This is a genomic window from Streptomyces sp. NBC_00083, assembly GCF_026343295.1.
In the GTDB taxonomy this organism is placed as follows: domain Bacteria; phylum Actinomycetota; class Actinomycetes; order Streptomycetales; family Streptomycetaceae; genus Streptomyces.
Genome location: NZ_JAPELY010000002.1, coordinates 1,189,020 through 1,245,573, shown reverse-complemented (window position 1 = coordinate 1,245,573; position 56,554 = coordinate 1,189,020). Strand labels below are relative to the sequence as shown.

General features: G+C 71.2%; 50 protein-coding genes and 5 tRNA genes. 14 read left to right on the top strand and 41 right to left on the bottom strand.

Features of this window, described 5'->3' with window-relative positions:
• Positions 1 to 207: 207 nt before the first annotated feature.
• Positions 208 to 1,071 (top strand): SAM-dependent methyltransferase, encoded by an 864-nt coding sequence (locus OOJ98_RS22015; protein ID WP_267056651.1) that lies wholly within the window; start codon positions 208 to 210, stop codon positions 1,069 to 1,071.
• Positions 1,072 to 1,146: 75 nt separating this feature from the next.
• Here the strand turns inward: OOJ98_RS22015 and ftsH are convergent, their stop codons facing one another.
• The 6 genes from ftsH to OOJ98_RS21985 all read right to left on the bottom strand — a co-directional run bounded on the left by ftsH (position 1,147) and on the right by OOJ98_RS21985 (position 10,892).
• Positions 1,147 to 3,078 (bottom strand): ATP-dependent zinc metalloprotease FtsH, encoded by a 1,932-nt coding sequence (gene ftsH / locus OOJ98_RS22010; protein ID WP_267056650.1) that lies wholly within the window; start codon positions 3,076 to 3,078, stop codon positions 1,147 to 1,149.
• Positions 3,079 to 3,255: 177 nt separating this feature from the next.
• Positions 3,256 to 4,800 (bottom strand): signal recognition particle protein, encoded by a 1,545-nt coding sequence (gene ffh / locus OOJ98_RS22005; RefSeq protein WP_267056649.1) that lies wholly within the window; start codon positions 4,798 to 4,800, stop codon positions 3,256 to 3,258.
• 114 nt (positions 4,801 to 4,914) lie between these two features.
• On the bottom strand, positions 4,915 to 7,380 hold the full coding sequence (locus OOJ98_RS22000; protein ID WP_267056648.1) for a [protein-PII] uridylyltransferase: 2,466 nt from the start codon (positions 7,378 to 7,380) through the stop codon (positions 4,915 to 4,917).
• Between the two features lie 21 nt (positions 7,381 to 7,401).
• Positions 7,402 to 7,740, bottom strand: a complete 339-nt coding sequence (locus OOJ98_RS21995) for a P-II family nitrogen regulator (protein WP_267056647.1) — start codon at positions 7,738 to 7,740, stop codon at positions 7,402 to 7,404.
• Positions 7,737 to 9,077, bottom strand: coding sequence for an ammonium transporter (locus OOJ98_RS21990; RefSeq protein ID WP_267056646.1), 1,341 nt, complete (start codon positions 9,075 to 9,077; stop codon positions 7,737 to 7,739). The genes OOJ98_RS21995 and OOJ98_RS21990 overlap by 4 nt, the downstream gene beginning before the upstream one ends.
• Before the next feature lie 339 nt (positions 9,078 to 9,416).
• A complete protein-coding gene (locus OOJ98_RS21985) occupies positions 9,417 to 10,892 on the bottom strand; it encodes a hypothetical protein (protein ID WP_267056645.1) in 1,476 nt (491 codons plus the stop codon).
• Between the two features lie 461 nt (positions 10,893 to 11,353).
• Between OOJ98_RS21985 and OOJ98_RS21980 the strand changes: the two genes are divergently transcribed.
• Complete coding sequence (locus tag OOJ98_RS21980) at positions 11,354 to 12,019, top strand: bifunctional DNA primase/polymerase (protein WP_267056644.1); 666 nt, start codon at positions 11,354 to 11,356, stop codon at positions 12,017 to 12,019.
• Between the two features lie 82 nt (positions 12,020 to 12,101).
• On the opposite strand, the gene ftsY is transcribed toward OOJ98_RS21980, so the two are convergent.
• Positions 12,102 to 13,307 (bottom strand): signal recognition particle-docking protein FtsY, encoded by a 1,206-nt coding sequence (ftsY, locus tag OOJ98_RS21975; protein WP_267056643.1) that lies wholly within the window; start codon positions 13,305 to 13,307, stop codon positions 12,102 to 12,104.
• 193 nt (positions 13,308 to 13,500) lie between these two features.
• On the opposite strand from ftsY, the gene OOJ98_RS21970 reads away from it, so the two are divergent.
• Positions 13,501 to 14,955 carry a cytosine permease gene (locus OOJ98_RS21970; RefSeq protein WP_267056642.1) on the top strand — a complete coding sequence of 485 codons (1,455 nt, stop codon included), beginning with the start codon at positions 13,501 to 13,503 and terminating at the stop codon, positions 14,953 to 14,955.
• Positions 14,956 to 15,027: 72 nt separating this feature from the next.
• Positions 15,028 to 15,999: an LLM class flavin-dependent oxidoreductase gene (locus OOJ98_RS21965; protein WP_267056641.1), complete on the top strand. Its 972-nt coding sequence runs from the start codon at positions 15,028 to 15,030 to the stop codon at positions 15,997 to 15,999.
• Positions 16,000 to 16,402: 403 nt separating this feature from the next.
• Here OOJ98_RS21965 and OOJ98_RS21960 read toward each other — a convergent pair whose 3' ends face one another.
• The 5 genes from OOJ98_RS21960 to OOJ98_RS21940 all read right to left on the bottom strand — a co-directional run bounded on the left by OOJ98_RS21960 (position 16,403) and on the right by OOJ98_RS21940 (position 23,203).
• On the bottom strand, positions 16,403 to 16,780 hold the full coding sequence (locus OOJ98_RS21960; RefSeq protein WP_267056640.1) for a phage holin family protein: 378 nt from the start codon (positions 16,778 to 16,780) through the stop codon (positions 16,403 to 16,405).
• A gap of 113 nt (positions 16,781 to 16,893) precedes the next feature.
• Complete coding sequence (locus OOJ98_RS21955) at positions 16,894 to 18,312, bottom strand: sugar porter family MFS transporter (protein WP_267056639.1); 1,419 nt, start codon at positions 18,310 to 18,312, stop codon at positions 16,894 to 16,896.
• 244 nt (positions 18,313 to 18,556) lie between these two features.
• Positions 18,557 to 22,114, bottom strand: coding sequence for a chromosome segregation protein SMC (smc, locus tag OOJ98_RS21950; protein WP_267056638.1), 3,558 nt, complete (start codon positions 22,112 to 22,114; stop codon positions 18,557 to 18,559).
• 198 nt (positions 22,115 to 22,312) lie between these two features.
• Entirely contained in the window at positions 22,313 to 22,531 is a 219-nt protein-coding gene (locus OOJ98_RS21945; protein WP_267056637.1) for a hypothetical protein, read from the bottom strand.
• A gap of 378 nt (positions 22,532 to 22,909) precedes the next feature.
• On the bottom strand, positions 22,910 to 23,203 hold the full coding sequence (locus tag OOJ98_RS21940) for an acylphosphatase (RefSeq protein WP_267056636.1): 294 nt from the start codon (positions 23,201 to 23,203) through the stop codon (positions 22,910 to 22,912).
• Between the two features lie 183 nt (positions 23,204 to 23,386).
• On the opposite strand from OOJ98_RS21940, the gene OOJ98_RS21935 reads away from it, so the two are divergent.
• A complete protein-coding gene (locus tag OOJ98_RS21935; RefSeq protein WP_267056635.1) occupies positions 23,387 to 24,313 on the top strand; it encodes a CAP domain-containing protein in 927 nt (308 codons plus the stop codon).
• Positions 24,314 to 24,516: 203 nt separating this feature from the next.
• Here OOJ98_RS21935 and OOJ98_RS21930 read toward each other — a convergent pair whose 3' ends face one another.
• The gene (locus OOJ98_RS21930) at positions 24,517 to 25,107 is read right to left on the bottom strand and encodes a flavodoxin family protein (RefSeq protein WP_267056634.1); all 591 of its coding nucleotides are present in this window, start codon (positions 25,105 to 25,107) and stop codon (positions 24,517 to 24,519) included.
• A gap of 234 nt (positions 25,108 to 25,341) precedes the next feature.
• On the opposite strand from OOJ98_RS21930, the gene OOJ98_RS21925 reads away from it, so the two are divergent.
• Positions 25,342 to 25,722 carry a helix-turn-helix domain-containing protein gene (locus OOJ98_RS21925; protein ID WP_267057054.1) on the top strand — a complete coding sequence of 127 codons (381 nt, stop codon included), beginning with the start codon at positions 25,342 to 25,344 and terminating at the stop codon, positions 25,720 to 25,722.
• Here OOJ98_RS21925 and mutM read toward each other — a convergent pair.
• The 9 genes from mutM to OOJ98_RS21880 form a co-directional block, all read right to left on the bottom strand.
• Positions 25,695 to 26,564, bottom strand: a complete 870-nt coding sequence (mutM, locus tag OOJ98_RS21920) for a bifunctional DNA-formamidopyrimidine glycosylase/DNA-(apurinic or apyrimidinic site) lyase (RefSeq protein ID WP_267056633.1) — start codon at positions 26,562 to 26,564, stop codon at positions 25,695 to 25,697. The genes OOJ98_RS21925 and mutM overlap by 28 nt on opposite strands.
• A 129-nt stretch (positions 26,565 to 26,693) precedes the next feature.
• Positions 26,694 to 27,506: a ribonuclease III gene (rnc, locus tag OOJ98_RS21915; RefSeq protein ID WP_267056632.1), complete on the bottom strand. Its 813-nt coding sequence runs from the start codon at positions 27,504 to 27,506 to the stop codon at positions 26,694 to 26,696.
• Between the two features lie 19 nt (positions 27,507 to 27,525).
• Positions 27,526 to 27,699, bottom strand: coding sequence for a 50S ribosomal protein L32 (gene rpmF, locus OOJ98_RS21910; RefSeq protein WP_007493396.1), 174 nt, complete (start codon positions 27,697 to 27,699; stop codon positions 27,526 to 27,528).
• Between the two features lie 2 nt (positions 27,700 to 27,701).
• Entirely contained in the window at positions 27,702 to 28,349 is a 648-nt protein-coding gene (locus OOJ98_RS21905; protein ID WP_267057053.1) for a DUF177 domain-containing protein, read from the bottom strand.
• Positions 28,350 to 28,515: 166 nt separating this feature from the next.
• The gene (locus tag OOJ98_RS21900; protein WP_267056631.1) at positions 28,516 to 29,607 is read right to left on the bottom strand and encodes an ATP synthase F0 subunit B; all 1,092 of its coding nucleotides are present in this window, start codon (positions 29,605 to 29,607) and stop codon (positions 28,516 to 28,518) included.
• A 108-nt stretch (positions 29,608 to 29,715) separates the two neighbouring features.
• The gene (gene coaD / locus OOJ98_RS21895) at positions 29,716 to 30,195 is read right to left on the bottom strand and encodes a pantetheine-phosphate adenylyltransferase (protein ID WP_267057052.1); all 480 of its coding nucleotides are present in this window, start codon (positions 30,193 to 30,195) and stop codon (positions 29,716 to 29,718) included.
• A 26-nt stretch (positions 30,196 to 30,221) separates the two neighbouring features.
• A complete protein-coding gene (gene rsmD, locus OOJ98_RS21890) occupies positions 30,222 to 30,818 on the bottom strand; it encodes a 16S rRNA (guanine(966)-N(2))-methyltransferase RsmD (protein ID WP_267056630.1) in 597 nt (198 codons plus the stop codon).
• A 49-nt stretch (positions 30,819 to 30,867) separates the two neighbouring features.
• Positions 30,868 to 33,096 carry an ATP-dependent DNA helicase RecG gene (gene recG, locus OOJ98_RS21885; protein WP_267056629.1) on the bottom strand — a complete coding sequence of 743 codons (2,229 nt, stop codon included), beginning with the start codon at positions 33,094 to 33,096 and terminating at the stop codon, positions 30,868 to 30,870.
• Positions 33,097 to 33,190: 94 nt separating this feature from the next.
• Positions 33,191 to 34,795, bottom strand: a complete 1,605-nt coding sequence (locus OOJ98_RS21880; protein WP_267056628.1) for a DAK2 domain-containing protein — start codon at positions 34,793 to 34,795, stop codon at positions 33,191 to 33,193.
• A gap of 267 nt (positions 34,796 to 35,062) precedes the next feature.
• Between OOJ98_RS21880 and rpmB the strand changes: the two genes are divergently transcribed.
• Positions 35,063 to 35,248, top strand: a complete 186-nt coding sequence (gene rpmB / locus OOJ98_RS21875) for a 50S ribosomal protein L28 (protein WP_267056627.1) — start codon at positions 35,063 to 35,065, stop codon at positions 35,246 to 35,248.
• Between the two features lie 172 nt (positions 35,249 to 35,420).
• Here the strand turns inward: rpmB and thiD are convergent, their stop codons facing one another.
• Positions 35,421 to 36,203 (bottom strand): bifunctional hydroxymethylpyrimidine kinase/phosphomethylpyrimidine kinase, encoded by a 783-nt coding sequence (thiD, locus tag OOJ98_RS21870; protein WP_267057051.1) that lies wholly within the window; start codon positions 36,201 to 36,203, stop codon positions 35,421 to 35,423.
• On the bottom strand, positions 36,203 to 37,168 hold the full coding sequence (locus OOJ98_RS21865) for a thiamine-phosphate kinase (RefSeq protein WP_267056626.1): 966 nt from the start codon (positions 37,166 to 37,168) through the stop codon (positions 36,203 to 36,205). The genes thiD and OOJ98_RS21865 overlap by 1 nt, the downstream gene beginning before the upstream one ends.
• A 224-nt stretch (positions 37,169 to 37,392) precedes the next feature.
• Here OOJ98_RS21865 and OOJ98_RS21860 point away from each other — a divergent pair, with 224 nt between their 5' ends.
• The gene (locus OOJ98_RS21860) at positions 37,393 to 37,626 is read left to right on the top strand and encodes an Lrp/AsnC family transcriptional regulator (RefSeq protein WP_267056625.1); all 234 of its coding nucleotides are present in this window, start codon (positions 37,393 to 37,395) and stop codon (positions 37,624 to 37,626) included.
• A gap of 20 nt (positions 37,627 to 37,646) precedes the next feature.
• The gene (locus OOJ98_RS21855) at positions 37,647 to 38,129 is read left to right on the top strand and encodes a DUF3515 family protein (protein WP_267056624.1); all 483 of its coding nucleotides are present in this window, start codon (positions 37,647 to 37,649) and stop codon (positions 38,127 to 38,129) included.
• Positions 38,130 to 38,167: 38 nt separating this feature from the next.
• Here OOJ98_RS21855 and OOJ98_RS21850 read toward each other — a convergent pair whose 3' ends face one another.
• Genes OOJ98_RS21850 through OOJ98_RS21840 form a run of 3 tightly spaced genes read right to left on the bottom strand, consistent with a single transcriptional unit; the run spans position 38,168 to position 41,145 of the window.
• Positions 38,168 to 39,325: a D-alanine--D-alanine ligase family protein gene (locus OOJ98_RS21850; protein WP_267056623.1), complete on the bottom strand. Its 1,158-nt coding sequence runs from the start codon at positions 39,323 to 39,325 to the stop codon at positions 38,168 to 38,170.
• Positions 39,326 to 39,382: 57 nt separating this feature from the next.
• Positions 39,383 to 40,396 (bottom strand): NAD(P)H-dependent glycerol-3-phosphate dehydrogenase, encoded by a 1,014-nt coding sequence (locus OOJ98_RS21845; protein WP_267056622.1) that lies wholly within the window; start codon positions 40,394 to 40,396, stop codon positions 39,383 to 39,385.
• On the bottom strand, positions 40,393 to 41,145 hold the full coding sequence (locus OOJ98_RS21840) for a 1-acyl-sn-glycerol-3-phosphate acyltransferase (RefSeq protein WP_267056621.1): 753 nt from the start codon (positions 41,143 to 41,145) through the stop codon (positions 40,393 to 40,395). The genes OOJ98_RS21845 and OOJ98_RS21840 overlap by 4 nt, the downstream gene beginning before the upstream one ends.
• 142 nt (positions 41,146 to 41,287) lie before the next feature.
• Here OOJ98_RS21840 and cofC point away from each other — a divergent pair, with 142 nt between their 5' ends.
• Positions 41,288 to 42,016: a 2-phospho-L-lactate guanylyltransferase gene (cofC, locus tag OOJ98_RS21835; protein WP_267056620.1), complete on the top strand. Its 729-nt coding sequence runs from the start codon at positions 41,288 to 41,290 to the stop codon at positions 42,014 to 42,016.
• Between the two features lie 9 nt (positions 42,017 to 42,025).
• A complete protein-coding gene (locus tag OOJ98_RS21830; protein WP_267056619.1) occupies positions 42,026 to 42,229 on the top strand; it encodes a hypothetical protein in 204 nt (67 codons plus the stop codon).
• A 99-nt stretch (positions 42,230 to 42,328) separates the two neighbouring features.
• On the opposite strand, the gene OOJ98_RS21825 is transcribed toward OOJ98_RS21830, so the two are convergent.
• The 4 genes from OOJ98_RS21825 to leuC form a co-directional block, all read right to left on the bottom strand.
• Positions 42,329 to 42,988, bottom strand: a complete 660-nt coding sequence (locus tag OOJ98_RS21825) for an HU family DNA-binding protein (RefSeq protein ID WP_267056618.1) — start codon at positions 42,986 to 42,988, stop codon at positions 42,329 to 42,331.
• Between the two features lie 144 nt (positions 42,989 to 43,132).
• A complete protein-coding gene (locus OOJ98_RS21820) occupies positions 43,133 to 43,360 on the bottom strand; it encodes a hypothetical protein (protein WP_267056617.1) in 228 nt (75 codons plus the stop codon).
• A gap of 239 nt (positions 43,361 to 43,599) precedes the next feature.
• Positions 43,600 to 44,193, bottom strand: a complete 594-nt coding sequence (gene leuD / locus OOJ98_RS21815; protein ID WP_267056616.1) for a 3-isopropylmalate dehydratase small subunit — start codon at positions 44,191 to 44,193, stop codon at positions 43,600 to 43,602.
• Between the two features lie 5 nt (positions 44,194 to 44,198).
• Positions 44,199 to 45,623, bottom strand: coding sequence for a 3-isopropylmalate dehydratase large subunit (leuC, locus tag OOJ98_RS21810; protein WP_267056615.1), 1,425 nt, complete (start codon positions 45,621 to 45,623; stop codon positions 44,199 to 44,201).
• A gap of 175 nt (positions 45,624 to 45,798) precedes the next feature.
• Here leuC and ndgR point away from each other — a divergent pair, with 175 nt between their 5' ends.
• Positions 45,799 to 46,515: an IclR family transcriptional regulator NdgR gene (gene ndgR, locus OOJ98_RS21805; RefSeq protein ID WP_267056614.1), complete on the top strand. Its 717-nt coding sequence runs from the start codon at positions 45,799 to 45,801 to the stop codon at positions 46,513 to 46,515.
• 193 nt (positions 46,516 to 46,708) lie between these two features.
• Here the strand turns inward: ndgR and OOJ98_RS21800 are convergent.
• From OOJ98_RS21800 to OOJ98_RS21755, 10 genes are all read right to left on the bottom strand, one after another.
• A tRNA-Glu gene (locus tag OOJ98_RS21800) sits at positions 46,709 to 46,781 on the bottom strand.
• Between the two features lie 52 nt (positions 46,782 to 46,833).
• Positions 46,834 to 46,905, bottom strand: a tRNA-Gln gene (locus tag OOJ98_RS21795).
• A 16-nt stretch (positions 46,906 to 46,921) separates the two neighbouring features.
• Positions 46,922 to 46,994 (bottom strand) — tRNA-Glu (locus tag OOJ98_RS21790).
• A gap of 61 nt (positions 46,995 to 47,055) precedes the next feature.
• Positions 47,056 to 47,128, bottom strand: a tRNA-Glu gene (locus OOJ98_RS21785).
• A 22-nt stretch (positions 47,129 to 47,150) separates the two neighbouring features.
• Positions 47,151 to 47,222, bottom strand: a tRNA-Gln gene (locus OOJ98_RS21780).
• An 88-nt stretch (positions 47,223 to 47,310) separates the two neighbouring features.
• Complete coding sequence (locus OOJ98_RS21775; RefSeq protein WP_267056613.1) at positions 47,311 to 48,030, bottom strand: HAD family hydrolase; 720 nt, start codon at positions 48,028 to 48,030, stop codon at positions 47,311 to 47,313.
• A gap of 66 nt (positions 48,031 to 48,096) precedes the next feature.
• Positions 48,097 to 48,774: a DUF4241 domain-containing protein gene (locus OOJ98_RS21770; RefSeq protein ID WP_267056612.1), complete on the bottom strand. Its 678-nt coding sequence runs from the start codon at positions 48,772 to 48,774 to the stop codon at positions 48,097 to 48,099.
• Positions 48,775 to 49,049: 275 nt separating this feature from the next.
• Entirely contained in the window at positions 49,050 to 50,534 is a 1,485-nt protein-coding gene (gltX, locus tag OOJ98_RS21765) for a glutamate--tRNA ligase (protein WP_267056611.1), read from the bottom strand.
• Positions 50,527 to 51,321, bottom strand: coding sequence for a fumarylacetoacetate hydrolase family protein (locus OOJ98_RS21760; RefSeq protein ID WP_267056610.1), 795 nt, complete (start codon positions 51,319 to 51,321; stop codon positions 50,527 to 50,529). Before OOJ98_RS21760 ends, gltX begins: the two co-directional genes overlap by 8 nt.
• 128 nt (positions 51,322 to 51,449) lie before the next feature.
• The gene (locus tag OOJ98_RS21755; RefSeq protein ID WP_267056609.1) at positions 51,450 to 51,653 is read right to left on the bottom strand and encodes a hypothetical protein; all 204 of its coding nucleotides are present in this window, start codon (positions 51,651 to 51,653) and stop codon (positions 51,450 to 51,452) included.
• A 580-nt stretch (positions 51,654 to 52,233) separates the two neighbouring features.
• Here OOJ98_RS21755 and OOJ98_RS21750 point away from each other — a divergent pair.
• Together OOJ98_RS21750 and OOJ98_RS21745 are read left to right on the top strand one after the other, a co-directional pair.
• Positions 52,234 to 56,121 (top strand): nitrate- and nitrite sensing domain-containing protein, encoded by a 3,888-nt coding sequence (locus tag OOJ98_RS21750; RefSeq protein WP_267056608.1) that lies wholly within the window; start codon positions 52,234 to 52,236, stop codon positions 56,119 to 56,121.
• Between the two features lie 9 nt (positions 56,122 to 56,130).
• Complete coding sequence (locus OOJ98_RS21745) at positions 56,131 to 56,544, top strand: roadblock/LC7 domain-containing protein (RefSeq protein WP_100577622.1); 414 nt, start codon at positions 56,131 to 56,133, stop codon at positions 56,542 to 56,544.
• Positions 56,545 to 56,554: the final 10 nt, after the last annotated feature.

Sequence of the window (56,554 nt, the reverse complement as noted above, 5' to 3'; positions counted from 1 at the left end):
GGCGCGAATGGTACGGCGCAAGGGTGGCGGAGCGTGAATCGCCTTCCAGGCCTCCCCTGCCCGTGCTTTGCGTGCCGGATGCCTCCGCCCTCTGGACGCGGGGCGTGATGCGGAGTTCCCTGGCATACGGGGGAAGTGCGTACGGACATTCACGGGGGGCTGTTCTTCAGGGCACAACTGACCTCTCGGCGGATTGGGGCGCTTTCCATGACACCAACGCTCGTCCGGCATCAGTCCCGCACGGCCGCCGCCCCCGTGGCGGGCTCGTCCGAGCGCGCGCGGGACTGGGCGGAGATCCAGGAACGGATGCTGGTCCCTCTGGTCGAGGCGGCCTACCAGCGGCTCGACGTCGGCCCGTCCAGCAGGCTGCTGGGGCTGGGCTGCGGCTCGGGGCTCGCGCTGCTCATCGCCGCCTCGCGGGGTGCCGCGGTGACCGGGGTGGACCGTCCCGAGCGCGCCGCGCGGCTCGCGCTGGCCCGCGAGCGGCTGACACCGGGTCCCGGCCGGGCCGGCGCGCCGGGCAAGGGCGCGGCCCGTCTCGTCTCGGGTGGGCCGGCCGACGCCGCGGGGCCGGGTCACGCCCCGTACGACGTGATCACCGCGTTCGAACCGGTCGGCTGTGCGGCCGGTGACACCGAGGGTCTGGTGCCCACGCTGACGTCGGCCGTCGGGCTCGCGGAGCGCGGCAGCCCGGTGGTGCTGGTCGGCTGGGGTCCCCCGGAGCGGTGTGCCACCTCGGGGGTGCTGCGGGTGGCGACGCGGCTGACCACGCGCGTGAACGACGCGCCGCGCTGGCGGCCGAGCCTGCGGGACGACCTGGAGGACGTGGCGGCACGGGCCGGGCTCAAGCCGGACGGCTCGGGCCGGGTGGCCTGCCCCTTCGGGTACGCGGACCTGGACAGCGCGATACGGGGGCTGCTCTCGACGGGCGCCTTCGACGCGGCGGCCCGCGCGACCGACCAGGCGCAGGTGGAGAAGGAGCTGGTCGAGGCGCTGCACGGGCACGTCCGGCGGGACGGCACGGTGTGGATGCCCAATGTCTTCCGCTATCTGATCGCCCGCACGCCCTGACCGTGCGGCACGGCGGCCCGGGGCGGGGCGGCGGGTGCGGACCTCCCCCGGTCCTCCCCCGGTCCGCCGCCCGTCTCAGGCCTCCGTCTTCGCGAGGCGGGGGATGCCGGCCGCCCGGTAGGCGGCGGCCTCCTCCAGGGTCTCGTTGGCGAGCAGCGCCGCCGCGAGCGAGTCCAGCTTGTCCCGGTTGTCGCGCAGGAGCCGGTCGGCCCGCTCGTAGCACTCGTCGACGATGCGGCGCATCTCGGCGGCGATCGCGTCCAGGGTGCCGGGAGCCGCGGAGAGGCCGTAGGCCTGCTGGGCATCGCCCGGCAGCGCGGCGAGGGGGCCGATGCGCTCGCTCATGCCCCAGCGGGCGACCATGCCGCGGACCAGGTTGGTGACCTGTTCGAGGTCGTTCTCGGCGCCGGTGGTGATGACGTCGAAGACGATGCGCTCGGCCGCCATGCCGCCGAGGGCCCCGATGATCCGGCCGCGCAGATACTCCTCGGTGTACGCGTACTTGTCGGCGTCCGGTGTGGAGAGGGTGACGCCGAGGGCCCGGCCGCGCGGCACGATGGTGACCTTGCGGACGGGGTCGGCGCCGGGCTGGAGCATGCCGAGCAGGGCGTGCCCGCTCTCGTGGTAGGCGGTGCGGCGGCGCTCCTCGTACGGCATCACCAGGGGCCGCTCGGCGCCGAGTTGGATCTTTTCCAGGGCGTCGGAGAGGTCGGACGGGCCTACCTGGCGCTGTCGGCGCTTGACGGCGAGCAGGGCCGCCTCGTTGGCGAGGTTGGCGAGGTCCGCGCCGGTCATGCCCGGGGTGGTGCGGGCGACCTGCTCCAGGTCGACGTCGTCGGCCATCGGGATCTCACGGGTGTGGATCCGCAGGATGGCGGCGCGGCCGTCGCGGTCGGGCGGGCTGACGTGGACGACGCGGTCGAAGCGGCCGGGCCGGGTGAGCGCCGGGTCGAGGACGTCGGACCGGTTGGTGGCGGCGAGCACGATGACGCCCTCGGAGCCGGAGAAGCCGTCCATCTCGGTGAGGATCTGGTTCAGGGTCTGTTCGCGTTCGTCGTGGCCGCCCATGCCGGAACCGCCGCCGCGGGCGCGGCCGATGGTGTCGATCTCGTCGATGAAGACGATGGCGGGCGCGACCTTGCGGGCCTCGGCGAAGAGCTCGCGTACCCGCGAGGCGCCGACGCCCACGATCATCTCGATGAACTCGGAGGCCGACGCCGAGAAGAACGGCACTCCCGCCTCGCCCGCGACGGCCCGCGCGAGCAGGGTCTTGCCGGTGCCGGGTGGCCCGGCGAGCAGGACGCCGCCGGGCATCTTGGCGCCCATCTCCCGGTAGTCGCCGGGGTTCTTGAGGAAGTCGACGACGTCGTTGAGCTCGCCCTCGACCTCGTCGATGCCGGCCACGTCCTCGAAGGTGGTGCGCTTGCCGCCCTCCATCTCGACGGGTTTGGGCGGGGCCTTGCGGCCGAGCATCCCGCCGGCGCCGCCGCCGAGGCCCGCGCTCATGCGCCGGGCGATGAACAGCCACAGCACGACGAGCAGCAGCATCGGGGCGAGCGAGATGAGGAGGTTGGCGAGGAAGCTGCGGTGCTCGACGACCGGCTCGGCGGTGACGGTGACGTTCTGCTTGGTGAGCTGGGCCCACAGGTCGTCGTCGGCGAAGGTGGGGCGCTGGGTGGTGAACTCCGTGTAGTCGCCGCTGCCCTCGCCGGAGGGGACGGGCTCCTTCTTCTTGAGCTTGCCCTGGATGGCGTCGCCCTTGGCGTAGATCTTCGAGACGTTGCCGGCCGCGACCTGTTTGCTGAATTCGGTGTACGAGACGGTCGTCTCGTCGCCGTCGTTGAAGAACGACAGGATCAGGTTGGCGATGAGGTAGACGATCAGGGCGGTGAGGATGAGCCGGCCCCAGCCGCCGGGCATCTTCTTCTTCGGCGCGGGCGGGGGCGGTGCTCCTTCCGATCGCCACGGCTGGTCGGGGCGGTCGCGCGGGGGGACGGAAGTGGGCACGTGCTCTCCTCATGGCCGGTACGCGCCATTATTGGAGACCCGTATAAATAAGGCATTCCGGGCGGTCCTGATGAGGTGTCCGCAGACGAGCGGGGGCGCCGACGCGTGGGACCGCAGACGCGTGGGGCGCCTGCCCGGTCCCCCGGGAGGCGCCCCACGCGTACGGCCGTCGCCTCGTCAGCCCATGAACTTCTTGAACTCGTCGGGCAGCTCGAAGTTCTTCTGCTCCTCGGCGGAGGGCAGGCCGAGCGCGCCGCCCTGCGCCTTGCGCTCGGCGGCCGCGGCCTCCTCGGCCTTGCGCTTCATCGGGTTGCCGCTCTTGCGCTTGCCCTTGCTCTGCTTGATCTGCTTCTTCTGCCGGCCGGGGCCGCCGCCCATGCCCGGCATCCCCGGCATGCCCGGCATGCCGCCGCCCTGGGCCATGCGGGACATCATCTTGCGGGCGTCGAAGAACCGCTCGACCAGGTTCTTGACCGCGCTGACCTCGACGCCGGAACCCTTGGCGATACGGGCGCGGCGCGAGCCGTTGATGACGGTGGGGTCGTGGCGCTCGCCCGGGGTCATCGACTTGATGATGGCCGCGGTGCGGTCCACGTCACGCTCGTCGATGTTGTTGATCTGGTCCTTGATCTGCCCCATGCCGGGCAGCATGCCGAGCAGCTTGGAGATGGAGCCCATCTTGCGGACCTGCTCCATCTGGGCCAGGAAGTCGTCGAGCGTGAAGTCCTTGCCGCCCTTGCTGGACGCCAGCTTGGAGGCCATCTTCTCGGCCTCGGCCTGGCTGAACGTCTTCTCCGCCTGCTCGATCAGGGTGAGCAGGTCACCCATGTCGAGGATGCGGGACGCCATGCGGTCCGGGTGGAAGGCGTCGAAGTCCTCCAGCTTTTCGCCGTTGGAGGCGAACATGATCTGCTTGCCGGTGACGTGGGCGATCGAGAGGGCCGCGCCGCCGCGGGCGTCGCCGTCGAGCTTGGAGAGCACCACGCCGTCGAAGCCGACGCCGTCGCGGAAGGCCTCCGCGGTGTTCACCGCGTCCTGGCCGATCATCGCGTCGACGACGAAGAGGACCTCGTCGGGGCTGACGGCGTCGCGGATGTCCGCGGCCTGCTGCATCAGCTCCTGGTCGATGCCGAGGCGGCCCGCCGTGTCGACCACGACCACGTCGTACTGCTTGGAGCGGGCGTACTCGATCGAGTCCTGCGCCACCTTGACCGGGTCGCCCACACCGTTGCCGGGCTCCGGCGCGTAGACCGCGACGCCGGCGCGCTCGGCGACGACGCTCAGCTGGTTGACGGCGTTGGGGCGCTGGAGGTCGCAGGCGACCAGGAGCGGGGAGTGGCCCTGCCCCTTGAGCCACTTGCCGAGCTTTCCGGCGAGCGTGGTCTTACCGGCACCCTGGAGACCCGCGAGCATGATCACGGTCGGGGCGGTCTTGGCGAACCTGAGGCGCCGCGTCTCGCCGCCGAGGATGCCGACGAGCTCCTCGTTGACGATCTTGATGACCTGCTGGGCCGGGTTGAGGGCCTGGGAGGCCACGAGGACGGACGCGCGCTCCTTGACCTGCTTGATGAAGGCGCGAACGACGGGCAGCGCGACATCGGCCTCAAGGAGAGCGATGCGGATCTCGCGCGCCGTGGCGTCGATGTCCGCCTCGCTCAAGCGTCCTTTGCCCCGGAGGTTCTTGAACGTCGCACTCAGGCGGTCGGAAAGGGTATCGAACACGGTGGTCGCGGGTCCTCGGCTCGTGGGGCGGTCGGGTGAACAGCCCCCAGGGTATCCCGGAGGGCAGGGGTGCGCGGGGGTGCCTGCGGCGCGCATCCCCCGTGGGGTGCCCCGTTACACCGGCCCGGCCGCGTCGCTCAGCTCCGACTCCAGCTCGCCCGCCACCTTCGCCGCCTCTTGCGGCGCGAGCGGCACTCCTTCCCCGTCCGTCACATAGAAGGCGTCCACCGCGTTGGAGCCCAGCGTCGAGACGTGCGCCGAGCGCACCCGGACGCCCGAGCCCTCCAGGGCGTGCCCGATGCGGTGCAGAAGGCCGGGGACGTCCTGGGCGCGCACCTCGATGACGGTGGCGTGCCGGGAGGCGGAGGGGGCGACCGTCACCCGGGGCGGCGGCGCCTGGCCGCCGCTGCGCCGCGGGTAGGCGGCCGCGCGTTCGGCGAGACGGGCCTCGATGTCGAGGGAGCCGTCGAGCGCCCGCACGAGGTCGGCGCGGAGCCGGGCCGCCTGCGGCAGCGAGCCGTACTCCGCGGCCACCCGCCACTGGAGGAGCAGCACCGGGCCGCCGACCGGATCGGGGAGTTCGACGGCGCGCAGTTCCGCGGTGCGGACGGTGAGGCGGTGCAGGGCGAGGACCCCGGCCGTCACGGGCAGGACACCCGGCTGGTCGGGGACGGCGACGAGGAGTTCCGCACCGAGGGGCTCCTCCTCGTCCGGCTCCTCCGCCCCGTCGGCGCGGGCGCGCAGCGCGAGGACGGGTCCGCCGGTGCGGTGGGCCTCCACGGCGAGGCGTTCCTGTTCGGCGGTGATCGCGCCGGGCTCGGGGTCGGCGGGCTCGCCCGCGAGGACCGCCGCGGCCCGCCCGACCAGGTCGGCGACGAGCGCGCCGCGCCACGAGGACCAGGCGGCGGGCCCGGTGGCCAGCGCGTCGGCCTCGGTGAGGGCGTGCAGCAGTTCCAGGGTGCCGGTCGAGCCGACGGCGTCGGCGACCGCGCGCACCGTCGCCGGGTCGTCGAGGTCGCGCCGGGTCGCGGTCTCGATGAGCAGGAGGTGGCGGCGTACGAGGGTGGCGACGACGGCCACGTCGGCGGCGGGGAAGCCGATCCGGGCGGCCATGTCGCGGGCGATCGTCTCGCCGGCCACGGAGTGGTCGCCGGGCCAGCCCTTGCCGATGTCGTGCAGGAGGGCGGCGACGAGCAGCAGGTCGGGGCGGTGCACCCGGCGGGTGAGGCGGGAGGCGCGCACCGCGGTCTCGACGAGGTGGCGGTCGACGGTCCAGGTGTGCACGGCGTTGCGCTGGGGCCTGCTGCGTACGCGTTCCCAGTCGGGCAGCAGCCCGGTGATGAGGCCCTCGGCTTCGAGGGCCTCCCAGACCGGCACGGTGGCGGCGCCCGCGCCGAGCAGGGTGACGAGCTGGTCCCTGGCCTCGGCGGGCCAGGGCGTGGGGAGCGGCCGGGCCGCGGCGGCGAGGCGGCGTACCGCGTGCAGCGAGATGGGCAGGCCGGAGCGGGCCGCCGCGGCGGCGGCCCGGAGCGGCAGGACGGGGTCCTTCTCGGGGCGGGCGGTCAGCGCGAGCACGACCTCGCCGTCCTGCTCGACGACGCCTTCGGCGAGCGGGGTGCGCTCGGGGGCTCCGGTGTGTCCGCCGCCGAAGAGGCGGCGCAGGCGCGGCCGGGCGGAGCGGGCGCGCAGCACCCGGCCGACCTCGCGCCAGGTGACGTCGCCGGCGTAGGAGATGACGCGGGCCGCCTCCGATACCTGACGGAGCATCACATCGGCGTCGAGAAGCTCCAGTTCGGCCGCTACGGCGTCCTGTTCCTGGAGGGCGAGCCGGTCGGTGGCGCGGCCGGTGCACTGGTGCAGCGCGTCGCGTACGTCCAGGAGCCGGCGGCGCGCCTCGGCGAGGCCCTCCCTCGGGGCGTCGGCGAGCCAGGACGCGGCGACGGCGCGCAGTGCGGTGGCGTCCCGCAGTCCGCCCCTCGCCTCCTTGAGGTCGCCTTCGAGGAGGTACTGCAACTCGCCCTGGCGCTGGGCCCGTTCACGGCACAGCTCGTCGAGTTCGGGCAGTCGCCGGGGGGCGGTGTTGCGCCAGTCGGCGAGGACGGTGGTGCGCAGCGCGGAGGTGAGGGCGAGCTCCCCGGCGACATGGCGGGCGTCGAGGAGGCCCAGCTGAACCTTGAGGTCCTCGCCCGCCGTCCTGCGGGCCTGGGCGGCGGTGCGCACCGAGTGGTCGAGGTCGAGGCCGAGGTCCCACACCGGGTACCAGACGCGGTCGGCGAGCAGGGCGACGGCCCCGGCGTCGGCCCGGCCGTCGTGCAGGAGCAGCAGGTCGAGGTCGCTGCGCGGGGAGAGCTCGCCCCGGCCGTAGCCGCCGACCGCGACCAGGGACGCGCCGCTCACGCCGGCCTCCTGGGCGGCCGCGGTGAACAGGCCGGCCAGCCAGGAGTCGGTCAGCCCGGCGAGGGCCGTGCGGCGCGGCGGCCCGGAGTGCCCCTTCTCGGCGAGGAGGCGCACCCGGGCCGCCGCGTAACCGGCGGGCGCGGAGTCGTCGTCGGGTCCGGTACTCACTTCAGCGCTCGTCACCCAGCAGCTCCTTGGCCGTGCCTACAGTGCGTCGGGACCGCGTTCGCCGGTGCGGACCCGTACCGCCGTCTCGACGGGCACGCTCCACACCTTGCCGTCGCCGATCTTGCCGGTGCGGGCGGCCTTGACGACGACCTCGATGAGTTCCTCGGCGTCGTCGTCCTCGACGAGGACCTCGATGCGGATCTTGGGTACGAGGTCGACGGTGTACTCGGCGCCGCGGTAGACCTCGGTGTGGCCGCGCTGGCGCCCGTATCCGCTGGCCTCGGTCACGGTCAGGCCGTGCACCCCGAAGGCCTGGAGGGCCTGCTTGATCTCGTCGAGCCGGTGCGGCTTGACGACCGCGGTGATGAGCTTCATGCGTCCACCTTCTTGTTCGCTGCGAGGTCGCCCGGGGCCGCCACGGTCCTGCGGGGCGAGGTGCCGCCGCCCGCGCCGCTGAAGTCGTACGCCGTCTCGGCGTGTTCGACCTGGTCGATGCCGGAGATCTCGTCGTCTTCGGGGACCCGCATCCCGATGGTCCTGTCGAGCGCGAAGGCGAGGACCGCGGAGACCACCAGGGAGTAGCCGAGGACGGCGCCGACGCCGAGCGCCTGCTTGCCGAGCTGGTCCAGGCCGCCCCCGTAGAAGAGGCCCTTGGCGGTGGACTGTACGCCGCCGGTGGCGAAGAGGCCGACGAGGAGGGAGCCGGTGATGCCGCCGACCATGTGGACGCCCACGACGTCGAGCGAGTCGTCGAATCCGAAGCGGTACTTGAGGTTGATCGCCATGGCGCACAGGACACCGGCGATCACGCCGATCGCGATGGCGCCGAGCGGGCTGACGCAGCCGCCGGAGGGGGTGATGGCGACGAGGCCGGCGACGGCGCCGGAGGCGGCGCCCAGCGTGGTGAAGGAGCCGTGGCGGAGCTTCTCGTACAGCAGCCAGGCGAGCATGGCGGCGGCGGTGGCGACCTGGGTGTTGACGAACATCACGGCGCCCACGCCGTCGTCGTTGCCGAGCCAGGAGCCCGCGTTGAAGCCGAACCAGCCGAACCACAGCAGGCCCGCGCCGAGCATGACGAGCGGCAGGCTGTGCGGCCGCATCGGGTCCTTCTTGAAGCCGACGCGCTTGCCGATGACGAGGATCACGCCGAGGGCGGCCGCACCCGCGTTGATGTGCACGGCGGTGCCGCCGGCGAAGTCGATGACGCCCTTCTTGAAGAGCCAGCCGTCCGAGGCCCACACCCAGTGCGCGACGGGGAAGTAGACGACGGTGACCCACAGGGCGGTGAAGAGCGCCCAGGCGCTGAACTTGACACGGTCGGCGAGCGCCCCGCTGATGAGAGCGGGTGTGATGACCGCGAACATCAGCTGGAAGACGGCGAAGACGTAGATCGGGATGCTGTATCCCGGCCACAGCTGGACCAGGCCGATGCCGCTCAGCCCGAAGTAGTCCTTGGACCAGCCGATGAAGCCGTTGCTCTCGCCGAAGGCCAGGCTGAATCCGTAGAGCACCCACAGGATCGTGACGATGCCGAGGCTGATGAAGCTCATCATGAGCATGTTGAGGGTGCTCTTGACGCGGACCATGCCTCCGTAGAAGAAGGCGAGCCCGGGTGTCATGATCATCACCAGCGCTGAGCAGATCAGCATGAATCCGGTGTTGGCGCTGGACAGCTGCGGGACGTCAGCTGCGAGCGTGATGCCTGGGGGCATCGGCGTCTCCTCGTCGTCGGTACGGCCCGTGCGGGGGCCTTACTCGGGCGGGAACTGGCTGGTGGCCGGTTATGCGCCATGAGGTTGTCCCAGCGCGGTTTCCGTCGATGCCGCACGATGTTTCGCCGCAGTGACGAAGGAGGCGGGCGTGTTACGCGCCCGTGAACTGCCGGATCGGGAGGGGTGTGGGCCGGCCGTCCCGGTGGGGCCGCCGGCACCGGACCGGCCGCGGCCTCACCCGCTTGACCTGGCGTGGGGGAGCCGAGTCGGGCAGAACGGGGTGAAGGTCGCGGCCGGCGTCTTGTATGCCGTCGCCCGCGGGGGCGACGTCGGGTGCCCTCAGACGGCTTCGGCCGTCTCGGGCAGCTCCCGGGTGAGCAGATCGGTCATGCGGACCACCTCCGCGACGTCCGAGAAGTCGCGGGCGGCGGTGTCGACGGTCTTGCGCAGCCGGGTGTTGACCCGCTCCGAGCGGACCCGCTTGGCGACCCTGAGGGCCTGCTCGGCGAGGACCGTCGACTGCTCGGGCTCCCGCTTGAGCAGGTGCACGGTGGCCATGCCGATGAGGTTGAGGGCGTAGGAGCGCTGGTGCTCCTCGTCCTTGCCGAACAGGTCGACGGCCCGGCCCATCACGGGCTCGGCGAGCGAGGCGTAGGTGGGGCTGCGGCCGGCCACATAGGCGAGGTCGCGGTAGGAGTGGGCGTTCTCGCCGTTGAGCTCGGCCTCGGAGAAGAAGCGGATCCAGTCGGGCTCCGGCTCGCCGTCGAGCCCGGCGTCGCCGAACGTGTCCTCGGCCATCCGCGCGGCCCGCTTGGTCTTGCTCGGCTGGCCCATGTTGGCGTAGGCGCGGGCCTCCATCGCGTACAGCATCGCCTGGGTGCGGGCGGTCGCGCAGTCGCGGCTGCCGTACTGGGCGAGGTGGATCAGTTCGAGCGCGTCGTCGGGTCGGCCGAGGTGGATCATCTGGCGGCTCATGGACGACAGGATGTACGAGCCGAGGGGCTTGTCGCCCGCTTCCTTGGAGGCGTGCAGGGCGAGCACGAAGTACTTCTGGGCGGTGGGCTGGAGGCCCACGTCGTAGCTCATCCAGCCGGCGAGTTCGGCGAGTTCGGCCGCGCATTTGAAGAGGCGCTTGGAGGTGGCGGCCGGCTGGGGTTCCTGAAGCAGGTCGGTGACCTCGTGGAGCTGGCCGACCACGGCCTTGCGGCGCAGTCCCCCGCCGCTCTGCGCGTCCCACTGACGGAACATGGCGGTGGTGGATTCGAGGAGCTCCAGCTCGGGCCGGGAGAGCCGGGAGGGGCGGCGGGCGCTCGCGGCGGTCTCGGGCGGTCCCGGCTCGCTCGCCAGGGACGGCACGAGCCAGCGCTGCATGGGTTCGATCAGGGAGGGCCCCGCGGCGAGCATCAGGGAGGTGCCGAGGAAGCCGCGCCGGGCGAGCATCAGGTCGCTGCGGGAGAACTCGCTGAGCAGCGACACCGTCTGGGGTCCGGCCCAGGGCAGGTCGACACCGGACACGGAGGGCGACTGGTGGGCCTGGCGCAGGCCCAGGTCCTCGATGGCGACCACGCTGCCGAAGCGCTCGGAGAACAGCTCCGAGAGGATCCGGGGAATCGGCTCGCGCGGCATCTCGCCGTCGAGCCAGCGCCGGACGCGGGAGGTGTCGGTGCTGATGTGGTGCGCGCCCATCTGGCGTGCCCGGCGGTTGACCTGGCGCGCCAACTCGCCCTTGGACCAGCCGCTCCGTACGAACCACGAACTCAGCTGCTCGTTGGGGCGCTTGCCGGCGCTCGTACCACTAGCCCCACTGCCGCCCACTGGGACGCCCCCAATCTGCTGAAGCCTCATGTGCGTCGGTCGTGCGTCGATTGCGCGAACCCCTATCAGAATGCCGCTAGTTGGGCCTCCTGTCCCGCGGTTGCACCCGCTCGGACCGGAAACCGGCTTGCCCCCGGCATACCCGCGGGTGCGTATACCCCCCAGGTCCGTGCACCGACAGTAATCCTACGATCACCCGTCCGGCCATGGCGATTGAGGAAACGCCACCATTCGCCACCCCTTCGAATGAACTCCCCTGCGGCCAGGCGCGATTCACTTGACACATGACGATCAGCGTCGGGTGGAGCGGAGTGAGCCGGGGCGCACGGCGCACATCGCACCACCCCTTTCACGACCGTGTCCGACCTGGCGGAGACGGAATGTGACGGGAAAACTCCGGATCGTCACGACTATGTCACTGGCGTCGTAACCACGGACGCGGCAGACCCGTTGGAGGGGGCATGGGCTTCACGATCGGCGGCAGCCGGGGAATCAGGGAGACCGGGCCCGGCTCCTGGCGCCGCGGCCGCTCCGCACGGATGTCGCGCACGAGCGAGGTCACCGCGGTGGCCGAGTACACCGGCCTGTGGGGCTGGGACGTCGCTCCGGGCGCCCGCGCCCTGAACGGCGAGTGCTCCTGCGGCAGTTCCTCCTGTACGGCGCCGGGCGCGCATCCGCTCTCCTTCGCACCGGAGGTCGCGGCGGGCGCCACGCTCGACGAGGTGACGGAGGCGTGGTCGCGATGTCCGGGCGCGGCGGTGCTGCTGCCGGTCGGGCGGAGCTTCGACGTCCTGGACGTGGCGGCCCCCGCCGGGCGGCGGGCCCTGGTGCGGCTGGAGCGCATGGGGCTTCCGCTGGGCCCGGTGTCCTCGACGCCCACCGGGCGCACCCACTTCTATGTGGCCCCGGGCGCCTCCGGCGAACTTCCCGGGCTGCTCTACCGGATGGGCTGGGACGACGCGGTCCTCGACCTGCGCTGCCCGCCGCGCGGCAGTTACGTACCGGCGCCGCCCTCGGGCGAGGTGAACTGGCTGCGCCCGCCCTCCCTCGACACCGCGACCCGCCCCCCGCAGGCCCGCCTGCTGCTCGGCACACTCGCCTACATCTGCCACCGCTCCGCCGCTTAGCCGCCCCCGGCCCGGCCCGGCCACGCGAACGCCCCGCCGCACCTGAGCGGTGCGGCGGGGCGTGGGTGCGGATCGGGTGGCGCTAGTCGCCGATCAGCGCGTCGACGAACGCCTCGGGCTCGAACGGGGCCAAGTCGTCCGCGCCCTCGCCGAGTCCGACGAGCTTGACGGGAACGCCCAGTTCGCGCTGGACGGCGATGACGATGCCGCCCTTGGCGGTGCCGTCGAGCTTGGTCAGGACGATGCCGGTGACGTCGACCACCTCGGCGAACACGCGGGCCTGGACCAGGCCGTTCTGCCCGGTCGTGGCGTCGAGGACGAGCAGGATCTCGTCGAGCGGGCCGTGCTTCTCGACGACGCGCTTGACCTTGCCGAGCTCGTCCATGAGCCCGGTCTTGGTGTGCAGCCGGCCGGCGGTGTCGATGAGGACGACGTCGGCGCCCTCGGCGATGCCCTCCTTGACGGCGTCGAACGCGATGGAGGCGGGGTCGCCGCCCTCGGGGCCGCGCACGGTGCGGGCGCCCACGCGCTCGCCCCAGGTCTGCAGCTGGTCGGCGGCGGCGGCGCGGAAGGTGTCGGCCGCGCCGAGCACCACGGACTTGCCGTCGGCGACCAGGACACGGGCGAGCTTGCCGGTGGTGGTGGTCTTGCCGGTGCCGTTGACACCGACGACCATCACGACGCCGGGGACGGTCTCGCCGCCCTCGGTCCTGACCTCGCGGTCGAAGTCGGGGTTGAGCAGGGTGAGGAGCTCTTCGCGCAGCAGGGTGCGCAGCTCGTCGGGGGTGCGGGTGCCGAGCACCTTGACGCGCTCGCGGAGCCGGTCGACCAGCTCCTGGGTGGGCGCGACGCCGACGTCGGCGGTGAGCAGGGTGTCCTCGATCTCCTCCCAGGTGTCCTCGTCGAGGTGCTCGCGGGAGAGCAGGGTGAGCAGCCCCTTGCCGAGCGAGTTCTGCGAGCGGGCGAGGCGGGCCCGCAGCCGGACGAGCCGGCCCGCGGTCGGCTCGGGCACATCGAGCGCCGGCGCCTCGACGACCGGCTCCTCGATGACGACCGGGGTGGCGGGCGCCTCGGGAAGGCCGACCTCCTCGATGGTGCGGCGCGGTTCCTGCGCCGTCTCCGCGGCGTCCTCACCGACCTGAGGCTCGGCGGGCGGGGCTGTGATGGTCGGCGTGCTCGGCGGCGCGGTGGGCGGCAGCTGCTTCTTCTTGCGGCTGCTGACCACGAGCCCGCTGATCGCGCCGACCGCGACCAGGGCGATGACTACAGCAAGGATGACGAATTCCATAACCGTCCCAGTATCGGGTATGGGCAGCGGGAGAACCCAGTTTGTGGGTTCCTCCGAGTACGGAACGGAATTATGGGGCAGGTGTCGGATTAAAGTACGATAGAGGTGGGCGCATCAACGCGCGTAGAGTCCCCTTCGACTACCCCCACCGGCTCAGCGTCGAGCCGAGCGAGAGGCACGGAACTCCACCCCCATGAACACAGGCACCACCGACGAAGCGCAGAGCGCCCTGGAAACACACGGCCTTGAGCCGGTGCCGGACGCGGAGCGCACCGCGAGAACCCGCGAGCTGTTCCCCACCTGGGTCGCCGCCAACATCAGCGTGCTGCTGCTCACCATGGGCGCCAGCCTCGTCGTCGCGTACAAGCTCAACTTCTGGCAGGCGCTCATCGTCGCCGTGGCCGCGCCCATTCTCTCGTACGGCCTGGTCGGTCTGATCGGGATCGCCGGCAAGCGCGGCGGCGCCCCCGGCATGGCCCTGTCGCGAGCGGTGTTCGGCCAGCGCGGCAACCTGCTGCCCGGTTCACTGATCTGGGTGGCGCGCTGGGGCTGGGAGACCATCAACGCGGTGACCGGCGCCTATGCGGTGCTGACCGTGCTCGACATCCTCTTCGGGATCAAGAGCAACACGTTCCTGATCATCGTCACGCTCGCCGTCTTCGTGGTCATCACCTTCGCGATCTCGGGTCTCGGCATCCACGTCGTGCAGAAGTGCAACAAGTACGCGACGTTCCTGTTCGGCGCGTTCTCGGTGCTGGTCCTGGTCTACCTGGTCATGAACACCGACTGGTCCGCCGTCTTCCACCAGCCGGCCGGCAAGACCTCCCTGGTGGTCGCGGGCACCGGCATGATCGCCGCGGGCGGCGTCAGCTGGATCCCGTCCGCCCCCGACTTCGCCCGCTACCTGCCGCGTACCGCGTCCGCGAAGGCGATCGTCGGCAACTCCATCGGCGGCGCCGGGATCGTGGTGCTCCCGATGGTCCTGATGGGCGCGGTCATGGCCGTCTCCACGCCGGACCTGGCCTCCGCCGCCGACCCGGTCTCCTTCCTCGGCGAGATCCTGCCGCTGTGGATCGCGGTGCCGTACCTGCTGATCGCGATCGTCGGCATGCTCCTGATCAACTCGATGTCGATGTACTCGGCGGGCTTCACCGCGCAGACCCTCGGCTTCAAGATCCCGCGGCACTGGGCGGTCTCCGTCAACGCGGTCATCTCGCTGGTGTTCGGCGGCATCCTGATGCTGGTCGCCACCAGCTTCATGGGCTCATTCATCGCCTTCCTCTCCCTGCTCGCCGTCGCCTTCTCGGCCTGGGTCGGCGTGTTCGGCGCGGACATGCTGCGCCGCACGGAGTACGACCCGAAGGCGCTGCTCGACACCGGCCGTACCAGTGCCTACTGGTACAAGGGCGGGTTCTCCCCCGCCGCGGTCGTCGCCTGGGCGGTGGGCCTGCTCGGCGGCCTGATGTTCACCAAGTCCGACTGGTTCACCGGGCCGCTCTCCGCCAACAACCCGATCGGCGAGTACGGCCTCGGCTGGGTCGCCACCATCGTGGTCTCCGGGCTGCTGTACATGGCGCTGCCCAAGCCTCCGGTGGTCCGGGCCGAGCCCGCCGAGACCACCGAGTCCGCCGAAAGCCTGGCTGTCTGACGCCTCGTCAGCTACCGTCCCCCTTCGCCCGGGGTTCCCCCACGGAACCCGCTCGGTGGAGGGGGACTTCTCATGCCGTTCACGGTCGTCCGCATGAACCTGGTGGACCCGGACGCCACCGCCCGGTCGCTCTCCGCCCGCTACCGGGCGGCCCTGGAGATGGCGGCGTACGCCGACGACCGGGGCGTCGACACCGTCCAGACCGAGGAGCACCACGGCACGGACAACAACTGGCTGCCCTCTCCCTTCGCCTTCGCGGGCGCGGTCTTCGGCGCGACGCGCCGCATCGCGGTGACGGTCTCGGCGATCATCGGGCCGCTGTACGACCCGCTGCGCCTGGCCGAGGACATCGCGGTGCTCGACCTCGTGAGCGGGGGCCGTCTGGTGACGGTCTCGGGGATCGGCTACCGGCCCGCCGAGTACGAGCAGCAGGGCGTGGAGTGGGGGCGGCGCGGCAAGCTCCAGGACGAGCTGCTGGAAACGCTCCTGAAGGCGTGGAGCGGCGAGGAGTTCACGTTCCGGGGCCGCCGGGTGCGCGTCACGCCGCGGCCGTTCACCGAGCCGCATCCGATGCTCCTGGTCGGCGGTTCGTCGCGGGCCGCCGCGAACCGCGCGGCGCGGCTCGGGCTGCCGTTCTTCCCGAGCGCGCACCTGCCGGAACTCGCGGCGTACTACGACGAGAAGCGCGCCGAGTACGGGACCGAGGGCTTCTGCATGATGCCGGCGGCGGCGACGCCCCTGCTGCACATCAGCGAGGACCCGGACCGGACGTGGGCGGAGTACGGCGAGCACTTCCTGCACGAGGCGCGGATGTACGCGTCCTGGCAGTCCAAGGACATCCGCTCCGCGGTGAAGTCGGGGGCGACGACGGTGGCGGAGCTGCGCGCGGAGGGGGTGTACCGGGTGGTGACCCCGGAGGAGTGCGCGTCCCTCGACGCCGACAGCCTGGTCCTTCATCCGCTGTGCGGAGGGATGCCGGTGGACGAGGGGTGGCGGAGCCTGCACCTGTTCTGCGAACGGGTACTGCCGGAGCGCCCCGCTTAGCGAGGAGCCGGCGCCCTTGGCAGGACTGGCCGCGAGCAGCATCCCCAGCGCATCCCGGCTTCGCGCAGTTCCCCGCGCCCCTGGCGGCACTGGTGCCGGGCGGCATGCGCATCCTCAGCCCGTCCGGCCATTGAGGACGAGCACCCGCAAGGCGCGAACGGGGTCTGGGGCGGAGCCCCAGGCAACCCCGCCCTACAGCTGCGGACCGTGCCCGCGTCCCGCGCAGTTCCCCGCGCCCCTGTAGGGCACCCGGTATCGCGCCCACCGCGGCAGAGCCGCGCACAGTCACAGCCCCGCGCCCCGGCGGGATCGATGCCGGGCGGCATGCACATCCCCAGCCCGTCCGGCGATTGAGGACGAGCGGCGTTCAGGGCTGAACGGGGTCGGGGCCGAGCCATGGGGGTCAGGTGGTGCTGGGCTTCAGGGCCAGGAGCGCCAGGGTCACCGTTCGGACGATGACGCCGCCGAGAAGCGCCGTGCCGAAGCCGTCGACCTCGTACCCGTCCAGCTTCCCGCCCACCCATTCCGCGAGCAGCCACACCAGCGTGTCCTGGACGATGCCGCCGGCCCAGAGGATAAGGATCATGGCCGGCGGACTGGTCCGGATGTCGCTCGGATAGAACGAGATCAGCTGGTTGACGATGGCGAACACCATGCCCGTGAGGACGAACCCCAGGACGGGCGAGGCGTCTTCGCGCAGCGATATCCCGGGGAGCAGCACGGCGGCGCCCACGGCCACGAGTATGGCGGCGACGAGCGGGAGATTGGTCTGTCTTTCCATGGTCGGGAGGGTGACACGGACCTCCCGGAAGCGGGAACTCCGTACCGAACCCAACCGCCCCGGCTCGATGGGCGAGCCGGGGCGGTTGGGTGAGAGGAGAGGGACAGCGGGGATTAGCCCATCTCCTCCAACGCCTTGCCCTTGGTCTCCTTGACGTACCGGAGCACGAAGGGGATCGAGAGCGCGGCGAAGATCGCGTAGATGATGTACGTGCCGGACAGGTTCCAGTCCGACAGGCTCGGGAAGCTCGCGGTGATGGCCCAGTTGGCGATCCACTGCGCGGCCGCGGCGACACCGAGGGCGGCGGCGCGGATCCGGTTGGGGAACATCTCGCCGAGGAAGACCCAGACCACCACGCCCCACGACAGGGCGAAGAAGAGCACGAAGACGTGGGCGGCGATCAGGGCCACCACGCCCTCGGTGTTGGGGAGTTTGCCGTCGACGAGGTGGGCCGAGAACGCCCAGGCCTCGACCGCGAGGGCGATCGCCATGCCGATGGAGCCGACGAGAGCGAGCGGCTTGCGGCCGACCCGGTCGACCAGGACCATCGCGATCACCGTGCCGATGATGTTGATGATCGACGTGGTGAACGAGTAGAAGAACGAGCTCGACGGGTCGATGCCGACGGACTGCCACAGCGTCGAGGAGTAGTAGAACGCGACGTTGATGCCGACGAGCTGCTGGAAGACCGAGAGGCCGATGCCGACCCAGACGATGGGCAGGAAGCCCATCCTGGAGCCGAGCAGGTCCTTGAAGCTCGACTTGTGTTCGGACCTCATCGCGTGCTCGATCTCGGCGACGCGGGCGTCGAGGTCGACGTCCTTGCTCTCGACGTCGGCGAGCACCTTCTTGGCGTCCGCCTCGCGGCCGACCGAGATCAGGAAGCGCGGGGACTCGGGGATGGCGAAGGAGAGCAGCCCGTACAGGATGGCCGGGATGACCATCACGCCGAGCATGACCTGCCAGGCCTCGATGCCCAGGAGCTTGCCGCGCTGGTCGCCGTTGGCGGCGTTGAGGATGCCCCAGTTGACGAGCTGGGAGATCGCGATGCCGATGACGATGGCGGCCTGCTGGAAGGAGCCGAGCCGGCCGCGGTAGGCGGGCGGGGCGACCTCGGCGATGTAGGCCGGGCCGATGACGGAGGCCATGCCGATGGCGAAGCCGCCGATGATCCGCCAGAAGGCGAGGTCCCACAGCGCGAACGGCAGCGCGGAGCCGACGGCGCTGATGGTGAAGAGGACCGCCGCGATCTGCATGCAGCGGATGCGTCCGATGCGGTCGGCGATCCGGCCGGCGGTGGCGGCGCCGATCGCACAGCCGATGAGGGCGATGGCGATGACCTGGGCGAGCGTTCCCGAGCCGATGGAGTACCGGTCGCGGATCGCCTCTACGGCGCCGTTGATCACGGAACTGTCGTAGCCGAAGAGGAAGCCGCCCATCGCGGCCGCCGCCGTGATGAAGATGACATGGCCGAGGTGGTCCGGTGCGGTGTGGCCGCCTCCGGACGCCTGCGCCTGCGCGGTACTGGTCACGTGGACTCCTGGGGCCGCCCGGCAGCGTCGCCAGGCGTGAGGGGACTCTTACAAGTGGTGCACACCTTCCGGGTACCCACCACTTGAAGGTAAAAGCAACGTTGCAGAGACTATGCCTTCAAGTTTCGAAGTCAATACCTGTGCGATTGTGAATTTGAAGCCCCCAGTAGAGGGGTGTTGTTCAAGACTTGAACATAGGAAGGGCGCGGCTGAGGGCGGAGCGCCCGCTCGGTCCGGCGTCGGGTCAGCGCAGCCGCTGGCTGATGACCTTGGAGACGCCGTCGCCCTGCATGGAGACGCCGTACAGCGCGTCGGCGACCTCCATGGTCCGCTTCTGGTGCGTGATCACGATCAGCTGCGAGGACTCCTGGAGCTCCTGCATGATGCGGATCAGCCGCTGCAGATTGGTGTCGTCGAGCGCGGCCTCGACCTCGTCCATCACGTAGAACGGGCTGGGCCTGGCCTTGAAGATGGAGACCAGCAGGGCCACCGCGGTCAGCGAGCGCTCGCCGCCCGAGAGCAGCGAGAGCCGCTTGACCTTCTTGCCCGGCGGACGCGCCTCGACGTCGATCCCGGTGGTGAGCATGTTGCCGGGATCGGTCAGGATCAGCCGGCCCTCGCCGCCCGGGAAGAGCCGTGAGAAAACGCCCTCGAACTCCCTGGCCGTGTCGCGGTAGGCCTCCGTGAAGACCTGCTCCACCCGCTCGTCGACCTCCTTCACGACTTGAAGGAGGTCGGCCCGGGTCTTCTTGAGGTCTTCCAGCTGCTCGGAAAGGAACTGGTGGCGCTCCTCCAGGGCCGCGAACTCCTCCAGGGCGAGCGGATTGACCTTTCCGAGCTGCTGGTACGCCCGTTCGGCTGCCCTGAGCCGCTTCTCCTGCTCGGCCCGCACATACGCAACCGGCTGGTTGCGCGGGTGGTCCGGGTCATCCGGCAACTCCTCCCCGTCGGCGGGCGGAGCGGGAGCCACCGGCTGGTCGGGCCCGTACTCGGCCACGAGCCCCGCCGGCTCGACCCCCAGCTCCTCCAGCGCCTTGGTCTCCAGCTGCTCGATGCGCAGCCGCTTCTCTGCTCCTAGTACCTCGCCGCGGTGAACTGAATCAGTGAGTTTGTCGAGCTCCGCCTTGAGGTCGCGTCCGGTGCTCCGCGCGGCGGTCAGCTCCAGCTCGCGCCCGGCCTTGGCGGATTCGGCTCCGGCCCGCTCCCGCTCGGCCCGCACCAGCGACACCTCGACATGGGCGAGGAGGGTGCGGGCACCGGACGCGACTGCTTCGGCGACGGCCGCCTCGTGCCGCAGCCGGGCGCGGCGCTGCTCGGCCCTGGCCCGCGCCTCGCGCTCGGCGCGCGCCCCGCGGTCGAGCGCCTCGGCCCGCCCGGCGAGCGCCTTGACCCGCTCCTCGTGCGTACGGGCCTGGAGGCGGGCCTCCATCTCGGTCTGGCGGGCGTTGGCGCCGTCGGCCGCGAGCCGGTCGCGCACCGAGGTGTCGGGCTCCTCCTCGACCGGCATCTCCTCGGCCACGAGGAGCCGCTCGGCCAGTTCCTCGGCCTCTTCGGTGGCCCGCTCCAGGGCCTCCTGGGCCCGTGCGGCGGCGGCAGCGGTCCGCTCGGCCTCGCCGGCCGCGCCCCTGGCCTGCCCGGCGAGCCGCCCGAGCTGCTGGGCGACGGAGGACCGCGCCTTCTCGGCATGCCGCCTGCGCTCCCCCAACTCCTCCACTCGTGCGGCGAGTTGAGCGCGGCGCTCCCCCGCCGCACGCTGGGCCCCGGCCAGCTCCTCGCACCGTACGGCCAGGTCGGCGAGTTCGGCGGCGGCCTCGTCGACGGATGCCTGGACCTCCAGGAGGCTGGGCGCGCCGGCCGAGCCGCCGTGCGCGAAGTGGGCGCCGAGCACATCTCCGTCGGCGGTGACGGCGGTCAGCGCGGGCCGCGCGTAGACGAGGGCCTCGGCGTCCTCCAGGGTGGCGACGACCACGATGTCGCGGAGCAGGCGCCGCACGGCGGGCATCAGCTCGGCGGGGCCGCGCACCAGGTCGGCGGCGCGGGGCGGCCCTTCGGCGCGAGCCGGCCGTTCGTCCTGGTCCTCGGGGGCGCCGCTCAGCAGCAGGGCCGCGCGGCCGGCGTCCTGCTTGCGGAGCATGCGGATCGCTTCGGCGGCCGAGGAGGGGCCGCTGACCGCGATGGCGCCGGCGGCCACGCCCAGCGCGGCGGCGACCGGCACTTCGTAGCCCTGGACCACACCGAGCAGTTCGGCGGCGGGGCCGAGCAGCCCGGTCAGCGCGCCCTCGGCGCCGAGCAGGACGCCGGTGCCGTCCTTGCGGCGCAGGCCGAGGGCGAGGGCGTCGTGCCGGGCGGCGACGGCGGCGCGGGTGCGCTCGGCGGCGGTGGTTTCCTCGCGGGCGGCGGCGAGCGCGGTCTCGGCGGCGACGAGCTCGCGCCTGGCCGCGTCGTGGGCGTCGGCGCGTTCGGTGTCGTCGGCTTCGAGGCCGTCCACTTCGGCCTTGAGCTGCTCGTACTCCTTCTGTGCGGCGACGGCCCGCTCGCCCGCCTCGTCGCGGGCGGCGGCGAGCCGGTCGATCTCCGCCTGCGCGGAACCCGCCCTGCTGCGGGCCGCGTTGACCTGGCCGTGCAGCCGCGCGAGGCCTTCGCGCCGGTCGGCGATGGCGCGGGCGACATCCTTCAAACGCCGTTCCTCGGCGGCGAGTTCCCGCTCCAGGTCGGCGCGGTGGGCGGTGGTGTCCTCCAGGGCGTGCTCGGCCGCTTCGAGCGCGGCTTCGAGCTCGGCCTCCTGTTCGCGGATCCGGGCGGCCTCGCGCTCCATGTCCTCGGGGTCGCGGCCGCGCCGCTCCTCGGGGGGCTGGGCGCTCGCGCTCACGACCCGGGCGTCGGCGAGCGAGATGGTGCCGCGCACCCGCTCGGCGAGCTGGGACAGCTCGTACCAGGTCTGCTGGGCGCTCTGGAGGCGGGGCGCCAACTGTCGTACCTGCTCTTCGAGGTGGGCCTCGCGGCCGAGGGCCGCCGTGAGGTCGGCCTCGGCGCTCTCCTTGCGGCGCAGCAGCTCGGCCTCGTCGGCGATCTCGGCGCTGAGCGCCTCGCGCATGCGCACGAGGTCGTCGGCGAGCAGCCGTAGCCGGGCGTCGCGCAGGTCGGCCTGGATGACGGCGGCACGGCGGGCGACGGCGGCCTGCCTGCCGAGGGGTTTGAGCTGGCGGCGCAGTTCGTCGGTGAGGTCCTGGACGCGGGCCAGGTTGGCCTTCATCGCGTCCAGTTTGCGCAGCGCCTTCTCCTTGCGCTTGCGGTGCTTGAGGACGCCGGCGGCCTCCTCGATGAAGGCGCGCCGGCCCATCGGGTCGGCGTGCAGGACGGAGTCGAGCTGGCCCTGGCCGACGATGACGTGCATCTCGCGGCCGATGCCGGAGTCGGAGAGCAGTTCCTGGATGTCGAGGAGCCGGCAGGTGTCCCCGTTGATCTGGTATTCGCTGCCGCCGTTGCGGAACATGATCCGCGTGATGGTGACTTCGGCGTATTCGATGGGCAGCGCGCCGTCGGAATTGTCGATGGTGAGGGAGACCTCGGCACGGCCCAGCGGCGGGCGGCCGGTCGTCCCGGCGAAGATGACGTCCTCCATCTTTCCGCCGCGCAGCGACTTGGCCCCTTGTTCGCCCATGACCCAGCTGAGCGCGTCCACGACATTGGACTTGCCGGATCCGTTGGGGCCCACGACACAGGTGATGCCCGGCTCGAACTTCAGCGTGGTCGCGGACGCGAACGATTTGAATCCGCGCAGGGTGAGGGCCTTGAGGTGCACGCCGCCGGACTCTACCTTTCGCTGCCGGTTTCGCCCAGGAAGGTCCTGGGAAGATCAGAGCAGAAGAGAAAGGCGGCCGGCCCGGCGGGCACCGGACGGAAAGAAAGAAGGGACGCCGAAGCGTCCCTTGCAATACATTGCAGGTGTTGCGGATCTCTCGATCTCGACGAGAGCGACGGAAGCCTCTCTCACCCAGGATCAGGTGAGTGCGGGCTCCGCCTGCGGTACGTCGATGTCGATGCCTTCGAGCAGCGAATCGCCGTGGTGCGAAGCGGCGGCAGCGGACAGCACGTCGTTCTCGGACTGAATCCGGTTGAGCTCGGACTCGAGGTCCTGGACGCGCTGCTGGAGCCGTCGCATCTCGGCGAGGAGTCGCGGGTCGGAACCGCCGACGTAACCGAGAAGCGCCTTTGCCATGATGGATGGTCCTCCACACTGAGTGACCGACCGAAGCGGTGTGGGTCGTGAGGGAATCGCACCCGCGGTGCTTGGACTTGACTGCGGTTCTTCATGCCAAACAGCTAAGGTGCGCGGGGCTTCCAGAGTCTCACCAAAAAGTTTGACGGTCAACACGATCACGCCCCGTATCCACCGGCAATCCGGGGGCACGCGGCCGCTGAGCACGCGGCGCTGCCTCTTCTCGGAGCCCTGGGGGCGTGGAGATCATCCTTACTTCCGCAGCCTTCCACGCCGGGCTCGCGTTGGCAACAGGCAGATCGTGCGAGGTCAGCGCGGGGTCGCGGGCCGAATGCGGGGGGTCACCGCGGCCGGGTTCCGCGCCGCCCCGGCGCGGGGTCAGCGGATGGCGAAGCCGTCGTAGCCGCCGCGCACTGTGTCCCAGATCTCGGTCACACCGTCGACGCGCCCCGGTGTGTCGTCGGAGCGGAGCCAGTCGAGAAGACGGTGGCAATTGTCACGCGGCCCCTCGGCGACGATCTGGACGCGCCCGTCGTCCAGATTGAGGGCGAACCCGCTGATGCCGCCGATCTCCAGCGCATTCGCCCTGGTGAACCAGCGGAAGCCGACTTGCTGTACTCGCCCGCGCACCCAGGCCGTGAGTCGAACATCGTCGTGCGCTTCTTCGTTCATACGTGCACGCTAACGGGCCAATTGCTCACGCGGCACTTCACCCCCATGCGCCATGGCGTACAGTCGCGACGAAATGAGCCTCACCCGTATGGGTTAGTGCCCATTTGATCATTTCGGGGGCGGTCGGGCCCCCTGCGGCAATGCGACCGGGCATTGCCCATGGCATTGAGGAAGGCACAGCAGATGGGACGCCATCGTCGCTCCGCCGACGCTCCCGTACCCGCGGACGGGGCGGCGGGTACGGACGGCCGGTCCACGGGTGGATCGCGCCGCAAGAAGCGGATGATCACTCCCGTGCGCACCGGACTGCTGGGCGTCTCCGCCGCGGTGGCCGTGGGCGCCGTGGCCGTCGGCTCGGGGCTGCTGCCCGGCGGCGGTACGTACAAGGTGAGCGGCGACATCGCGACGGGCGGCCAGGTCCAGCTGGACAGCACGCCGACGCCCAATGTGCGACCGCAGGGCGGCGAGTCGGAGAGGCCCACCGGCGCGGCGCCCACGCCGTCGCAGCCGAAGCCGCCGTCGGCCGATGCCGCGCACTCGCCGTCCACGGCCCCCTCCCCCAGCGCCTCCGCCACCAGGTCGGCCCCCTCGGCCGCTCCGACGAACACCCCGCAGCGGCAGAAGGTGCGGCCCCCGGCGCCGGCGCCCTCGAAGCCGGCCGCGCCCTCGACCGCCCCGACCCGCACCCCGCCGAGCGCCGCGCCGGCCCAGCGCGGACAGGTGCCGAGCGTCGAGGTGTCGGCGGCGGCCACCGTGATGTCCCTGGTCAACCAGGAGCGGGAGCAGGTGGGTTGCAGCCCCGTGGCGGCGGACCCATCACTGGGTTCGCTGGCGACCGCCTTCAGCGACGACATGGCGGCGCGCGGCTTCTTCGACCACACCGACCCGGACGGCAGGACGCCGTGGGACCGCGCGGCGAAGGCCGGCGTGCAGGGCCTCGGCGGCGAGAACATCGCCCGCGGCCAGGCGGACGCCAAGGCCGTGATGGCCGCCTGGATGAACAGCCCGGACCACCGCGCGAACATTCTCAACTGCCAGTACAAGTCCCTGGGCGTCGGCGTGCACTTCGGTCCGGGCGGCCCCTGGTGGACACAGGACTTCGGCTTTTGATCATGTGCTCGTTCGTATCGCGCGTTCGGCCATTGGCCGAGCGTACGATCGCGAGTTCGGGCAATTGATCAATTGCTCGCTCATACGCGCTCTCGGGTAGCGAGTATGGCGCCGCAGCAGACGAAAGGGCCCTCTCCGTGGCGAACGGAGAGGGCCCTTTCGTCTGCTGCGGTGGTGCGGAATCCGCTCCGCGGGCGGGCGTGTCAGATCGCGACGGCCGCCTTGCCCGCGAGGAAGACGCGGGCGGTCTCGGTGACGCGGCGGCCCAGGTGCTCGGCGGTCGCGACATCGGCCTTGTGGACGGCTTCGGGGCCCTGGTCGGAGTTGGTCTGGGCGCCGGCGCCCGAGAAGAAGCCGAGCCGGTTGAGGTCGTACTCGGATCCGGTGGAGGCGTTCCAGCCGGGCTTGAGGCCGAGGTTCACCCAGTGCATGCCGTGCTGGGCGGCGAGGGTCGCGAAGAACTGCAGGGTGTGGCCCTTGTCGCCGCTCTTGGAGCCGGAGTTGGTGAAGCCCGCGGCGAGCTTGTCCTGCCAGGCGTCGGTGAACCAGCGCTTGGAGGTGGCCTCGGCGAACTGGTGGAAGGCGCCGGAGGCGGTGCCCATGTAGGTCGGCGAGCCGAAGACGATCGCGTCGGAGGCGTCGAGCAGCTCCCACTCGGCCTCGGTGATGGTGTCGACCTTGATGACGTGGACGGCGGCACCGGCCTCGGCGGCGGCCTGGCCCAGGGCTTCGGCGAGGACGGCGGTGTGGCCGTAGCCGGAGTGGTAGGCGATCGAGACGACAGGAGTGATCACGGCGGTAATCCCCTCAAGGGCATGGCAGGTCATGGGTACGGAAGGAACGGAGAAAGCGGGCGCGACGGCGTGGGGCCGTTTTCCGCAGCGGTGGCCCGCTGCAGCGCTGCACCCAGGTAAGCACTAACTTTTGGTTAGCGCAATCTGGGCGCGAGCGCTGCGGGGGCGTATGGTGAAGGGATGGACGAGATCTCCGCGGATGCGCGACGCGCCGACGGGCCGCGCGCTACGGCCATGGCCGACGACGACCTGGCGTTCAACGTGTTCGCCAAGTCCTGCCCCTCACGGCGCACCCTTGAGGACGTCACGGGCCGCTGGGGCAGCCTCACCCTGGGCGCCCTGCACGAGGGGAGCGCCCGCTTCAACGAGCTGCGCCGCAGGATCGACGGCGTGAGCGAGAAGATGCTCTCCCAGACGTTGCACTCGCTGGAGCGCGACGGCCTGGTCCTGCGCGAGGCGCAGCCCACCAACCCGCCGCGGGTCGACTACGAGCTGACCCCGCTGGGCCGGGAGGTCGCCGAGCGGCTGCTCTCCCTCATCCACTTCGTGGAGGGGCGGATGCCGGCCGTCCTGGAGGCGCAGGAAAGCTACGACAGCGCGCGCGGAGCCCTCTGACAGCGGGGGCAGAAGTAGCTGGACCGGTTCATCCAGGCGCGCCTGCGCATCGGCGTTCCGCAGCGCCGGCACGGCTCGCCCTCGCGGCCGTACGCGTCGAGGGAGCGGTCGAAGTAGCCGGACTCCCCGTTGACGTTGACGTAGAGGCTGTCGAAGCTGGTGCCGCCGACGGCGAGCGCCGCGTTCATCACATCCCGTGCGTGGCCGAGGAGTTCGGCCGCCTTGGGGCGGTTCAGGGTCGCCGTCGGGCGGTCGTAGTGCAGCTTCGCGCGCCACAGCGCCTCGTCGGCGTAGATGTTGCCGACCCCGCTGATGAGCGATTGATCGAGCAGTGCTCGTTTGATCGTGGTGCGCCGCAGCCGCAGTGCCGCGAAGAAGGCCTCGTCGTCGAAGGCCGGGTCCAGCGGGTCACGGGCGATGTGCGCGATGACGTCGGGCAGCCCGTCGGTGCTGCCGGCGACGGTGGGGTGGAGCGAGAGGCCGCCGAAGGTGCGCTGGTCGACGAAGCGCAGTTCGGTGCCGACCTCGTCCTGGAACCGCACACGGATCCGCAGATGCTTCTCGGCCGGCGCCTCTGCCGGCTGCACCAGCAGCTGGCCGCTCATCCCGAGGTGGCCGAGCACGGCGAAGTCCGCGTCCGCGAGCGGCAGCCACAGGTACTTGCCGCGCCGGTGCGCGACGCCGATGCGGTGGCCCTTGAGGCGTGCCGCGAAGTCGTCGCCCCCGGCGAGGTGACGGCGTACCGCGCGGGGATGCAGCACCTCGACGTCCGCCACGGTGCGCCCGGCCACCCAGCGCTCGAGTCCGCGCCGTACGACTTCGACTTCAGGCAGCTCAGGCATGGGCGCAGATTACCCGGTGGGCGGAGGGCGCCCACAGCGGGCCCGCGCCGCCACGGGGGCACGGGGACGAGCGAAAGCCCCCGCCCGGCACCGAAGTGCGCCGGACGGGGGCTCTCGAAGGAAAGGGGCTCAGGCCGCCGGACCACCGCTGGCGGGGGTCGGCGACCCGCCGTCGGAGGTGGCGGTGACGGTGGCCTCGGCCACCGCCTTGGCCCGCTCGTCGGCGTCGGCCCTGATGGACCGCCATGCCGATTCCGCGGCCTGCTGTTCCGCTTCCTTCTTGCTGCGGCCGGTGCCGGTGCCGTACGAGACACCACCGACGCGGGCGGCAGCAGTAAAGGTCTTCTCGTGGTCGGGACCGGTCTCGGAGACCAGGTACTCGGGAACGCCGAGCCCTTCGGCCGCCGTCAGCTCCTGGAGACTGGTCTTCCAGTCCAGGCCGGCCCCGAGGTTCGAGGACTTCTCGATCAGGGGGTCGAACAGCTTGTGGACGAGCGCGGACGCCGCCTCAAGCCCCTGGTCGAGATAGACCGCGCCGATCACCGCTTCTAGGGTGTCGGCAAGGATGGATGCCTTGTCCCGGCCGCCCGTGCCCTCTTCGCCCCGGCCGAGCCGGATGAAGGAGCCGAGTTCGAGCCCTCGGCCCACTTCCGCGAGCGCACGAGAGTTGACCACCGCGGCCCGGAGTTTGGCCAGCTGGCCTTCCGGGAGGTCGGGGTGGGTGCGGTACAGCGTGTCGGTGACGACCAGACCGAGCACCGAGTCCCCGAGGAACTCCAGCCGCTCATTGGTCGGCAGACCGCCGTTCTCGTACGCGTACGAACGGTGGGTGAGTGCACGCACCAGAAGGGCGGACTCAAGTTGATACCCGAGCCGCCCTTCCAGAAGCGTGTGGGACGAGGCCGTGTTGTTGTCCGCCTTTTTGGCGTTGGACTCAGACATCGGGCCTCTCACCAGCCGCTCAGACCTCGAGGACCTGGCGCTTGTTGTAGGTGCCGCAGCTCGGGCACGCGATGTGCTGGAGCTTCGGCTCATGGCAGCGCTCGCACGCAACCAGGGTGGGGACCGCAGCCTTCCACTGCGACCGGCGGTGGCGCGTGTTGCTGCGCGACATCTTCCGCTTCGGAACAGCCACGGCTACTTCTCCTGCTTCTCGGCGGCATCCTGCACGTCAGACGCAGTGCCGCTCATGTTGTCCTTCTCGCCGTCCTGGATGGTCCCGGCGAGTCCCTGCAATGCCGCCCAACGAATGTCGACGGCGTCATGGTGGTGCTCCGGGTCGTCCGCCAGGCGCGCTCCGCATTCGGAACACAGCCCCGGGCAGTCCTCCCGGCACACCGGCTGCATGGGCAGTGCGAGCACTACCGCGTCACGCAGCAAGGGCTCGAGGTCGAACATGCCGTCCTCGAGCGGAATCGTGTCCTCGTCGTCCTCGGCATCGTCGTCCGCGGCAGCCTTGTGGCGGCCCCGGTCGTCGGTGTCGGGGTACGAGAACATTTCCTGGAAGTCCACTTCAACGTCCTGCTGAAGCGGCTCCAGACACCTTACGCACTCCCCCTCGGCCGATGCACGGGCGGTGCCTGTGACAAGCACCCCTTCCATGACCGACTCCAGACGGAGCTCGATGTCCACGGGCCTGCCCTCAGGCACGTGGATGACCTCGGGGATCCCGAGTTCCTTCGGGGCTTCCACGGTGCGGGAGATCCGCTGGAGCGCACCGGGTCGCCGTCCCAGCTCGTGTGTGTCGAACACGAGGGGGTTGCGGTGGTCGAGGCGCGTGCTCAGGGCTCTTCCTGCTTTCGAGGTCGTGGAGTGGGCTGCCACCGGCTTCGCTGAGCGAATCGGGCAGCTTGGATCGCGGACGTACGCGCGACCGAAGAGCCAGGATACTGGACCGGCCGCCATAGACCCAATCCGGCCCTCACCGGTCCCCGGGCCGGGGCTCCGGCGGTCAGGGGCGGTGCTGCCCGTGGCCCTGTTCGTAGGCGCGCAGCTGATCCAGGTCGATCATGCTGGTGTCGAAGAGGCTGGTCTCGTCGAGCGCGGCCTGCTGCGGCTGGTGCTGGGGCTGCGGCGGCACGTACTGCTGCTGGCCGTGCACCTGGCCCTGGTCGTAGGCGTACGGATCCTGCTGGACGTATCCGTACTGCGCGTACTGCTCCTGCTGCTGGAGCTGGGTCTGGTGCTGGTAGCCGTACGGATCCTGCTGCGGCTGCTGGTAGCCGTAGGGGTCGTACACCGGCTGCTGCTGCGCCGGGATGTGCGGCTCGGCGATGTGCGGCTCGGGGGTGTGCGCCGTGACGGGTGCCGGCTCGGCCAGCTCGGCGAGGCCTGCCAGGTAGTCGGCGTCGCTGGTGTGCTGGTGCAGGCCGCCGGCCGCGTCCTGGGCGGCCATGTGGTCGGCGAGGTCGTCGGAGGCGGTCCTGCCGTGCAGCTTCTGGCGGCCGCGGCCGACCGCTTCGAGGGTCTTGGCGAGCACCGCCTCAAAGGCGCCCAGCTTGGCGTCGACGTACTCGTCGGCCCGGTGGATGAGCGTCTGCGGGTCGGCGCTGTACTCGGGGGCGTCCTCGTCGGTGCGGCCCTGCTCGTCGAGGCCGGGGCCGCGGCCGAGCAGCTTCTCGCGGCCGCGGTCGACCGAGCCGATCGTCTTGGTGAGGACGACCTCGAAGTTGGCGAGCTTGGAGTCGACGTAGTCGTCGGCCTCGGCGCGGATCTCCTCGGCGTCCTTGCGGGCCTCGTCGAGGATCCGGTCCGCCTCGTCCTGGGACTGGCGGGCGACGGCGGTGTCGGAGATCAGCGTGCCGCGCTGGGCGTGCGCGGACTCGATGATCCGCTCGGCCTCCTGGCGCGCCTGCTCGACCATCTGCTCCCGGCCGCCGATCAGCTCCTGGGCCTGGGCGAGCGAGCCGGGCAGGGCCTGGCGCACCTCTTCCAGCATGGCCAGCAGCTCGGCGCGGTTGACCACGCACGAGGCCGACATGGGCATGGACCGGGCGCTGCCGACCATCCCGACGATCTCGTCGAGCTTCTTCTGCACGTCCACCGGCGATCGCCACTCTTCTAACGGATTGGAGACGGACGGGACGACTGTAAGGCCAGTCGGCGCCCGCCCGACACCGGGTGACGGGCTGTCAGTTGCCCGGGGGCCGGCTCACTTTCCGGCGAGCCGTGCGACCAGGGCCGCGTGGACGGTGGCCGGCAGCAGGTGGGAGACGTCTCCGCCCCAGGTCGCGACCTCCTTGACCAGCGAGGACGACAGGAAGCTGTACGTCGGGTTGGTCGGCACGAACAGGGTCTCGACGCCCGAGAGCCCGTTGTTCATCTGCGCCATCTGCAACTCGTAGTCGAAGTCGCTGACGGCGCGGAGGCCCTTGACGATCGCGGGGATGTCCCGCTGCTTGCAGAAGTCGACGAGCAGGCCGTGGAAGGACTCGACCTCCACGTTGCCGAGGTCGGCGGTCACCTCGCGGATCATCTCGATCCGCTCCTCGATGGTGAACAGGCCCTGCTTCGACTGGTTGATCATCACCGCGACATGTACGACGTCGTACAGGCGGGAGGCGCGGGCGATGATGTCGAGGTGTCCGTTGGTGATGGGGTCAAAGGACCCGGGACAGACGGCGCGGCGCATCTGGTGTCCCTCGCTCTCCGGTCCGGTCATGGGGTGTCTCGCGGTGCGTTCTCGCACGTGGAGGCGGCGCGACCGTACCAAAGCGTGCCCTCGCCGTAACGACGGGCCCGCAGTGCTTCGAATCCTTCGGGCCAGCCGAATTCCCCGCCTCTGGTGCTGCGCTCCACGGTGACGAGACAGTCCTCCGCGAGCCAGCCCCCGCGGCCGAGTGTGAGGAGGATCTCCCGAAGATCGTCATCGGTCACGGCGTACGGCGGGTCCAGGAAAATCACGTCATACGGGGCGGCGGGCGCCGGGCCTGTCACGATCTGTTCCGCTTTGCCGGTACGCACTTCGGCGCCCTGGAGCTTCAGCGCGGCCACGTTGTCGCGGACGGTGCGTGCGGCGCGGGTGTCGGCCTCGACGAGCAGGGCGTGGGCGGCGCCCCGGGAGAGCGCCTCGAGGCCCACGGCGCCGGAGCCCGCGTACAGATCGGCGATCCGGATGCCGTCGAGCGTGCCGAGCAGCGCCTCCCAGGTGGAGAAGAGGCCCTCGCGCGCCCGGTCGGACGTGGGGCGGGTGCCGGTGCCCGGCGGTACGGCCAGGCGACGGCCACCGGCCCGGCCGGCGATCACGCGGGTCATCTCAGTCCTTGTCCGTGTCCATGCGTCGGATGTACTCGCCCCCAGTCTCTCAGCCCTTGTCGAGGTACTGCTCGCGGTCCTTGTCCAGCAGGGCGTCCAGCGCGGTGCGCAGGCCGGGCAGGCGGTCGAGGTCCGGGTCGTCGGCGACCACCGTGACGGCCTCCTCGCGGGCGGCGGCGATGACCTCCTCGTCCTCGATGACGGTGAGCATCCGCAGCGAGGAGCGCACCCCGGACTGGGCCTGGCCGAGCACATCGCCCTCCCGGCGCTGTTCGAGGTCGATGCGGGAGAGCTCGAAGCCGTCGAGCGTGGAGGCGACGGCGTTGAGCCGGGCGCGGGCGGGGCTCGCCTCCGGCATGTCGGTGACGAGCAGACACAGGCCGGGCGCGGAGCCACGGCCGACACGGCCGCGCAGCTGGTGGAGCTGGGAGACGCCGAACCGGTCGGCGTCCATGATCACCATCGCGGTGGCGTTCGGCACGTTCACCCCGACCTCGATGACGGTGGTCGCGACCAGGACGTCGACCTCGCCGGCGCCGAACCGGCGCATCACGTCGTCCTTGTCGTCCGGCTGCATCCTGCCGTGCAGGATCTCGGTGCGCAGCCCCTGGAGCGGGCCCTTCCTCAGCTGCTCGGCGATCTCGATCACGGCGAGCGGCGGCCGTCTGTCGGCGGTCTCGGCCTCCTCGGCCTTCTTCTTGCCCTGGGCGGTCTTCTTCTCCTCCCCTTCCTCGGCGGAGTCGCCGATGCGCGGGCACACCACGTACGCCTGGTGGCCCTTGTCGACCTCCTCGCGCACCCGCTCCCAGGCGCGGGCCAGGAAGTGCGGCTTGTCCTGGGCGGGGACGACATGGCTGGCGATGGGCGAGCGGCCGGCGGGCAGCTGGTCGAGGACGGAGGTCTCCAGGTCGCCGAAGACCGTCATCGCGACGGTGCGCGGGATGGGCGTGGCGGTCATGACGAGCAGGTGCGGGGGTTGTTTGCCCTTGCCGCGCAGGGCGTCGCGCTGCTCGACGCCGAAGCGGTGCTGCTCGTCGACGACGACCAGGCCCAGGTCGTGGAATTGCACCTTGTCCTCGATGAGGGCGTGGGTCCCGATGACCAGGCCCGCCTCGCCGGTGACCAGGTCGAGCAGGGCCTGGCGCCGGGCCGGCACCCCCATCGAGCCGGTGAGCAGCACGACCTTGGTGCCCTGGTCGGCCCCGCCGAGCATGCCGCCCTCGGCGAGCTCGCCCATCATCTCGGTGATCGAGCGGTGGTGCTGCTGGGCGAGGACCTCGGTGGGCGCGAGCATCGCGGCCTGGCCCCCGGAGTCGACGACGGCGAGCATGGCGCGCAGCGCGACCATCGTCTTTCCCGAGCCGACCTCGCCCTGGAGCAGCCGGTGCATGGGGTGTTCGGTCGCCAGGTCGTCGAAAATCTCCCCGGAGACCTTCTCCTGGCCCTCGGTGAGGGTGAAGGGCAGTTTGGCGTCGAAGGCGTCGAGCAGGCCGCCGGGGGCCGGTCGCCGTGCCACGGCGGGGAGTTGGCCGTCGGCGTGGCGGCGGCGGGCGAGCGCCACCTGGAGGACGAAGGCCTCGTCCCACTTCAGGCGCTGCCGGGCGTCCTCGATGTCGGCCTTGGTGTGCGGCCGGTGGACCTTGAGCAGGGCCTCGGGCAGCGGGACGAAGCCGCGCCCTTCGCGCAGCGTCTCGGGCAGCGGATCGACGGCCTCCTGGGCGCTGGGCAGCACCGCGTCGACCGCTTTGGCGATCTTCCAGGACTCCAGGCCCTTGCAGGCCGGGTAGATCGGGATGAGGGCGCCGGCCCAGGAGGCGATGTCCGCCCCGTCGTCCGTCTCGCCCTCGGCCGCGTCGGCGGCGAGCTTGGCGTAGGTGGGGTGGGCGAGCTGCATGCGCCGGTTGAACATCGACACCTTGCCCGCGAACATCGCCCGGCTGCCGGGGAGCAGCTCCTTGTGCGGCTTGTGGATGCCGCGGCCGAAGAAGACCAGCTGGAGGCGGCCGCTGCCGTCGGTGATGGTGATCTCCAGGCGCTGGCCGCGCCCGCCGTTGAAGGTGTGCACCCGGGCGTCGGCGACCTGGGCGACGACCGTGACGTCCTCGTCCAGGGGCAGCTCGGCCAGCTTGGTGAGCTGGCCGCGCTCCTCGTACCGCCGCGGGTAGTGGTGCAGGAGGTCGCCGACCGTGTGCAGGTCGAGCTGGTCGGCCATCACCTTCGCGGTGGGTCCGCCGAGCAGCTTCTTCAGTGGTTCTTCGAGCGCAGGCACGCGATCCATTGCACACCACAGGACTGACAGCCCGCCAAGACCTGTGGATAACCGCTGGTCACGCCCGTGCCGCGCGGGGCGGGCAAGCTCCGGCGCCGGGGTCCTACTCCACGCCGATCAGGAGCGGAACCCCTTGGCGGCCGCCCTCGTACACCACGGTGTCGACCGCCAAGTGGGCCTTGGCGACGTGTGATTCGAGCAGGGCGGCGAGGTTCGGCGGGGCGTCGGCGGCGAGGACCAGGGTGACGAGCTCGCCGCCCGCGGCGAGCATCCGGTCGAGGACGGTGCGGGCGGTGGAGGCCAGGTCCTGGCCGATGACCACGACGTCGCCGTCGATGAGGCCGAGCACGTCCCCGGCCTGGCAGACGCCGGCCATCGTCCACGACTGCCGTTCGGCGACGGCCAGTTCGGCGTGGCGGGTGGCGCCCGCCGCCGAGGTCATCGCGACGACGTCCTCGTCGAAGCGCCGGTCGGGGGCGTGTACGGCGAGCGCCGCGATGCCCTGGACGGCGGCCCGGGTCGGGATCAGCGCGACCCGGATGCCCTCGGCCCTGGCCTGCTCGACGGCGGCGGCCGCCGTGTGGCGCAGCTCGGCGTCGTTGGGCAGGAGCACCACCTCGCGGGCGTGCGCGCGCCGGATCGCCTCGACGAGTTCGCCGCTGGCGGGGGGCTCGCCGGGCCGGGCGAGCACCGTGGTCGCGCCGGCCTCGGCGCAGAGCCCCGCGAGGCCCTCGCCGGGCACGACCGCGACGACGGCCCGCTGGACCTGCTCCCGGGACGGCTCGGCGGCGGCCGGCTGCTCGAAGTGCGTGATGCGGATCCGGTACGGCCGGCCCGCCTCGACTCCGGCCTCCACGGCGGCGCCCGCGTCGTCGACGTGCACATGGACGTTCCAGAGGCCGTCGCCGCCGACCACGACCAGGGAGTCGCCGAGCCGGTCGAGCCGGGTGCGCAGCCGGTCCACGGCCGCGTCGTCGGCCTCCAGGAGGTAGATCACCTCGAAGGCGGGCCCGGCCGTCTCGGTCTCCGCCGGGCAGTCCACGGCGGGCACCGGCACCGGCGCCGGGCCGCGTACCACCGGGGCTTCGCCGGAGAGCGCCTGGACCAGCGCACCCAACACGGTGACCAGGCCCCGGCCGCCCGCGTCGACCACGCCCGCCCGGCCGAGGACGGCGAGCTGGGTGGGGGTCGCGTCCAGGGCGTCACGGGCGCCCGCGTAGGCGGCCTGTGCGACGGCCGCCGGGGTGCCGTTCGTCTCGCGCGCGGCTTCGGCGGCGGCCGTCGCCACCGTCAGGACGGTGCCCTCGACGGGGTGGGCGACCGCCAGGTAGGCGGCGGCAGCGGCGCGGTGCAGGGCCGTCGCGAGGTCCCCGTCGTCCTGGAGCACCTCCGCCATCCCCCTCAGGAGCTGGGCGAGGATCGTGCCGGAGTTGCCCCGGGCGCCGATCAGCGCGCCGTGCGCCATGGCCCGCACCACGTCGGTGGTAGGCGGGACGCCCGCGTACACGGGCGGCTCGGGGTAGGCGGCGAAGACGGCCTCGACGGCCTGCGCCGCGGACTCCATCGTCAGGTAGAGGTTGGTGCCGGTGTCCCCGTCGGCGACCGGGTACACGTTGATCGCGTCGATCGCCTCGCGGTCCCGGCCCAGTGCGTCGAGCGCCAGCGCGCACCAGCCGCGTACCGCGACGGCATCGAGGGTCTGCGGCACCTGGTGGTCCTCCTTGGGGGAGCGGCGGGCGGGCCGCGTGGGGATGCGGCCGAATCCGCAGGGTAGACCCGGTCCGGGCCGGGGGCCGGGTCGGGGGCGGCCGGGACCGTGGTAGTTTCGTATCTCAGGAGCAGGCGTTGTATGCTGCTTCGGTTGCCCGGCGAGAGTCGGGCCAATTCCCCCGGCAAGCCACTTCAGATCTCTGATTCCGGTGCGCCGGATTCACTGTAAGTGCATTTAATGCATCTGAAGCTTTTGGAGTGACCCGTGGCTGCCAACTGCGACGTCTGCGGCAAGGGGCCGAGCTTCGGCAACAACATTTCCTTCTCGCACCGCCGTACGTCTCGTCGCTGGAACCCGAACATCCAGCGTGTGCGTGCCGTGGTCGGTCGGACGCCGAAGCGGCTCAACGTCTGCACCTCGTGCATCAAGGCCGGCAAGGTCTCGCGCTAATTGCGACGTCTGTCGTAGCGCAGCCCTGCGGTTGCCTTGAAAAGCCGGTCCACCTCGGTGGACCGGCTTTTTGCCGTGCCCGCAGCCGTGCACGATCCGTGCGCGAGCCGCTACCGGGGGCCGAACGCGCAGGTCCGGCCCCCGTCGACGCCTCCCCCGCCGGCGCCCGCGCCTAGCGGAAGCGCCAGCCGTGGTCGACGGGTCCGATGCCGGCGCCCAGCGCGTACCCCGCGCCGATGGCTCCGGTCACGTACTCCTTGGCCGCCCGGACCGCGTCCGGGACCGCGAGCCCCTTGGCCAGGTGGGAGGCGATGGCGGAGCCGAGCGTGCAGCCCGTGCCGTGGGTGTGCCGGTTGTCCAGGCGCGGGGCGCGCAGCCAGTGCTCCTCCTGGCCGTCGGTCAGGAGGTCGAGCGCGTCTCCGGGGTAGTGGCCGCCCTTGATGAGCGCCCAGCGCGGCCCGAACCCCAGGATCGCCTCCGCCGCGCGGCGCATTCCGTCCTCGTCCTCGACCAGGACGCCGGTGAGCTGCGTCACTTCGTCGAGGTTGGGCGTGGCGACGGTCGCGGTCGGCAGCAGCCGGGTGCGTACGCAGTCGAGGGCCTCGGCGGCGAGCAGCGGGTCGCCGTGCTTGGAGACGCCGACCGGGTCCACGACGACCGGGGCGTCGGTGGCGGCGAGCAGATCGGCCACGGCCTCGACGAGGGCGGCCGACGACAGCATGCCGGTCTTCACCGCCTGGACGCCGATGTCGTCGACGACGGCCCGGTACTGCGCCCGCACCGCGTCCACCGGGAGCTCCCAGACGCCCTGGACGCCGAGCGAGTTCTGCGCGGTGACGGCGGTGATCACGCTCATGCCGTGCACCCCGAGCGCGAGCATCGTCTTGAGGTCGGCCTGGATGCCCGCGCCGCCGCCGGAGTCGGATCCGGCGACGGTCAGCACGCGCGGGGGGATCACTCGGGATCGTCCCCGAAGTGGTCCCAGCCGCCCTTGCTGGTCCAGGGCGCGCCGTCCACGGTGACGGTGGGCAGCGCGGAGGGGTTGAGGACCTCGCCGATCACCTTCCAGCGGGCGGGCAGCTTCACGTCCGGCGGGAACGTCGCCACGATCGCGTGGTCCTCGCCACCGGTGAGCACCCACTGCAGCGGGTCCACGCCGACGGCCTGGCCGATGTCGCTCATCTGCGTCGGGATGTCGATGAGCCCGGAGCGCAGGTCGATGCGGACCTTGCTGGACTCGGCGATGTGGCCGAGGTCGGCGACGAGCCCGTCGCTGACGTCGGTCATGGCGGTGGCGCCAAGACCGGCCGCCGCGGGGCCCGCGTGGTACGGGGGCTCGGGGCGCCGGTGTGCCTCGACGAAGGCCCGCGGCGAGCGGAAGCCGCGCGAGAGGACCGCGTAGCCCGCCGCCGACCAGCCGAGCCAGCCCGTCACGGCGACGACGTCGCCGGGCTGGGCGCCGGACCGGGTCACCGGCTCGTGGTTGCGCAGGTCGCCGAGCGCGGTGATGGCGACGGTGATGGTGTCGCCGCGCACGACGTCACCGCCGACGACGGCCGCCCCCGCGACCTGGCACTCGTCGCGGATGCCGTCCATCAGCTCGGTGGGCCAGGTGACCGGGAGTTCGGCCGGCACGACGAGGCCGAGCAGCACGGCCGTCGGCACCGCGCCCATGGCGGCGATGTCGGCCAAGTTCTGTGCGGCGGCCTTGCGTCCGACGTCGTACGCCGTCGACCAGTCGCGCCGGAAGTGGCGTCCTTCGAGCAGGACGTCCGTGCTGGCGACCACCCTGCGGTCGGGCGCGGTCACGACCGCGGCGTCGTCGCCGGGCCCCAGCCTGACCGCGGGGGTGGAGGTGAGCCGGGAGGTCAGCTCCCTGATGAGCCCGAACTCCCCCAACTCGCCCACAGTGCCTTTCACCGTGTCCCACCTCTCATCGTCGTACTCCATCTGCCCCCGTGCGCTTGCGGTCGCGAGCGGCCTCGGGCGTGGGTACCGTCAACACATACGTCAACTTCATGGCGGCTCTCGCCCCCAGGCGCGAGCGGCCGGTCGCGCGGGTCTCCCCGTCGCGCGGGGCGACGCGGTACCGTGGCGTCTCTTTCTCTCCCCCACATGATCCTCGTGGCCGCCCTGGAGGTTCCGTGGTACAGGCGTACATCCTCATTCAGACCGAAGTGGGCAAGGCGTCGACCGTCGCCGAGGCCATCGCAGACCTCGCGGGAGTGATCCAGGCCGAAGACGTCACCGGGCCGTACGACGTGATCGTGCGGGCCCAGGCCGAGACCGTCGACGAACTCGGCCGCATGGTGGTCGCCAAAGTCCAGCAGGTGGACGGCATCACCAGAACGCTGACCTGCCCGGTCGTCCATCTGTAGCCCCCGCTTACCCTGGGCCGGTGACTTTCTCTCGCCGGCCGCTCCTCATCCTGCCCGCGGTCGCCCTCCTGGCGGCCGCGGGCTGTTCTTCGTCCGACGCCACCGCGGAGGTGACGGTTCCTTCGCCGTCGGCGAAGGAGGCGGCCGCCTGCGCGGCTCTGGACAAGCTCCTGCCCGACACCGTGGCCGGGCAGAAGCGGCACGACCCCACCCCGGACTCGCCGCTGACGGCCCGCTGGGGGGACGGGGACGCCGCGATCGTACTGCGCTGCGGGGTCCCGCGGCCCGACGAGGTGGCGGATCCGAAGTATCCCGGGGTCGAGGTGGAGGGCGTCACGTGGACGGTGCAGGCCCGTGCCGAGGGGCCGCGCTTCATCACCCAGTACCGGGAGCCCTACGTCGAGCTGCTGACGGGGACGCGGTACGAGCACGACGCCTCGGTGCTCCAGCCGTTCGGCGCCCCCGTCGCCAAGGCGCTCCCCAAGACCCTCGACGTGCCATAGAAAGACCCTGGGCGTGCCCTAACCCACGCCCAGCGGCGTCAGCGGAGCCCGGTCGGGCGGCGCAGGGCCGCTTCGAGGAGCTTGTCGACCAGCTCCGCGTAGGCGACGCCGCTCTCCTGCCACATCCGCGGGTACATCGAGATCGGCGTGAAGCCCGGCATCGTGTTGATCTCGTTGATGACGAACTCGCCGTTGTCCTGGAGGAAGAAGTCCGCCCGGACCAGGCCCTCGCAGGACGCGGCCTCGAACGCCTCGACGGCCAGGCGCTGCACCTCGGCGGTGGCCTCGTCGCCGATCGGCGCGGGCACGATGCCGGCCGCCGAGTCGATGTACTTGGCCTCGAAGTCGTAGAACTCGTGGGCGGTGACCGGCGGGATCTCGGCGGGCACGCTCGCACGCGGCCCGTCCTCCAACTCCAGGACGCCGCACTCGATCTCGCGGCCGCGCAGCAGCGACTCGACGAGGAACTTGGGGTCGTGGCGGCGGGCCTCCGCGATGGCCTCGTCCAGGCCCTCGAAGGAGTCGACCTTGGTGATGCCGAACGAGGAACCGGCCCGGGACGGCTTGATGAACAGCGGCCAGCCGTGCTCGCCGGCGAAGTCGGCGATGCGCTGGCGGGCGCCCTTCTCGTCCTGCTCCCACTCGCGCGGACGCACCACCAGGTAGGGGCCGACGGGCAGCCCGAAGGAGGTGAAGACGCGCTTCATGTACTCCTTGTCCTGGCCGACGGCGGAGGCGAGGACGCCCGCGCCGACGTAGGGGATGCCGGAGAGCTCCAGGAGGCCCTGGAGGGTGCCGTCCTCACCGTACGGGCCGTGCAGCACCGGGAAGACGACGTCGACCTCGCCCAGCGCCTTGGGCACCATGCCGGGCTCGGTGTAGACGACTTCGCGGCTGCCCGGATCCACGGGCAGGACCACGCCGCCCTCGGCGGACTCGGCGAGCTCGTCGACGCTGGGGGTGCGCCGGTCGCTGATCGCCATCCGCTCCGGCTCGTCGGCGGTGAGCGCCCAGCGGCCGTCCGTCGTGATGCCGATGGGCAGCACGTCGTACTTCGTACGGTCGATGGAGCGCAGCACGGCGCCTGCGGTCACGACCGAGATGCCGTGTTCCGAACTGCGGCCGCCGAACACCACGGCCACCCGCGGCTTGCGGAGCTGCTTCTCAGGGTTCTGGGGGAGGTTCTCGCTGCTCATATCGCGTTGAGGGTACCCGTTCGGAGCCCCGCGGCCACTGCCACGGGGCCCGGCACGTCAGCGTCGTTCGGCCTTGGCGCTGCGCGACATCAGCTCCTTGAGGGCGACGACCGGCGGCTTGCCCTCGTGGACGATGCCGACGACGGTCTCCGTGATGGGCATGTCGACGCCGTGGCGGCGGGCCAGATCCAGCACGGATTCGCAGGACTTGACGCCCTCGGCGGTCTGCTTGGTGACCGCGATGGTCTCCTGCAGGGTCATGCCCCTGCCCAGGTTGGTGCCGAAGGTGTGGTTGCGCGAGAGCGGCGAGGAGCAGGTGGCCACCAGGTCGCCGAGGCCCGCGAGCCCGGAGAAGGTGAGCGGGTCGGCGCCCATGGCGAGGCCGAGCCGGGTGGTCTCGGCGAGGCCTCGGGTGATGAGCGAGCCCTTGGCGTTGTCGCCGAGCCCCATGCCGTCGGCGATGCCGACGGCGAGCCCGATGACGTTCTTGACGGCGCCGCCCAGTTCGCAGCCGACGACGTCGGTGTTGGTGTACGGGCGGAAGTACGGGGTGTGGCAGGCGGCCTGGAGGCGCTGGGCGACGGCCTCGTCCCGGCAGGCGACGACGGCCGCGGCGGGCATCCGCTTGGCGATCTCCTTGGCCAGGTTGGGCCCGGTGACCACGGCGACGCGGTCCTCGGAGACCTTGGCGACCTCGGCGACGACCTCACTCATCCGCTTGGCGGTGCCGAGTTCGACGCCCTTCATCAGGGAGACGAGGACGGTGCCGGGAGCCAGCAGGGGCGCCCACTCGGCGAGGTTGTCGCGCAGCGTCTGCGAGGGGACGGCGAGAACCGTGAAGTCGGCGCCGGCCGCGGCCTCGGCGGGGTCGGTGGTGGCCCGCACGGAGGCGGGCAGCTCGATGCCGGGCAGGTAGTCCGGGTTGGTGCGCGTGGAGTTGACCGCTTCGACGAGTTCGGGGCGGCGGGCCCACAGGGTGACGTCGCACCCCGCGTCGGCGAGGACCATGGCGAACGCCGTGCCCCACGAACCCGTCCCGAACACCGCTGCCTTGGTGGTGCCGTGCGTCACTTGGTGTCCTCCCGGGCGGCCTCGCGGCGCTGCTGCGCGCGGACTTCGCGCAGATCGTACGGCTTGGCGGGGGCCTTCTCGCCCCGCAGTTCCTCCAGGATCGAGGTGATCGAGGCCATGATGGTCTCGGTGACCTCCTTGAGCACCTCGGGCGTCGGCTCCTTGTCGTAGAACCGGTCGAGGTCGACCGGCGGACCGGCCTTGACCTGGAGGGTCTTGCGCGGGAAGAAGCGGACCTTCTTCTCCTTGGCGTACGGCGGCATCGCCAAGTTGGCGCCCCACTGGGCGATCGGGATGACGGGCGCCCGGGTCATCAGGGCGGCCCGCGCGACCCCGGTCTTGGCGGTCATCGGCCATTGGCCCGGGTCGCGGGTGAGGGTGCCTTCGGGGTAGAAGGCCACGCATTCACCGCGCTCCACGGCGTTCACAGCGGCGCGGAAGGCGCCGACGGCGGTGGTGGACTCGCGGTAGACGGGAATCTGGCCCGTGCCGCGCAGCAGGATCCCGACGCCGGGGGCCTTGAAAAGCGCCGCCTTGGCGAGGAATCGGGGCACACGCCCCGTGTTGTATTGGAAATGCCCGTACGAGAACATGTCCAGATACGAGTTGTGATTGATGGCGGTGATGAATCCGCCGTCGGAAGGAATGTTCTCCATTCCCCGCCAGTCCCGCTTGAACAGAACGACCAGCGGCGGTTTTGCGATGACCGCCGCCAGGCGGTACCAGAAGCCGATTCTGCGGCGGGACACTCGGACACCTTCCTCTGTGGACCCCGGCCAGGCCTCTGTACGACCCGGGGGAACGGACCAGGGCGGCTGCTGGGGGCAAGTGTCGCCCCAGGCCCCTGGCCTGTCGAGAACACCGTACGCCCCGGCCCGGACAGCGGCCCTCATGGCGGGTGACAATGAGGGCCGCCGCCGCTCGGCCGGGCCGGGGCGGGGCTCGGACGGAGGGGACGCCACGAATACCGCGACACCTGCCCGCTGGTCCCTCGTCGTCCCGCTGAAGCCCTTGGCACTGGCCAAGAGCAGGCTGGCGGCCGCCGTCGGCGACGCCCTACGGCCGCGACTCGCCCTGGCGTTCGCGCTCGACACCGTGGCGGCGGCGCTCGACTGCCCGGCGGTACGCGATGTGGCGGTCGTCACGGACGATCCGCTGGCCGGAGCGGAGCTGGCCGCGCTCGGCGCGCGCATCGTGCCGGACTCCCCCGGCGCCGGCCTCAACGCGGCGCTCGCGCACGGCGCCTGCCGGGTGCGCGGCGATGGCGCGGCGCTCGCGGTGGCCGCCCTGAACGCGGACCTGCCCGCGCTGCGCCCCGCCGAACTGGGCCGGGTGCTCGCCGCGGCGGCCGCATTTCCGCGCGCTTTTCTCCCGGACGCGGCGGGCATCGGGACGACCTTCCTTTCCGCTGCCGCCGGCACCGATTTGAACCCGCTATTCGGCGGGCCGTCCCGGGCCGCCCACACCCTGTCGGGGGCCGTCGAAATCGTGCTCGCCGGCGTGGATTCGGTGCGCCGGGACGTCGATACGGGCGCGGACCTGCGCGCCGCGCTCGCGCTGGGGGTGGGCCCCGCCACCGGCGCCCTGCGCGGCGCCCTCGATGTCGTACCCGGGCACTAGGCTGCGGGTATGCAGGCGACCGCGTACACATACGACTCCGAGACCCGCAGCGGCAGTGTGCTGCTCGACGACGGCACCCCGGTGGGTTTCGAGGCCCCGGCCTTCGACGCGGGCGGTCTGCGGCTGCTCCGGCCCGGTCAGCGGGTCCGCATCGAGACCGAGGGGTCGGGCGAGGCGCTGCGGATCACGCTGGTGACGCTGCAGACCTTCTGATCCGGCCTCCCGCCGCGCGGGTGCCGTGGCCGGAAACGGCCGCGGGCCGGGTCTCCCCGAGGGGAGCCCGGCCCGGCGCTTGAGCCTTGCCGCTGGTGACTACTTCTTGCGAGCGGTCGCCTTCTTGGCGGTGGTCTTGCGCGCCGTGGTCTTCTTCGCGGGCGCCTTCTTCGCGACGGTCTTCTTGGCCGGCGCGGTCTTCTTCGCGGTGGCCTTCTTGGCGGTCGCGGTCTTCGCCGGCGTGGCCTTCTTGGCGGTCGCCGTCGCCTTCTTGGCGGTGGTCTTCTTCGCGGTGGTCTTCTTGGCCGCCGTGGTCTTCGCGGCGGCGGTCTTCTTCACCGCTGCGGTCTTCTTGGCGACGGCCTTCTTGGCGGTCGTGGCCTTCTTGGCCGCGGCCTTCTTGACCGTGGCGCGGGTGGAAGTACCGCCCGAGAGGCTGCCCTTGGGGGCCTTCTTGACGGCCACGTCGTTCTTCGGGAGCTTCTTCGAGCCCGCGACGAGGTCCTTGAAGCCCTGACCCGCGCGGAAGCGCGGAACCGAGGTCTTCTTGACCCGGACGCGCTCACCCGTCTGCGGGTTGCGGGCGTAACGGGCCGGGCGGTCGACCTTCTCGAACGAGCCGAAACCGGTGACCGAGACGCGGTCGCCGGCGACGACCGCACGGACGATCGCGTCCAGAACCGCGTCCACCGCGTCAGCGGCCTGCTGACGGCCGCCGACCTTGTCGGCAATCGCTTCTACGAGCTGCGCCTTGTTCACGTCTTCCCCTTCGGAGACATTGCCTGAGCGAAAGCGTCCAGGCCTTTTCGCACGTTAGGCAGATATATACCGCAAATCAAACACGAAACGGGCTAATCACCCTAGTGCCGCAACGAAGTCGGCTCTTGCCGAGTTCCTTACGGCTCAGTCGCCTTCGGGGAATCGGCCCTCGTCGAGGTCCTTCATCAACCGGTCCAGACGTCTTGCCGCATCGGCGAGATCGTGTTTGGCAGCCGCTGTTATGACCAGCAGCTTCCGGGACAGCGCCATCCGTACGCCCTCCGGGACTTGCAGTTCACGCACCCTTGTGTGCGCTTCTTTGAGTTGGTCCGCCACCATCCCGTAGAGCTCGAGTTGGCTGTCGCGTTCCATGCGTCGATTGTGCCATCTGAGGCGAGTTGTCACCTCCGGCGGGGGCAACTGAGCGAATCCCCCACCTTCTGGGCGTCCGTACGATCCGTCCGCCGCGCAAGCGAGTATCCAGCCATCTGCCCTGCATGCAAGGCTAGTTGACGTCACCCCCGTAACCCAAAACGCGACGCGCCCCCTGTCCGGAAACCGGTCCGGAAATCAGGGGGCGCGATGCAGCCGAAGGGGGGTCAATAGGCGGTTCAGGCCTGGATCGTGCTCGGCTTGTGGGCGGGGCGGCGGGCTTCGTAGGCCGCGATGTGGGGCTCGTTCTGGAGCGTGATGGAGATGTCGTCCAGGCCGTTCAGGAGCCGCCAGCGGGCGTTCTCGTCGAGTTCGAAGTCGGCGGTGACGCCTTCCGCGCGAACTTGGCGATCCTGCAGGTCAACGGTGATTTCAGCGGTCGGGTCGCTCTCGGTCAGCTCCCACAGCGCGTCCACGATCTTCTGGTCGAGAACGACGGTGAGCAGCCCGTTCTTCAGCGAGTTGCCACGGAAGATGTCGGCGAAGCGGGAGGAGATCACGGCTTTGAAGCCGTAGTTCTGCAGCGCCCACACGGCGTGCTCGCGCGAGGAGCCCGTTCCGAAGTCGGGGCCGGCCACCAAAACGGTGGCTCCCTTGCGCTCGGGCTTGTTCAGAACGAACTCGGAGTCCTTGCGCCAGGCCTCGAAGAGCCCGTCCTCGAAGCCGTCACGGGTGACCTTCTTCAGCCAGTGGGCCGGGATGATCTGGTCGGTGTCGACGTTGGAGCGGCGCAGCGGGACGGCCCGGCCGGTGTGCGTGGTGAAAGCTTCCATGGTTCTCAGGCCTCCACGGGGGTACGGGCGTCGGACAGGTCGGCGGGCGAGCCCAGATGGCCGAGGACCGCGGTCGCTGCGGCGACCTGGGGCGAAACCAGGTGGGTGCGGCCGCCCTTGCCCTGCCGGCCCTCGAAGTTGCGGTTGGAGGTGGACGCGGAGCGCTCGCCGGGGGCCAGCTGGTCCGGGTTCATGCCCAGGCACATCGAGCAGCCCGCGTGCCGCCATTCGGCGCCGGCGGCGGTGAACACCTTGTCCAGACCCTCGTCCATCGCCTGCAGGGCGACCCGGACCGAGCCGGGGACGACCAGCATCCGTACGCCGTCGGCGACTTTGCGGCCCTCGATGACGGCCGCGGCGTTGCGCAGGTCCTCGATACGGCCATTGGTGCAGGACCCCACGAAGACGGTGTCGACGTCGATCTCGCGCAGCGGCTGCCCCGCGGTCAACCCCATGTACTCCAGCGCCTTTTCGGCGGCCATCCGCTCCGAAGCGTCCTCGTACGAAGCAGGATCGGGGACGTTGGCCGACAGGGGCGCGCCCTGGCCGGGGTTGGTGCCCCAGGTGACGAACGGCGCGAGCTCCTCGGCCTTGATGACGACCTCGGCGTCGAATTCGGCGCCCTCGTCCGTCTTCAGGGTCTTCCAGTACGCGACCGCCGCGTCCCAGTCCTCGCCCTGGGGGGCGTGGGCGCGCCCCTCCAGGTAGTCGAAGGTGGTCTGGTCGGGGGCGATCATGCCCGCGCGGGCGCCGGCCTCGATCGACATGTTGCAGATGGTCATGCGGGCTTCCATCGAGAGCTGCTCGATGGCGGAGCCGCGGTATTCCAGGACGTAGCCCTGGCCGCCACCGGTGCCGATCTTCGTGATGATCGCCAGGATCAGGTCCTTGGCGGTGACGCCCTCGGGCAGTTCGCCGTCGACGGTGATGGCCATCGTCTTGAACGGGGCCAGCGGCAGCGTCTGGGTGGCGAGCACGTGCTCGACCTGGCTGGTGCCGATGCCGAAGGCCAGCGCGCCGAAGGCGCCGTGCGTGGAGGTGTGCGAGTCGCCGCAGACCACGGTGGTGCCGGGCTGGGTCAAACCCAGCTGCGGTCCCACCACGTGGACGACGCCCTGCTCGACGTCGCCCAGCGGGTGCAGCCGCACCCCGAACTCGGCACAGTTCTTGCGCAGCGTCTCCAGCTGGACCCGGGAGACCGGGTCCGCGATCGGCTTGTCGATGTCGAGGGTGGGGGTGTTGTGGTCCTCGGTGGCGATGGTGAGATCGAGGCGCCGCACCTGGCGACCGTTCTTGCGCAGCCCGTCGAAGGCCTGCGGGCTGGTCACCTCGTGCAGGAGGTGCAGATCGATGAAGAGCAGGTCCGGCTCGCCCTCGGCACGCCTGACGACATGGTCGTCCCAGACCTTCTCAGCGAGTGTCCTGGCCATCGCCTTCCCTCCGCCCGGCGTCGTCGCCGGCACTACTAGAGATCGATTGCCCCTTGTCCGTACCGCACGCCCCGGACAAAGGCCGCGTTCCGTTGTACGGATCGCCAGTACAGCTTGACGACTTCCGGAGAAAATTGAACTTGCGTTTCACAGAGTGAGACGAGAATATCGTTGCATGGACAACTCTAGCGGCGTAGGCGTTCTCGACAAGGCTGCCCTTGTCTTGAGCGCTCTGGAGTCCGGTCCGGCCACCCTCGCAGGTCTGGTCGCGGCCACAGGGCTCGCACGACCCACGGCACACCGCCTCGCCGTGGCACTGGAACACCACCGGATGGTGGCGCGGGACATGCAGGGCCGGTTCATTCTCGGTCCGCGCCTCTCCGAGCTCGCCGCGGCGGCCGGCGAGGACCGCCTGCTGGCCACGGCCGGCCCCGTTCTCACGCATCTGCGCGACGTCACGGGCGAGAGCGCTCAGCTCTATCGCCGCCAGGGCGACATGCGGATCTGCGTGGCGGCCGCCGAGCGCCTCTCGGGCCTGCGCGACACCGTGCCCGTCGGCTCGACGCTGACGATGAAGGCCGGCTCGTCCGCGCAGATCCTGATGGCCTGGGAGGAGCCGGAGCGCCTGCACCGCGGCCTCCAGGGCGCCCGCTTCACGGCGACGGCCCTTTCCGGGGTACGCCGCAGGGGCTGGGCCCAGTCGATCGGTGAGCGCGAGCCGGGTGTGGCCTCGGTGTCGGCGCCCGTGCGCGGGCCCTCGAACCGGGTGGTGGCCGCGGTGTCGGTCTCCGGCCCCATCGAGCGCCTGACCCGCCACCCGGGCCGGATGCACGCCCAGGCGATCATCGACGCCGCCGCCCGTCTGTCGGAGGCCCTGCGCCGCAACGGCTGACCCCCTGCTCCCACTTCCCGGCTCACCGCTTCAACGCCGCAGCGGTGGGCCGGAGGTGTGTCCGGGGGTGCCCAACTCGCGGTCCGGGTAAGGGAGGGCGAGGCGGTGGGCTCCTGCACGGCGGGGGCGGTCACCGCCGTGCGGGCAAACGAAAAGGCCCTCCGCAAGATGCGAAGGGCCCATTCTCTGTGCGTACCCCCGACCGGATTCGAACCGGCGCTACCGCCTTGAGAGGGCGGCGTGCTAGGCCGCTACACAACGGGGGCCTACATGCTCTTTCGGATCTTCGAAGAAGATCCAGGATCTTGAAATGACCCGCTGGGCTACCAGGACTCGAACCTAGAATGACGGTACCAGAAACCGTAGTGTTGCCAATTACACCATAGCCCATGGTGGTTTAGACCAGTACCCCCGACCGGATTCGAACCGGCGCTACCGCCTTGAGAGGGCGGCGTGCTAGGCCGCTACACAACGGGGGCCCTAGCGATCCTGCATCAGGTTCACCGGGTGCGACCCTGGTGATCCCGCGGGAAGGATCTGTACCCCCGACCGGATTCGAACCGGCGCTACCGCCTTGAGAGGGCGGCGTGCTAGGCCGCTACACAACGGGGGCCTTGCAGATGAAGCTCTGCGAGCTGGGCTACCAGGACTCGAACCTAGACTAACGGAACCAGAAACCGTCGTGCTGCCAATTACACCATAGCCCACCAAAACGCAACTCCCGTGGGGAGTTCTGTTTGGCTTGCGCTTTCGGTTCGGGGCTTTTCTCCCGCTCCCCTCGGCGCAGGAAGAACATTACCCGAAGGTGTCCGGCGCTCCAAAACGGGTATCGCGCCGCAGCAGGTCGGGGAGCTGGGCAAGTCCCGTGATGCGGACGAGTTCGGGGCGTCCGCCCGCTCCCGCGCGGTCGAGCCAGACCGCCTTGAGCCCCGCCTCGGCGGCGCCGCGCGCGTCGATGTCCGGCTGGTCGCCGACGTAGACGACCTCCTCGGGGAGCAGCCCGAGCGCCTCGCACCCGGCGTGGAAGGCGCCCGCCTCCGGCTTGGCGACGCCGAGTTCGGCCGCGCACAGCAGCGCCTCGAACCGGTCCCGTACGCCGAGGATGCGCAGCTTCCGCTCCTGGTTGGGCAGGGAGGAGTTGGACAGGACGGCGTGGCGGTAGTCGTCCGCGAGCTGGTCGAGCACGGGCAGGGTGTCGGGGAACAGGCTCCAGGCGGCCTCGTAGTGCACGATGTGCCGCTCGAACCAGGCGTCCGCCGCCTCGTCGGTGAGGACGACGCCCAGGAACGAGCGCACCCGGTCGCGCCGCTGGCCGTGCCAGTCCGTCTGTCCGGAGGCGAACCGCGCCCAGTGGACGGCGGTGAGTTCGTCCCAGACGTCGAGGGCGGCCTCGAGCGAGTCGTAGGCGCGGGGCAGCCCCTCGATGTCCAAGTGGGCGCGCATGCCGGAGCGGGAGGCCGTGGCGTAGTCGAAGATCGTGTCGTCGATGTCCCAGAGGACGGCGCGGATGGCCATGCTTCGAGCTTAGGCCCCGTGTCCGGACAGCGGACGGTGTTCCGGCACATGCGGCGGGGGCCGGGCTCAGGAGACCAGGGCCTCGGCAGGGACGACGAAGAAGTCGGTGACGAAGCAGGTGATCGCGCCGGCCTCGTCGCGGCCTATCCAGGTGGGGTAGACGCCGTCGCCCCAGCCCGAGGTGAAGGCGACGAGGTTGTGCCCGGTCGTCGGGTCGGTCACGGTGTGTGGGCCCGGCGTGGGGGGCACGGTGTCGAAGGCGTCCCACAGCGGGCCCTCGTCGCCCTGGCAGTCCGGGAAGGAGCCGTCGCACCCGGCGTCGTAGAAGCATCCGGTGCCGGCGTCGACCCCGTACCCGAAGAACTCCTCGTCGTCGAGGTCGCCGAGCGCCTGCCCGGCCTGGAGCGCCAGCTCCCAGCTGACGGCGGGGGCATCCCGGATGACGAGCCGGGCGGCGGCCACCCGCAGATGCGGGGTGTCCGGCTCCGGCTCCCCCTCCTCCCGCACGAGCGTCGCCACGGCCGCCTCCACCCGGTACCGCCCCGGTGCCACCTCGGCCGTGAACGGCTCGGCCTCACCGGCCCCGAGCGCGACGAACGGATCACAGGCGATGACCCGCCCCGTGGGCAGCCACAGCTCCCCGCCGCCGACGACTCTCAGCGTGCCGGCGGTACCGGAGTCGTCCTCCGTGAACGTACGGCCCGGGGTGAAGTGCCAGGAGAAGTCGGGGGCGGGCATGGGCATGAGGTCTCCTGGGGGCAGCGAACGGGCACCGGTGCACAGCGATCCTCCGCACCACCTGAAAACATAACTCGCCCCACTGACAGGGGCGTCGAGCACGACCCCGTTCGTCCCGGCACCGAGCCCCGCACGCAACTCCCGTCCCTCCCGGCGGGGTTGCCCCTCGGCCGGCAAGCGAAGGTCCCGCAAGCAAAGGGCCGGCAAGCGAAAGGGCGGCATACGAAAAGGGCGGCAGCCCACTGGGCTGCCGCCCTTCCTTCAGCTCCTGTCGCTCCCGGCTACGCCGACAGCTTCGTCAGGGCCGTGTCGATCCTCGACAGGGTCTTCTCCTTGCCCAGGATCTCCAGGGACTCGAAGAGGGGGAGGCCGACCGTGCGGCCGGTCACCGCCACGCGGACCGGGGCCTGGGCCTTGCCGAGCTTCAGGCCGTGCTCCTCGCCCGCCGCGAGGACCGCGTTCTTGAGGGACTCGGGCGACGTCCAGTCCGCCGACTCCAGCTTCTCGCGGGCCGTGCGGAGCAGCGCGTCCGAGCCCTCCTTCATCGCCTTCGCCCACGACGCCTCGTCCTCGACCGGCTGGTCCAGGAAGAGGAAGTCGACGTTGGCGGTGATGTCGGAGAGGACCGTCACGCGGGTCTGGGCGTGCGGGGCGATCGCCTGCCAGGCCTTCTCGTCGAAGGCCTCGGGGGCCCAGTTGGCGTGCGGGGCGCGCAGCCACGGCTCGCAGGCCGCGGCGAACGCCTTCTCGTCCAGCATGCGGATGTGGTCCGCGTTGATGGACTCGGCCTTCTTCAGGTCGAAGCGGGCCGGGTTGGCGTTGACGTCACCGATGTCGAACTTCGCGACCATGTCCTGGATCGAGAAGACGTCCTGGTCGGCCGAGAACGACCAGCCCAGCAGGGAGAGGTAGTTGAGGAGGCCCTCGGGCAGGAAGCCGCGCTCGCGGTAGACGTTCAGGGACGCCTGCGGGTCGCGCTTGGAGAGCTTCTTGTTGCCCTCGCCCATGACGTACGGCAGGTGGCCGAAGGAGGGGATCTCCTTGGCGACGCCCAGCTCGATCAGCGCCTTGTAGAGCGCGATCTGGCGCGGGGTGGAGGAGAGCAGGTCCTCGCCGCGCAGGACGTGGGTGATCTCCATCAGGGCGTCGTCGACCGGGTTGACCAGCGTGTAGAGCGGGGCCCCGTTGGCGCGCACGATGCCGTAGTCGGTGACGTTCTCCGCCTGGACGGTGATCTCGCCGCGGACCAGGTCGGTGAAGGTGGTCGCCTCGTCGGGCATCCGGAAGCGCACGACGTGGCTGCGGCCCTCGGCCTCGTACGCCTGCTTCTGCTCGGCGCTCAGGTCGCGGCAGTGGCCGTCGTAACCGGACGGCTTGCCGGCGGCGCGGGCGGCCTCGCGGCGGGCGTCCAGCTCCTCGGTGGTGCAGTAGCAGGGGTACGCCTTGCCGGCGGCGAGCAGCTTTTCGGCCACGTCGCGGTAGATGTCCATGCGCTGGGACTGGCGGTACGGCGCGTGCGGGCCGCCCACCTCGGGGCCCTCGTCCCAGTCGAAGCCGAGCCAGCGCATGGAGTCCAGGAGCTGGTTGTACGACTCCTCGCTGTCGCGGGCCGCGTCGGTGTCCTCGATGCGGAAGACGAACGTGCCGCCGTGGTGCCGGGCGAAGGCCCAGTTGAACAGGGCGGTGCGGACCAGGCCCACGTGCGGGTTGCCGGTCGGGGAGGGACAGAAACGAACGCGGACGTCCGCGTCCAGGGGGTTAGCCACGCTTGATCACCTTGTTGGTGAGAGTGCCGATGCCTTCGATGGTGACGGCGACCTCGTCGCCGACGTTGAGGGGGCCGACCCCGGCGGGGGTGCCGGTGAGGATGACGTCGCCCGGGAGCAGCGTCATGGCCTCGGTGATGTGGACGACCAGGTCCTCGATGGAGCGGATCATGTCGGCCGTGCGGCCGAGCTGGCGCTGTTCGCCGTTGACGGTGGCCTGGATGGCGAGGTCGCTCGGGTCCAGCTCCGTCTCGACCCAGGGGCCCAGCGGGCACGAGGTGTCGAAGCCCTTGGCGCGGGCCCACTGGGCCTCGCGCTTCTGGACGTCGCGCGCGGTGACGTCGTTGGCGCAGGTGTAGCCGAAGATGACGTCCTTGACGCGCTCGCGCGGGACCTCGCGGCACATCCGGCCGATGACGACGGCGAGCTCGGCCTCGTGGTGCAGCTCGTCGGAGAAGGAGGGGTACTCGATGGAGTCGCCCGAGCCGATCACCGACGTGGTCGGCTTGAAGAAGGCCACGGGAGCCTCGGGACGGCCCTGATCGTCCACGATGGCGTTGCCGAGCTCCTTGGCGTGCTCCGCGTAGTTGCGGCCGATGGCCACGACCTTGTTGGGGAGCACGGGCGGCAGGAGGCGGACCTTGCTCAGCGGGACTTTCGTGCCCGAGAGTTCGAAGTCCGCGTACGGGATGCCCTTGATGATGTCGAGCACGAGGCTGTCGGGGCTGTCGCCCTCAACAGCCCCGAAGGCGACATTGCCGTCGATGGAGAACCTGGCGATGCGCACGAGTGCTGTCGCCCCTCACTTCGCTTTGCTGGAATGGCCGCAGCTGGGACCGGCCGGAGTCTGACGCTCCAGGCTAGCGCGGGCGGCGGCACCGGCCGTGCGATTACTCGGCGGCGGGCCGCCGGGGGTCAGACGGCGGCGGCCGGCTCGGCGGGGGCGGCCTGGGCGGGGGCCGTCATCAGGATGGTGCGGCGCGGGTTGGCGGTCTGGGCCGGCAGGTCGACGGTGTGCTCCGGCTGGTCCGCCCGCTGCAGCTCCTCGGCGTCCGCGAGGTGCGCGAGGGTGGTGCGGCGCGGGTTGGCTATGTTCCGGATGATCATCGTCGTCTTCATCTCTGCTACGAACCCTGTCGTTTCGGGCGCCGCTGGGCGCCGGTTGTCGGTCTGGCCATCCCTGTAAAGCGTCAGGCTAAACATTCGAATTCCCGGCAAAGGGTCGTAGAGACGACGATCAACATGTGAGTTTGCTCACGAATGAAGCCACAAAAGGGATATAAGGGTCCGTCAACTGCCCCTCACGGAACGGACATTACGGTATCGAACCCTTCATTCCGCTCCTGATCATCGCGACTGGGACACCCCCCTCCCGTAAGCGACTCGTAAGCAATAGTCCGTTTTCTCCGTGATCACTTTCTACATTTTGTGACTCGATACTCACAATGTGTCACTCAGGTCACGGCCCGGTACGCGGGCCTTGTTGGAGATCCGGCACTGTGCTGGAATTCCACGCACCGCCGCGGGTTCACAGACCGGCGCGCAGGGGCGCAACGCAGCGCCGGGTGAGCGGCGGGAGGGGGAGCAGGACAAGCGCCGGTCACTCAGACCACAGAGGGGGCGCGCAGTGCCCCCATGACGCCGACACCGTCCCATCCGCTCGCGCGGAGGGACGCCTGGTCCAGAGGTTGCGACGCTAGTGCAGGGACGTTTCAAGAGGGATGGCAGCGCTGCGGCGGAGCAGGAGCCGCAGGGTGGGACTGGCCCCAAGACGGCCGGTTCCTCGCCCCAGCACGCCCAGAACCCCCGGGGCCCCGAGAACCCATCCTCCTCGCCGGCCGGCGAGGCGAGCGGCCAGACGGCGCGCACCAGCGGGCCTTCCGGCGCGTCCGGCGGCGAGCAGCCGAACGCCGAGCGGAAGCCGACGGGTCCCGTGGACACCGGCTCCCGAATAGCCCTGCGCAACTGGCGCATCTCGACGCGACTCGTCGCTCTGCTCGCCCTGCCCGTGGTCGCCGCGACCACCCTGGGCGGGCTGCGCATCAACCAGTCGATGAACGACATGCAGCAGCTCGATCACATGCAGCTGCTCACCGACATGACCAAGCAGGCGACCGAGCTCGCCGCCGCGCTCCAGACCGAGCGCGACGACTCGGCGGGCCCGCTCTCCACGGGCACCTCCGACGCCCGCGTCCAGACCGACCGGTCCGCCACCGACCTGGTCAAGAAGTCGTTCATCAACGCGACCCAGGACGTCAGCGGCACGGAGAACGACGACGCGCTCGAATCGATCCGGCGCAACGTCACCAACATCGCGATCCAGCTCCAGGACCTGGAGAGCATCCGCAAGACCGCGTACAAGGACGGCTCCACCGACTCCCAGACGGTCGAGTCCTACAGCCGTCTCATCCGCGGTCTGCTCAGCCTCTCCCAGGACATGGCGCAGGCCACCTCCAACCCGGAGATGATCAAGCGGACCCGTGCGCTCGCGGCGTTCTCCTCCGCCAAGGAGTACGCGTCGGTCCAGCGCGCGATCATCGCCGCGGCGCTGCCGGCCACCAAGGACAAGTCGGGCAACCTCCTGGAGCCCGACCGCCTCTACGCCAAGGCCGCCCAGGACGGCGAGCGCCAGGCCCTCGCCTCGTTCCAGAACGTGTACGAGGCCAACGGCGGCAACGCCACCGAGCTGATGGCGCCGCTGGACAAGGGCAACGCGGAGATCACCGCCGCCAACGCCTACTCGCAGCACGTCCTCAAGAACACCGGCGGCATCGCCCAGGAGCAGCGGCGCTCGTACCTCGACTGGTACGACCAGGACTCCAACAAGATCAACCAGATGAAGACCATCGAGCAGACCCTGCTCGGTGAGATGGAGCAGAAGGCGCGCGAACTGCGCGACACCTCGCAGCGCGACGCGATCCTCAACGGTGTGCTGATCCTCGTCGTGCTCGGCGTCTCGCTGGTCGGCGCGTTCGTCGTGGCCCGCTCCATGATCCGCTCGCTGCGCCGCCTCCAGGACACCGCGACCCGGGTCGCCCAGGACCGGCTGCCCGAGCTCGTCAAGCAGCTCTCGGAGTCCGACCCGCAGGACGTCGACACCTCGGTGGAGTCGGTCGGCGTGCACTCCCGCGACGAGATCGGCCAGGTGGCCGCGGCCTTCGACGACGTGCACCGCGAGGCCGTACGACTCGCCGCCGAGCAGGCGCTGCTGCGAGGCAACGTCAACGCGATGTTCACCAACCTCTCGCGCCGCTCCCAGGGTCTGATCCAGCGCCAGCTCTCGCTCATCTCGGAGCTGGAGTCCCGCGAGGCCGACCCGGACCAGCTGTCCTCGCTGTTCAAGCTGGACCACCTCGCGACCCGTATGCGCCGTAACGGCGAGAACCTCCTCGTCCTCGCCGGTGAGGAGCCGGGCCGTCGCTGGACCCGCCCGGTCCCGCTGGTCGACGTGCTCCGCGCCGCCGCCTCCGAGGTGGAGCAGTACGAGCGCATCGAACTGGCCGCCGTGCCCGCGACCGAGGTCGCCGGACGCGTGGTCAACGACCTCGTGCACCTGCTCGCCGAGCTCCTGGAAAACGCCACGTCGTTCTCCTCGCCGCAGACCAAGGTCCGCGTCACCGGTCACGCGCTGCCCGACGGCCGCGTCCTGGTGGAGATCCACGACACCGGCATCGGCCTCTCCCCCGAGGACCTCGCCGCGATCAACGAGCGGCTCGCGTCGCCGCCCACCGTGGACGTCTCGGTCTCGCGCCGCATGGGTCTGTTCGTGGTCGGCCGCCTGTCCCTGCGACACGGCATCCGCATCCAGCTGCGCCCCTCGGACTCCGGTGGCACGACGGCGCTCGTCATGCTGCCCGTCGATGTCGCCCAGGGCGGCAAGAAGGCGCCCGGCAAGCCGGGTGCCGGTCAGCCGCAGGCTCCGGCCGGCCAGGGCGGCCGTCCCGGTCTCGCGGGCGGTCCGCCGTCGCGTGCCGGGCTCGCCGCGGGTCCGCTCGGCAGTGGTCCGGCCGCGTCCGGCGGCCGGCTCGGCGCGGGCGCCCCGCGCGGCCAGGTCGCCGGCGGCCAGGGCCCGCGTGCCGCGCTGCCGCCCCGCAACGGCGGTCCTCAGCAGGGCCAGGGCCCGTCGCAGCAGGGCCAGCAGTCCGCGTTCGGCAGCGGCCCCGCGGCCACTCCCCCGGCCGCGCCGCGCCGTGGCGACCGTCCGATCACCCCGCCGCCCGGCGCCCCGCGCGCCGAACTGCCCGGCGGCGGCACCGGCGCCCCGAACCAGCAGCAGTCCCGGCCGCAGGCCGCGAGCTGGGGCAACGACCAGTCGGCGCTCGACGCGCCGCGCGGTCACGAGGAGCCGGAGCAGCACACCGGCCAGTACCCGCGTCCGTCGTTCGACGAGCGTCAGGGTCCGGCCGCGACCGCCGAGTTCGCCCGTCCCGACTTCGACGGTCCCCCGCCGGGTTCCCAGCAGGACCAGTCCTCGGGCACCGGTCAGTTCGTACGCCCCGACGTGTTCGGCGCGCCGACCCCGCAGGACCCGTCGGCGACCGGGCAGTTCGAGCGTCCCGGCTCGTACAACGGCTACGGCGACCAGTCCTCGAACACCGGCCAGTACGCGCGGCCCGGCCAGGACCTGTCCGGCACGGGCTCCTTCGAGCGGCCCGGCCAGGACGGCGCGAACGCCGGTCAGTACGGGCGTCCCGACCAGGACCCGTCCGGCACGGGCCAGTACCCGCGGCCCGGCCAGGGCGGCGACACCGGCCAGTACGGGCGCCCCTCGGGCGACGACCGCCAGGGTCCCGGGGCGACCTCCGAGTTCGGCCGCCCGGACTTCAACGCGCCGCGGCCTCCCGCGCCGCAGCCGGTCCAGCCGCAGCAGTACCAGCAGGGGCCCCAGCAGGGCCAGGACTTCGGTCAGGGCGGCCCGCGTCAGCGCCGCGACGGCAACGACCTCGGCGGTTCCGGCCGTACCGGCTCGAACCTGCCCGCGCAGGCGCGGCCCGAGGACGGCGGCGCACAGCGGCCCGACGAGGCCCGCAGGCCGAGCGACGGCTGGGCCCTTCCGCCGGCCGGTGCCGGTGACGGCCGGACCCCGCTGTACGACACGCTGGAGACCAACTGGTTCCAGCAGCAGCCGGGCGGGCAGCCGCAGCAGCCCGCCTCGCAGGCGCCCCAGGCTCCGCAGCAGCAGGGCCGGGATGCCGCGCCGCAGTCGCCGCTGCCCGAGCGCCGCCCGGCCCGCGAGACCGGCAGCGCGAACGGCGCGAACGGTTCGGGCGACGCCGGTTCCAACGGCAGCGGCGCCTGGCGCAGTTCGCCCAACGACGACCTGGTGCGCCAGGCCGAGCGGGCCCGCAAGCCCGCCGCCGGCGGCGTCACCACGTCCGGACTTCCCAAGCGGGTCCCGCGCGCCAACCTGGTGCCGGGCACCGCACAGCAGCAGAACCACCAGGCAGGACCCCAGGTCTCCCGGGCGCCCGACGACGTGCGCGGCCGGCTGACCAATCTCCGCCGGGGCATCCAGCAGGGCCGGCAGGCCAACAATGGCTCAACCGGCAGCTTCCACGTGGACCCCACTCACCAGCAGGAGCGTTAGTTGAGTCCGATGAGCCAGGCGGCACAGAACCTGAACTGGTTGATCACCAACTTTGTGGACAACACCCCAGGGGTGTCCCACACGGTGGTGGTCTCCGCCGACGGCCTGCTCCTCGCCATGTCCGAAGGTTTCCCGCGCGACCGCGCCGACCAGCTGGCCGCCGTGGCGTCCGGTCTGACCTCGCTGACCGCCGGCGCCTCCCGGATCTTCGAGGGTGGCAGCGTCGCCCAGACCGTGGTGGAGATGGAGCGCGGCTTCCTCTTCCTGATGTCCGTGTCCGACGGTTCCTCCCTGGCCGTGCTCGCGCACCCCGAGTGCGACATCGGCCTGGTGGGCTACGAGATGGCCCTCCTGGTCGACCGCGCGGGCAGTGTCCTCACTCCGGACCTGCGCGCCGAGCTCCAGGGCAGCCTGCTCCACTGACCGCAAATCC

Excerpts from the sequence above, each read along its gene's own strand:
- OOJ98_RS22015 (WP_267056651.1), top strand. The coding sequence starts at position 208 with ATGACACCAACGCTCGTCCGGCATCAGTCCCGCACGGCCGCCGCCCCC.
- cofC (WP_267056620.1), top strand. The coding sequence starts at position 41,288 with ATGGCGGGTGACAATGAGGGCCGCCGCCGCTCGGCCGGGCCGGGGCGG.
- OOJ98_RS21990 (WP_267056646.1), bottom strand. The coding sequence starts at position 9,077 with ATGCCCCCAGGCATCACGCTCGCAGCTGACGTCCCGCAGCTGTCCAGC.
- OOJ98_RS21960 (WP_267056640.1), bottom strand. The coding sequence starts at position 16,780 with ATGGAAAGACAGACCAATCTCCCGCTCGTCGCCGCCATACTCGTGGCC.
- OOJ98_RS21965 (WP_267056641.1), top strand. The coding sequence starts at position 15,028 with ATGCCGTTCACGGTCGTCCGCATGAACCTGGTGGACCCGGACGCCACC.
- OOJ98_RS21945 (WP_267056637.1), bottom strand. The coding sequence starts at position 22,531 with ATGGCAAAGGCGCTTCTCGGTTACGTCGGCGGTTCCGACCCGCGACTC.
- OOJ98_RS21925 (WP_267057054.1), top strand. The coding sequence starts at position 25,342 with ATGGCCGACGACGACCTGGCGTTCAACGTGTTCGCCAAGTCCTGCCCC.
- rsmD (WP_267056630.1), bottom strand. The coding sequence starts at position 30,818 with ATGACCCGCGTGATCGCCGGCCGGGCCGGTGGCCGTCGCCTGGCCGTA.
- OOJ98_RS21980 (WP_267056644.1), top strand. The coding sequence starts at position 11,354 with ATGGGCTTCACGATCGGCGGCAGCCGGGGAATCAGGGAGACCGGGCCC.
- leuC (WP_267056615.1), bottom strand. The coding sequence starts at position 45,623 with ATGGCCAGGACACTCGCTGAGAAGGTCTGGGACGACCATGTCGTCAGG.
- OOJ98_RS21995 (WP_267056647.1), bottom strand. The coding sequence starts at position 7,740 with ATGAAGCTCATCACCGCGGTCGTCAAGCCGCACCGGCTCGACGAGATC.
- OOJ98_RS21935 (WP_267056635.1), top strand. The coding sequence starts at position 23,387 with ATGGGACGCCATCGTCGCTCCGCCGACGCTCCCGTACCCGCGGACGGG.
- mutM (WP_267056633.1), bottom strand. The coding sequence starts at position 26,564 with ATGCCTGAGCTGCCTGAAGTCGAAGTCGTACGGCGCGGACTCGAGCGC.
- OOJ98_RS21745 (WP_100577622.1), top strand. The coding sequence starts at position 56,131 with ATGAGCCAGGCGGCACAGAACCTGAACTGGTTGATCACCAACTTTGTG.
- rnc (WP_267056632.1), bottom strand. The coding sequence starts at position 27,506 with ATGTCTGAGTCCAACGCCAAAAAGGCGGACAACAACACGGCCTCGTCC.
- OOJ98_RS21850 (WP_267056623.1), bottom strand. The coding sequence starts at position 39,325 with ATGAGCAGCGAGAACCTCCCCCAGAACCCTGAGAAGCAGCTCCGCAAG.
- ndgR (WP_267056614.1), top strand. The coding sequence starts at position 45,799 with ATGGACAACTCTAGCGGCGTAGGCGTTCTCGACAAGGCTGCCCTTGTC.
- OOJ98_RS21770 (WP_267056612.1), bottom strand. The coding sequence starts at position 48,774 with ATGCCCATGCCCGCCCCCGACTTCTCCTGGCACTTCACCCCGGGCCGT.
- leuD (WP_267056616.1), bottom strand. The coding sequence starts at position 44,193 with ATGGAAGCTTTCACCACGCACACCGGCCGGGCCGTCCCGCTGCGCCGC.
- OOJ98_RS21970 (WP_267056642.1), top strand. The coding sequence starts at position 13,501 with ATGAACACAGGCACCACCGACGAAGCGCAGAGCGCCCTGGAAACACAC.
- OOJ98_RS21830 (WP_267056619.1), top strand. The coding sequence starts at position 42,026 with ATGCAGGCGACCGCGTACACATACGACTCCGAGACCCGCAGCGGCAGT.
- ftsY (WP_267056643.1), bottom strand. The coding sequence starts at position 13,307 with ATGGAATTCGTCATCCTTGCTGTAGTCATCGCCCTGGTCGCGGTCGGC.
- OOJ98_RS21775 (WP_267056613.1), bottom strand. The coding sequence starts at position 48,030 with ATGGCCATCCGCGCCGTCCTCTGGGACATCGACGACACGATCTTCGAC.
- coaD (WP_267057052.1), bottom strand. The coding sequence starts at position 30,195 with ATGCGCCGCGCCGTCTGTCCCGGGTCCTTTGACCCCATCACCAACGGA.
- recG (WP_267056629.1), bottom strand. The coding sequence starts at position 33,096 with ATGGATCGCGTGCCTGCGCTCGAAGAACCACTGAAGAAGCTGCTCGGC.
- OOJ98_RS21820 (WP_267056617.1), bottom strand. The coding sequence starts at position 43,360 with ATGGAACGCGACAGCCAACTCGAGCTCTACGGGATGGTGGCGGACCAA.
- OOJ98_RS21940 (WP_267056636.1), bottom strand. The coding sequence starts at position 23,203 with ATGAACGAAGAAGCGCACGACGATGTTCGACTCACGGCCTGGGTGCGC.
- OOJ98_RS21755 (WP_267056609.1), bottom strand. The coding sequence starts at position 51,653 with ATGAAGACGACGATGATCATCCGGAACATAGCCAACCCGCGCCGCACC.